The organism is Rhodanobacter sp. DHB23 (genome assembly GCF_014842975.1).
In the GTDB taxonomy this organism is placed as follows: Bacteria; Pseudomonadota; Gammaproteobacteria; order Xanthomonadales; family Rhodanobacteraceae; genus Rhodanobacter_A.
The window spans coordinates 1-55,507 of record NZ_JACYXK010000029.1 but is presented as its reverse complement, the minus strand read 5'-3'; the positions used below and the strand labels follow the sequence as shown (position 1 = coordinate 55,507).

Here is a 55,507-nt window from a genome sequence, read left to right as displayed (position 1 = left end):
CCAGATCCTCACCGACGTGGCCGAGATCATCGGCGCGAACATCCTCAACGTGGCCCGCCAGGACTACGACCCGCAGGGTGCCTCGGTCACCATCCTGATCTCCGAGGAGCCGGTGGTGGAGAAGCTGGGCCGCGACTCGATCGCCGGCGCCGTGGTGGCGCACATGGACAAGAGCCACATCACCGTCCACACCTACCCCGAGACGCACCCGCACAACGGCATCGCCACCTTCCGCGCCGACATCGACGTGGCCACCTGCGGCGTAATCTCGCCGCTGAAGGCGTTGAACTACCTGATCGACAGCTTCGAGTCGGACATCGTGGTGTGCGACTACCGCGTGCGCGGCTTCACCCGCGACGTGAAGGGCAAGAAGCACTTCATCGACCACAAGATCAACTCGGTGCAGGACTACCTGGCGCGGCACATCCGCCAGAAGTACGAGATGTTCGACGTCAACGTGTACCAGGAAAACATCTTCCACACGAAGATGCACGTGAAGGACTTCGACCTCGACACCTACCTGTTCGACGCCCACGCCGACGACCTCTCGTTCAAGGAACGCCAGCGCATCGAGTCGCTGCTGCGCCGGGAGATCGAGGAGCTGTTCCACGGCCGCAACCTGATGTAGAGCCGGGATTCGGGATGACGGGATTCGGGATTCGATAAAGCAGTGTCGCCGCGAGCTTGAGGCTCTTCCGAATCCCGAATCCCGAATCCCGTCGCTGGTGAGCTGAGCTCACCAGCGATACGCCACCGTCTTCATCACCATCGAGCTGGCCTGCATCAGCTGCGGGACCGGGAACGGCAGGTCGATGCCGCCGCGCGCCTGCGCAGCTTGCGCGTGGCGCACCTCGTCCGCCTGCATCTGCGCCAGCACGGCGCGCGAGCGCTCGTCCTGCGCGGGCAGTCGCTCCAGGTGCTCGGCCAGGTGCGCTTCCACCTGGCGCTCGGTTTCCACCACGAAGCCCAGGCTCACCGCGTCGCCGGCCAGCGCGGCCAGCGCGCCGATCGCGTAGCTGCCGGCGTACCACAGCGGGTTGAGCAGGCTGGGGCGGCTGTCCAGTTCCTTCAGGCGTTCGGCGCACCACGCGAGGTGGTCGGTTTCCTCGGCGGCGGCGTGCAACAGGTGCTCGCGATTCCCGTCGTGGCGCGCGAACGCGGCCTGGCCGTCGTACAGCGCCTGCGCGCAGACCTCGCCGGTGTGGTTGATGCGCATCAGGCCGGCGGCATGGCGGCGCTCGGCGTCGTCCAGTTCCGCGTCGGCGGTGCCGCGTGCGGGCGAGGCGCGGTTCGCCTCCGGTGCGCCGGCCACGGTTTCCAGCGCGCGTTCGATGCCGGCGAGCAGGCGGTCCAGCGGGCTGAGCGTGCGTGCGTTCATGGGGAGTTCTCCAGTTGCTGCGCCAGCAGGCTCAGCGGGTGCTGCGTGGTCCACTGCGCCGCCTCGTCGCCAGCGGCGAGGTGCAGGCGGCAGCCGATATTGGACGACAGCAGGCGTGCCGGCGCCAGCGTGGCGAGTGGTCGCAGCGTGGCCTCGCGCAACTGCGCTGCGCGCCCGGGAAATTGAAGCAGATGGCTGCCGGCCGCGCCGCAGCAGCTTGGTGGCCGCGGCAACGACACCACGTCGAGCTGCGGCACGCGGCGCAGCAACTGCAGCATCGCGGCCTCGCTGCGTGCCACGTTGGCCTGGGTGCAGGGCAGGTGCAGCGCCACCCGCAGCGGCAGCGGGCGGAAGCGCAGGCGTTCGGCGCGTTCGGCCAGCAGGCTCAGCGGGTCGAGCACCGGCACGCCGGACAGGGCATGGCGCAGCGTGCCGAGGCAGCCGGGCGTCACGCTCAGCAGGCGCGTGGCGCCGCTGGCCCGCCAGGCCTGTCGCACGCGTTCGGCAGCCTGTTCAGCCGCCGCGGCTTCGCCATCGTGCAGATCCATCGCGCCACAGCAGAAGGCCGGCAACACGTGGACCCGGTAGCCGGCGGCGCGCAGCAGGGTCAGCGCGGCCTGCTGCGCCTCGGCATCCTCGACGCTTGCCACGCAACCGGGGAACAGCGCGAGCTCGGCGCCGGCCGCATCGCCTTGCGGCAAGGCCGCAGGCGGCGTGCCCGGCAACATTTGCAGGGCCACGCGCCATGGCGATCCGGTCGGCAGGCGTCGCGCCAGGGCGCCAAGCCAGTGTGCTGCACCCAGCATCGTGCCGACCCGGCGCAGGCCGCGCAGCAGGCCGGGGCGCTGCAGCAGGCCCAGCAACCGGCGCGGTCGCTGCGGCGCCGGACCCAGCAGGGCGCGCGTCTCGATCAGCAGTTCGTCGTAGCGCACCTCGGCCGGGCAGGCCCGCTGGCAGCCCAGGCAACCCAGGCAGTGGTCCAGGTGGGCGCGCAGTTCCGCCGTGGGCTCGGCCGCGCCGCGGGCCAGCGCGGCGGCGATGGCGATGCGGCCGCGCGGTGATTCCGCCTCGCTGCGATCCAGCGCGTAGGTGGGGCAGGCCGGCAGGCACAGGCCGCACTGCACGCACTGATCAGCCAGTTCCGCGATGCGTTTGGGGGGCTGTTCAAGTGCCATGCCGGGCATGCTATCATCGCCGGCCCACAGCCCACCCACTCGGTGGACTTGCGCAGGCGGTGACAGCTTCGCTATCATTCCGCCTCTTTGCTTCACCGATCTAATGTGCAACCGCCCTCGCTGGCGGCATACGGGTATCTCGAGATGAAAACTTTCAGCGCCAAGGCAGAAAGCGTCAAGCGCGACTGGTTCGTGGTGGACGCCACCAACAAGACGCTCGGTCGCCTGTCGACCGAAATCGCGCGTCGCCTGCGCGGCAAGCACAAGCCTGAGTTCACCCCGCACGTGGACACCGGCGACTACATCGTCGTGGTCAACGCGCAGAAGGTGGCCGTCACCGGCGCCAAGCTCGACGACAAGATGTACCACCGCTTCACCGGCTACGTCGGCAACCTGAAGACCACCAGTCTGAAGGACATGCTGGCCACCCACCCGGAGCGCGTGATCGAGATCGCCGTCAAGGGCATGCTGCCGAAGAACGCACTGGGCCGCGAGATGTACCGCAAGCTCAAGGTGTACGGCGGCGCCGAGCACCCGCATACCGCGCAGCAGCCGCAGGCGCTGGAAGTTTAAGCTTTATTGCGCAGTCCCTGCGCGTGAAAGCGGCCATCCATGGCCGCACTTTTCAAGAGTAAAACCATGGCGATTCAGCAGAATTACGGCACCGGCCGCCGCAAGACCTCCGCCGCCCGCGTGTTCCTGCGCAAGGGCACCGGCGCGATCGAAGTCAACGGCAAGTCCCTCGACCAGTTCTTCGGTCGCGAGACCTCGCGCATGATCGTGCGCCAGCCGCTCGAACTGACCCAGAACACCGACAAGTTCGACATCAAGGTCACCGTTGAAGGCGGCGGCATCACCGGCCAGGCCGGCGCGATCCGCCTCGGCATCGCCCGCGCGCTGATCGAGTACGACGAAAGCCTGAAGTCGCCGCTGCGCAAGGCCGGCTTCGTGACCCGCGACGCCCGCGAGGTCGAGCGCAAGAAGGTCGGCCTCCACAAGGCCCGCCGCGCCACCCAGTTCTCGAAGCGCTAACCGCGCTTCGACGTGCGGCGCTCCAGGTCAGAGCGCGCCGCACGGCAAGGGTTTTGGGAGATCGTCTAATGGTAGGACTGCAGACTCTGACTCTGCCTATCTAGGTTCGAATCCTAGTCTCCCAGCCAACATCAAGGCTCCGCTCCGGCGGGGCCTTTTTGTTTCTGGGACTGCGCAACGAGTTGAGGCATTGGGAGTACACACCCAAACGGTGCCTATCGGACATCCATTGCACAATGTGACGGTCGTCACTGTTATGGTTTAATACCGTTGGCACCTGACAGTGCCAACGTGTCGACGGTACTGGCTACACCATTCCCTGATCGCCGGAGAGTGCTGCATGAGCATCGTCTTCAACATCATGGAAGACGCCCGTGGCCTGTGGCGCGTCTGTCGCGAAGATGTGTCTGTCCTCGAAGATCTTTCCTTCGCAGCGGCGATCAAGCACGCGCGCCAATTGGCTCGCGACGTGCATGCCAGCGCCCGGGTGACTACCAAGGTCGTCCTTTCATCTCCCGAGTACGAAGTGATCCTGGTACAGCATGCGCGACCGGCCGATCCATCGGAACCGTGGCAGTTGGACAACGAGTCGGTAGCCGCCTGACGAGCATTGGCTCTCGATGCGCTCTGGCCTGCCTGGCCGGTCGATGCCATTCACACCAGGCTGGTCGCCACCCCAAACCCCACCGCCATTACCGCCGCCACCGCCAGGCATGCGCTCCCTGGCCGCACCCGATGTGCATCCGTCCGCGGCGTCAGCCGCCACATCAGCACCACCCCCGCCAGCATGTCCGCGACCAGCGCCCAGCGCAGCAACCCCGAGTCGAGCAGCGCGCGGAACGGCGGATGCAGGTGACCTTCATGCGCAGCGACGCCAACCACCAGCAGCAAGCCGAGCAGCGTCCACAGCAGGCAGGCGAGGTAGACGCGATTGAACACCACGTTGCAGCGCTCGGTCCAGCGCAGCACCGACCACGCGATCAGTGCGCAGAACAGCGCGCCGATGCTGCCGTAGAGCACCCACCACACCAGGGAGCTGACGAGGGTGAGCAGGGCATTCATGCGACGTGCTTGAAGCCGAGGCGGCGCAGCAGCTTGGCCATCAGCCAGGCCGGGCCGATCAGCAGGTAGGCAAGATCGGTGAGGAAGCTGGGCTTGCGGCCTTCGAACTTGTGGCCAATGAACTGGCCGATCCACGCCACCACGAACACGCCGACGGCGAGCCAGCAGAGATGCGCCACGCCGAGCTGCGCGTACAGGAGGTTGGTGAGCAGGCCGAGCAAGGCGAACGCGACCAGCAACGCCAGCGCCAGCACGCGTGCGCGCCTCCAGTACCAGTAGAACGCCAGCACCATCACAGCCACGGCCCAGGCGCCGGGGCGCAGCCAGGTCTGCGGCACCGGGATCGCCCACAGCAGCGCGATCACCGACCACACGATGGGCGGCACGCAGCACCAGTGGAAGACCTGGTTGACGTGGTTGCGGTGGTCGTTGCTGTAGCTGTCCAGCCAGTCCTGCATGCTGCGCGGGTTTGCGGCTTGCGTGGTCATGGTGCGCTCCCCTCGTGGATCAGGGATGCAATAGCAGCACGGCGAAGGCGGGTGTCGCAAGCCGGGCTGGTCGTAGGAGCGGCTTCGGCCGCGACTTGCGCTACGTGATCGCGGCTGAAGCCGCTCCTACGGATCGATCAGGACAGCTTGATGCCCGCCAGCCGCTCCAGCGCCTCGGCGTACTTGGCGGCGGTGCGTGCGATCACTTCGTCGGGGATCACTGGGCCGGGCGGGGTCTTGTCCCAGCCCTGCGCCTCCAGCCAATCGCGCACGAACTGCTTGTCGTAGCTGGGCGGGCTGATGCCGACCTGGTAGCTGTCGGCGGGCCAGTAGCGGGTGGAGTCCGGTGTGAGCATCTCGTCCATGACATACAGCTTGCCGTCGGCGTCGGTGCCGAACTCGAACTTGGTGTCCGCGAGGATGATGCCGCGCTCGGCGGCGTAGGCAGCAGCCCAGCGGTAGATCGCCAGCGTGGCGTCGCGCACCTTGTCCGCCAGTTCGCGGCCCACCTTGTCGACCATCACGTCGAAGCTGACGTTCTCGTCGTGGTCGCCCACGGCGGCCTTGGTCGACGGCGTGAAGATCGGCTCGGGCAGCTGCTGCGCCTGCTGGAGGCCCGCGGGCAGCGCGATGCCGCACACCGTGCCGGTCTTCTGGTAGTCCTTCCAGCCCGAGCCGATGATGTAGCCGCGCGCGATCGCTTCCACCGGCACCGGCTTCAGGCGGCGCGTGACCACGGCGCGCTTTTCGTAGAGCTTGAGATCGATGCCGGGCGGCAGCACGTCGGCCAGCGGCACGTCCAGCAGGTGGTTGGGGATCAGGTGCGCGGTCTTGCCGAACCAGAAGTTGGAGATCTGCGTGAGCATCTCGCCCTTGCCGGGAATCGGGTTGGGCAGCACCACGTCGAACGCGGAGAGACGGTCGGTGGCCACCATCAGCAGGCGCTGGTCGTCCAGCGCGTAGACGTCGCGCACCTTGCCGCGATGGATCAGTTCCAGGCCGGGCAGGTTCGATTGCGGCAGGGTGGTGGGCACGACGGCGGTTCCGTGGGACGAAGGGGGAACGCGCATTGTAGCGGCTGGCGTCGGCGCCGCCGCGGTGTGTAGCGGGTGGCGCTGCTAGAATTCGCGGCTTTCGGCCTCAGATCCCGTCGATGCGCATCCTGTTGACCACGGTACTCTGCCTCGTCGTCGCCCTTCCGGGCCTGGCGCAAACGGTGTCGCCCAGGCCGGCGCGGCTGGGCCTGTGTGCGGCCTGCCACGGCGAAACCGGCATGGCCGTGGTGCCCGGTGCGCCCAACCTTGCCGGGCAGCGGCTGGATTACCTGCGCGCGGCGCTGAAGCACTATCGCGACGGCAGCCGCGAAGTGCCGGTGATGCGTGCCGCCGTCGGCCCGCTCGGCGATGCCGAGCTGGACGCGCTGGCGCGCTGGTACAGCGCGCAAGTCCCGGTGGCGGCCAAGCCATGAGCTTCGGCTACACGCTCTGGTTCGGCTTTTTCGGCCTGCTGATCGGGCACCTGCCCGGCGCGATCACCGGTGCGGTCATCGGCTTCGTGTTCGACAACCTGCGCCACAGCCAGCGCAAGCAGGCCACGCCGGAAGCGGGCGGTTTCGTCGGGCCGCTGTTCGCCCTGCTCGGCGCGGTGGCGAAGTCCGACGGCCGCGTTTCCGAGGCGGAAATCGCCATCGCCGAGCGCATGATGACGCGCATGGGGCTGGACGCCGCGCAGCGCCAGCAGGCCATCGCCAGCTTCAACGCGGGCAAGCAGCCCGAGTTCGACGTGGCGCCCACCATCGAGGACCTGCGCCGCTGGGCCGGCCTGCGGCGCGACCACGCCTTCCCGGTGCTGGACGTGGTGATCGACACCGTGATCGCGGAAGGCAATCCGCCGCCGGAGAAGATGGCGATACTGCACCAGCTCGCCTTCGCCCTGCGCGTCAGCGACATGGAACTGATGGCGCTGATGGCGATGAAGGGCTATGCATGGAACGCGGGCGGCGCGCGTGGCCACGGCGGCCAAGGCTACGGCGGTGGCGGCTACGTGCCGCCGCAGCGCAATACGCAGGGGCCCGATCCCTATGCCGTACTCGGCATCGATCGCAACGCCGACGACCGCGCGGTGAAGCGCGCCTACCGCAAGCTGATTTCCGAACACCACCCCGACCGCCTCGGCGACCTGCCCGAGGCGATGCGCAAGCAGGCCGAGGCGCGCGCCAGCGAGATCAACGCAGCCTACGAGCGCATCAAGGCGGAAAAAGGCTTCAAGTAGGAGCACCCTGTGCGCGAAAAGCCGACGAAGCGGCGACGCCGTAAACTCCCATCGCGCACAAGGTGCGCTCCTACCCGCAGAGCCGACGCCATGAGCAAGCAGAGTCCCGTCATCGCCCCCTCCATCCTCGCCGCCGACTTCGCGCGGCTGGGCGAGGACACCGCCGCGGCGCTGGCCGCGGGCGCGGACTGGGTGCATTTCGACGTGATGGACAACCATTACGTGCCCAACCTCACGATCGGCCCGATGGTGCTGCAGTCGCTGCGCAAGTACGGCATCGCGGCGCCGATCGACGTGCACCTGATGGTGAAGCCGGTGGATCGCATCGTGCCCGACTTCGCCAAGGCCGGCGCCACGCTGATCAGCTTCCACCCCGAGGCCAGCGAGCACGTCGACCGCACCATCGGCCTGATCAAGGATTCCGGCTGCAAGGCCGGCCTGGTGTTCAACCCGGCCACTTCGCTGGATTGCCTGGACTACGTGCTGGACAAGCTCGACCTGGTGCTGATCATGTCGGTGAACCCCGGCTTCGGCGGCCAGAAGTTCATCCCGATGGCGCTGGAGAAGCTGCGCCGCGTGCGCCGGATGATCGACGAGCGCGGCCTGCCGGTGCGGCTGGAAGTGGACGGAGGCGTCACCGCGGAGAACATCGGCGCCATCGCCGCCGCGGGTGCGGACACCTTCGTTGCCGGCTCGGCGATCTTCCACGCCAAGGACTATCGCGCCGAGATCGCCGCGATGCATGCCGCCATTGGCTGAATCCACGTGGCAGGCGGCCGGGAGTCGCCGGTAGCGGTTCCGGGCGTCGCGCCAGCGATGGCGGGGAAGGTCGCGGGCGCAAACAAAAAGCCCCGGCGCGGGGGAGGCCGCACCGGGGCAAACGTCATTGCATGACGTGCGAGGAGACACCATCGACCGACGCCGTGGTGCGGATACGGTCACCGGGGAGGGGGCGATACCCGTATCCGCACCATCCACGGCAATGGAAGGCGTCGGTCGATAAGTCAGACAGGCCCCCACCCGATTGGTTCCCGAAAAAATCACCGCGAGCGATTTTGCCCTCATCCGGCGAAGGTTGGGTGGGCGCGGAACGCGCAGGGTCAACAGACTGGCCCCGGAAAAGCACGCGCTGCGAGCCATTGCGGTGCCCTCGTTCCTCGCCGGGAGTGGCCGGATACTGATCTTCGCTGGAGTGACGAGGCCGGGGCGATGGCTGCAAAAAAATCCCCTCGCTGGGAGGGGATTGAAGGAGCCATCACGGTTGGAGGAAAGCCTGGGCGGAAAGGGCCGTCGTGCCGGGCGTTCGTGCCCCGCGGCCGGCGCGCTTCCCTGCGCGCCGGTCGCACTCCGGCCCTTCCACGGGATCTCAGTGCAGCCCCATGAGCAGGCCGAGCAGCAATGCGCCCAGCGCCAGCGTCACGCGCAGCGGCTCGAAGCTGCGCAGTTCAGCGTTGGGGTCGCGGTCGGCGGCATCGTTGCGGGTCATGGGGGCGTTCCGGTGGGGGTGGAGCCATTCCACGCCCGGCCGCGGCCGCGGGAGCGGCGGGCTTGGGCCCGCTTGCCGCCGGTTTGTGGCAAAACGCGGGCAGCGGTGGCTTGCGGCTTGCGCCATCGGCGCGCACATAGCACGCTGCGCCATCGCATCGCAGCATCGAAACAGGGAGCCGCCCATGGGCCGCAGCATTGCCATCGTCGAGGACGAACCGCTGATCCGCGCCAACTACGTCGAGGCGCTCAACCGCTTCGGCTACGACACCCGCGGCTACGGCTCGCGGCAGGAGGCGTCGAACGCGTTCGCGATCAAGCTGCCGGAGCTGGTGATCATCGACATCGGCCTCGGCGACGAGCCGGAGGGCGGCTTCGACCTGTGCCGCGAGCTGCGCGCGAAGTCGGCCACGCTGCCGATCATCTTCCTCACCGCGCGCGATTCGGACTTCGACGTGATCTCCGGCTTGCGCCTGGGCGCGGACGATTACCTCAGCAAGGACACCAGCCTGCACCAGCTCGCCGCGCGCATCGCCGCGTTGTTCCGCCGCATCGAGTCGCTGAAGGCGCCGACGGCCAGCGAGACGGTGATCGAGCACGGTCCGCTGAAGATGGAATCCGAGCGCATGCGCATCACCTGGGACGGCGCGGAAGTGCCGCTCACCGTCACCGAGTTCTGGATGGTGCACACCCTGATCCGCTTCCCCGGCCACGTGAAGAACCGCGACCAGTTGATGCGTGAGGCGGAGCTGGTCGTGGACGACGCCACCATCACTTCGCACATCAAGCGCATCCGCAAGAAGTTCATCGCGGTGGCGCCGGAGTTCGACGCCATCGAGACGGTGCATGGCGTGGGCTACCGATGGAGGCCGTGAGCGTGCGCCGTTGGCTGGCCTTGATCCTGCTTCTTTCCTGCACGTTTGGTGCGACGGCGCAAACCGGCGACGACATGCTGGCCCACGGCGCGCGCGATGGCGATGCACCGGCATGGGCGATCGCGGTGGCGAGTCCGCCGGCCTGGACGCGCGATTGCTGCATGTACGCCAAGGCCATCGGCGTCGATGCCGTGCTCTACCAAGGCGAATGGACGGGCAAGCCCGAGCGCGTGATGGTGCTCAACACGTGGACGCGCAAGCTGGCCACGCTGGCCGACGAAGTGGCGACCGACCGCAAGCAATACCTGCAGCGCGATGCCAGGGGCAAGGCCACCGATATACGCATCGACAATCCACGCATGCCTTGCGCAGGCGTGTTGTACCAGGGCGGTGACCGCATCGACGACGTGGTGGTGTTCTGCGATCCGGGCCAGGCCAGTGGCATCCGCTTCAGCTGGTCGATGAGCTTCGCCGACGGCGACGCCATGCAACGCGCGTTGCTCGACGCCTTCATGCAGGTGGCGACCGGCGCGCGCTACGAGCGTTACGTCGAACCGAAGAAGCGATGAACCTCCGCCGCAAGCTGCTGCTCGTCGCGCTGTGCACGCTGGCGTTGCCGGTGGCCGGCTGGTTGTACGTGCGGCAGATGGAGGCGCTGCTGCGTGAAGGGCAGGCGCAGGCGCTGATCGCCTCGGCGCGCGCGGTGGCGCGCAGCCTGGTGGCGACGAATGCCCCGCTGCCGCAGGGCGACGCGGCCTGGTACGTGGAACAGGCGGTCGACCCGATCACCGTGGACGGCTATGGCGACGACTGGGCGCCCTTGACGCCGTGGAGCCAGCCGTTCGGCACGCGCGGCAAGCTGTTGCTGGCCGAGGATGCGAACGGGCTGTACCTGTACGCCGAGGTGCGCGACACCCGGCGTACCCGTGCCGACGCGGTGGATGGCGCCAATGCGCTGGCGGTCGACCACCTCAACCTGGTGCTCGGCAATGCAGCCGGCACGCAGCATTACCTGCTGGAGAGCGACGCGCCCGGTGCGATCACGGCCAGGGCGCTGGATGCGCCGGTGGCCGGCCTGCCCGCGGAGTTCCCCGCGCAATGGCAGGAGGACGGCAGCGGCTTTCGCGTCGAGTTGCGCCTGCCGCGCAGCTTGCCCTTGCTGACGCTCGGCATCGGCGCCTACGTGGCGGCGGACGGCGGCGATCGCATGGCGGCGGAAGCGCGGCCGCTGCTGGTCTATTCGCCCGCGCTCGCCAGCGAGCTCGCCAGCCTCGCGCCCGACCACACGCAGGCGCGCGTGCTGTCGCCGCAGGGTTGGCTGCTTGCGCGCAGCGGCAGGCTGGACGCCGCGCTCGGCGCACAGGGCCAGCCGGGCTGGTTCGCGTCGCTGGTCTACCGAGCGCTGCTGGCGGCCCGCCTCGAGGATGCCAACCTGTGGGCGCAGGACGTGCCGCGGCTGGACACGCCGGAAGTGCTGCAGGCCCGTGCCGGCCAGCCGGTAAGCGTGTGGCGCAGCGGTGAGGAGCGCGGCAGCGTGGTGCTTTCCGCGGCGGTGCCGATCGAACAGGACGGCAGGCCCGCCGGCGTGCTGCTGCTGGAGCAGGCCAGTCGCGCGGTGCCGCTGCTGGCGAATCGCGCGCTGTTCGGCCTGCTGCTCACCAGTTTCGGCGTGCTGCTGGTGGCGGGCGCGATCCTGCTGTTCTTCGCCACCCGCCTGAGCCTGCGGCTGGGGCGCCTGCGCAACGCGGCCGAGCGCGCGCAACTGTCTGATGGACGCCTGGACGGCCTGTTCGAGCGCGGCCGTTTCCCGATGACCGATGCGCCGGACGAAATCGGCGACCTCGCGCGCAGCTTCGAGAAGCTGTTCGAGGCAGTGGGCGGCTACACCGACTACCTGCGCACGCTGGCCTCCAAGCTCTCGCACGAACTCAACACGCCGCTGGCCATCGTGAAGTCCTCGCTGGACAACCTGGAGCACGCCGAGCTGCCGCCGGATGCGCAGCCCTACCTCGCCCGTGCCCGCGACGGCGTGGCGCGGCTGGGGGCGCTGGTGCGCGCGATGAGCGAGGCCAGCCGCATGGAGCGCGCCATCGCCGCCGCCGAGCCGGAGGACGTGGACCTGCGCGAGGTGGTGCGCGGCTGCGCCGAGGCTTATCGCCCGCTGGCCGGTGCCCGTCGACTGGACTGCATGCTGCCCGAGGCGCCGTTGCGCCTGCATTGCGCGCCCGAGCCCATCGCGCAGGCGCTGGACAAGCTGTTCGACAACGCGCTCTCGTTCACCCCGCCCGACGGCTGGCTGCGGCTGAGCCTGCACGCCGCCGACGATGGTGCCGAGATCGAACTGGCCAACCAGGGGCCCGTGCTGCCCGCGGCGATGCAGGGGCGCCTGTTCGACTCGCTGGTCAGCCTGCGCGACAAGGCCACCCCGGGCGATGCGCCGCACCTCGGCCTGGGCCTGTACGTGGTGCGGCTGGTGGCCGAGCGCCACGGCGGGGTTGCCAGCGCGCGCAACCTTGACGACGGCAGCGGCGTGGCCTTCAGCCTGCGCCTGCACGGGATGCCGCGGCAACGACTGTAGCGGCCACGGGATGGACGTCCATACGTAAACCCGCGCCGCCCTGCTATCGTGTGCAATCCGTCCCCGTCTGGATCGTCCGTCCGTGATCTCCCGTAGCGACTTCGACGCGCTGGCTGCGCAGGGCCACACCCGCATTCCGCTGGTGCGCGAGGTGTTTTCCGACCTCGACACGCCGCTGTCGGTGTACCTGAAGCTGGCCGATGGCCCGTACACCTTCCTGTTCGAATCGGTCGAGGGCGGCGCTACCTGGGGTCGTTATTCCATCATCGGGCTGCCGGCGAAGCGCGTGTACCGGTTGCGCGGGCACGAACTGGAGGTGGAGGATTCGGGCGAGGTCACCGAGCGTCGTCACGTGGCCGATCCGCTTGCCGAGATCGAAACGCTGCGCCAGCAGTACGACGTGCCGCGCCTGCCGCAGTTGCCTGCGTTCAGTGGCGGCCTGGTCGGCTATTTCGGTTTCGAGACCATCGGCTATATCGAACCGCGCCTAGCGCAGTGGGATCGCGCCGATGAACTGGGCACGCCCGATGTGCTGCTGATGCTGGCCGAGGAAGTCGCGGTGTTCGACAACCTCAAGGGCCGGCTGTACCTGATCGTGCACGCGGATCCGTCGCAGCCGCAGGCCTATGCCGCCGCGCAGCGCCGCCTGGATGCACTGGTGCATCGGTTGCGCCAGGGCGGCGCGGCGTATCCGCAGCTTACGCAGTCGGTGGCACTGGACGAGGGCGATTTCACTTCCTCCTTCACCAAGGAGGAATTCGAGGCGATGGTCGAGCGCGCGAAGGAATACATCCGCGCCGGCGACATCTTCCAGGTGGTGCCCTCGCAGCGCCTGAGCGTGGGCTTCAACGCGCGGCCGGTGGACGTGTACCGCGCACTGCGTGCACTCAATCCCTCGCCCTACATGTACTTCGTTGATCTCGGCGGCACGCAGATCGTGGGTTCCTCGCCGGAGATCCTCGCGCGGCTGAAGGACGGCAAGGTGCTGGTGCGCCCGCTCGCCGGCACGCGCAAGCGCGGCGCCACTGAGGAAGAAGACCAGGCGTTGGAAGCCGAGCTGCTGGCCGATCCCAAGGAACGCGCCGAGCACGTGATGTTGATCGACCTCGGCCGCAACGACATCGGCCGGATCAGTGAGACCGGCACGGTGGAAGTGAGCGAATCGTTCGCGATCGAGCGTTACTCGCACGTGATGCACATCGTCTCGCAGGTACAGGGCACGGCGAAGCCCAACCTGAGCTACATGGACGTACTCAAGGCCACCTTCCCGGCGGGCACGCTCAGTGGCGCGCCGAAGATCCGCGCGCTGGAAATCATCCAGGAGCTGGAGCCGTACAAGCGCAATATCTATGCCGGCGCGATCGGCTGGATCGGCTGGTGGGGCGACGCCGACACTGCCATCGCGATCCGTACCGCGGTGATCCAGGACGGCCGCCTGCACGTGCAGGCCGGCGCCGGCATTGTCTACGACTCCGATCCCGCTGCCGAGTGGGAGGAGACGATGAACAAGGGCCGCGCGCTGTTCCGCGCCGTGGCGCAGGCGGCGAAGGGGCTGTAGGCGCATGCGTTCGCGGAACCTTGTTGCATGCGTTGCGTTGGCGCTGGTGGTCGCGCCAGTCGCCTCCGCGCGTGACGGCTGGCCGGACACGCCACTTGCGCGCACGCAGGCGCTGGCCGAATTGCAGACGCTCAACGCCGAGTTGCTGAGCCATCCCAGCGCCACGTTGACCCTGGAGCACTGGTGCGGCGCGCATCATCTGGCGACGCAGGCGAAAATCGTGGCGCATCGCGTGCAGGGCGCGGACAAGCCGCTGCCGCCGGATGGGCGCACGCTGCTCGGCATCGGTGCGGATGAGCCGGTGCGCTATCGCCGCGTGCAGCTGGCCTGCGGCAACGTTGTGCTTTCCGATGCCGACAACTGGTATGTGCCGTCGCGACTGACGGCGACGATGAACCGGCAGCTCGACACCACCGACGTGCCGTTCGGCAAGGTGGTGCAGCCGCTGCACTTCCATCGCCAGACGCTCTCCGCCGAGCTGTTGTGGTCGCCGTTGCCGCAAGGCTGGGATAGCGGTGCCACCTTGCCGCCGGCAAGCAGGCAGCCATTGGCGATTCCATCCCACGTGCTGCAGCACCGCGCCTTGCTGTACACGCAGGACAACCAGCCTTTCAGTCTGGTGGTGGAGAGCTACACCGCGAGCGTGCTGGTTCAGCCTTGACCGGCCGGCGCCTGCGCCGGCGATGACGGTGCGGTGCAGGTGTTCGTGGTCGGCTCGATCTGCTGTGCGAGGTTGTAGAGGATGCGCAGGTCCTGCGCGTCCAGCGTGTCGCCTTCCATGCCGCGGAAGTGGTGGTGGAAGGACTGCACGGCGGCGGTGCGGTCGTCCAGCGCGTAGCCGACCACGGCCATCGCCATCCACGGGTCGAAGCCGGGCGGCGGGTCGCACAGCGGGCCGCTAGGCCAGCGACCGAAGCCGGCTTCGGCGAGTTGCTGCCACGGGAACAGCGGGCCGGGGTCGTCCTTGCGCCCGGGCGCGAGGTCCTCGTGGCCGATGATCTGCGTGGGCGGGATGTGCAACCGCGTGGTGAGGTCGCCCAGCAGGTGCAGCAGGCTGGCGATCTGCGGCTGTGCGAACGGCGAGTGGCCGTCGTTGTCCAGCTCGATGCCGATGGAGGCGGAGTTGAGGTCGGTGATGGTGCCCCAGCGTCCCGGTCCCGCCTGCCATGCGCGCAACTGGTCGGGCACCAACTGGTAGATGTGGCCGTCGCTGCCGATCAGGTAGTGCGCGCTTACCGGGCCGCCGCTGTTGCGCGTGCGCAGGGTATCCAACGCCTCCTGCGCGGAGTGCTCGTCGGTGAAGTGCAACACGATCAGCACGGGCCGGCGGGTGTCGTAGTTCGGCGACGGCATCCAGGTCGCCAGCGGATTGCGCGGCGGTGCGCTGGCGCAGGCGGCGAGCAGCATGGGCGCGACCAGCAACGCGGCAAGGCGGATGAAGGCGAAGCGGCGGCGCGGCGTGTCGTGTGAGGCATGCATGGATGCAGTGTCCCGATGGATGCGTCAGTGTTGCAGGAACGGTTCGGCAATCGCCAGCACGGTGCGGTAGGGCTCGGGGTCGTTGCGGTTGCTGAGCAGGATCACCGTGAGGTGCTGCTTCGGCCAGCGCACGATCACGTTGCGGAAGCCGATGCTCTCGCCGGAATGCCACAGCGTGTCGCCGGTGATGCGCCAGCCGAAGCCGTAGCTGGCTTCGTACGGCTCGCCAACGACTTTCACGTGCGGGCTGAAGGCGAGCTTGCGCGAGGTGTCGCTGAGCAGGCGGTCGTCGTAGAGCGCGGCATCCCACTTCGCGAGATCGTCGATGTTCGAATAGATGCCGCCGTCGCCGCGCGTGGCGCTGGTGAGGTCCTGGTCGGTGCGCTGCCAGTGGCCGTCGGTCTCGCTGTAGCCATAGGCGCGGTTCGGTACGTTCTTGGCGTCGTGCACGTAGAGCAGGGTGTGGTCCATGTGCAGCGGTTGGAAGATCCGCTGTGCGAGGAAATCCTGCAGGTGCTGGCCGGACGACTTTTCCACCACCAAGCCGAGCAGCACGTAGCCGGTGTTGCTGTAGCGATAGGAAGTACCGGGCGGGAAGTAGCCGTGCGTGGTGGCGGCGACCATGTGCAGCACGTCGTCGTCGTTGAGCTGAGCGGTACGGCCGGGCGGCACCAGGTCTTCGTAATCGAGCAGGCCGCCGGTGTGGCTGAGCAGTTCGCGCAGCGTCACCTGGTCGGTGAAGGCGGGCAGCACGGGTAGCCAGTGGCGGATCGAATCGTCGAGCCTGAGCTTGCCGTCCTGCGCCAGCAGCAGGATCGCGGCGGCGGTGAACTGCTTGGTGACCGAGGCGAGGCGGTAATCGGTGGCGGACGTGGCGGCGACGTGCCGTTCAAGGTCTGCCATGCCGTAGCCGCGGTCGATCAGCGGCTTGCCGTCCTTGATGACCAGCAGCGCGGCACCGGGCACGTCGCCGGTGTAGGGCTGCATCAGCTGGTTGGCGTGGTTGATGGCGTCGGCGGTGGAGGCGCTTGCGGTGCTGGCGGCGAACATCGATGCGACGAGGGTGGCGGCGAGGCGCATGGCGGTTCTCCGGGCGCTGAAGCTTGAGCTCCTCTCCCGCCGGGAGAGGGGGTGGGGTGAGGGTTCGGGCGGAGTTGGGCGTTGCGCTTCGCCCGAACCCTCTCCCGCCTGTCGGTACCCTCTCCCGGAGGGAGAGGGATTCAATCGTGTGAAGTGTGGCAAGGGTGTAGCGTTCATTGCACCGGCACGTCGTACAGCGTGTGCGGAGTGGGCTCGGGCGTGAGCGTGTAGTGCCACCATTCCAGCGTGTAGTTCTGGAAGCCTTCGCGCTCCATGGCCGTGCGCAGCAGCAGGCGGTTGGCGTGTTGTTCCGCGCTGATGCCGGGTGCGTCGGTGTGGGCGCGCACGCCGAACCAGTCGAAGCCGGTGCCCATGTCCAGCGGCGTGCACTGCGTGTCGCTGGTGTCGCAGCGTTCCATGGTGAGATCGGTGGTGGCGCCGCGGCTGTGGCCGGAGACGGGGGCGATGTAGTCGCCCAGCAGTTGGGACTTGTCCAGCTCCGGATAGTGGGCGGCCTTGGTGCGCTGGTCGGACAGGTCGTGTGCCCAGCGCACGAAGTCGGCCACCGCGCGAGCGGGTCGGTAGCAGTCCCACAATCTCAGCCGATAGTGCTGTGCGCGGAGCTCGTGTTCGACCCGCGCCAGCGCCTCGGCGGCGGGGCGCAGCAGCAGGCACTTGGGCGCGAGGTAACCATCCACCGGCCGGCCGACGAAATTGTCGCTGCCGGCGTACTTGATGTCCTCGGCGATGTCGGGCACCAGGCTGCGGATGTCCACCAGGTTCGCTTCCGCCGCGGTTTTCGCGGGCGAGAGCTGTGGCGGTGGTTCGTCGGCTTGCGCCGCGAACGGCAGGGCGAGCAGAGCGGCAAGCAGCAGCGGCTTCATGGGCAATCCCCGGTGCGCACGAAATGCAGGTCTTCGTAGTCGGAACTGAAGTCGCCGAGCGCGTCGACCTTGGCCATGGTCAAGGTAGCGGGCTGTCCGTCTCGCGCGGGATGGAAGTCCAGCCACGCGTCGGGGTCCATGCCATGGTTGCTCCAATGCACCAGGTCGCGATTGCCGAGGCGCATCACGTCGCCATTGAGCCGTGGCGACTTGGCGACGGCGAAATGCACGCGCTCGCCGCTCGGGCACAACACGAGATCGCCCAGCCACGGATCGCGATAGCGCCCCGTCCACGCAGCCAGGGCCGCGGGTGCAACAGGCGTGGCCTTCGAGGTGTCGGGCGCGGCGGCGCGCCGGGTGGCTTGCTCGTCGGCGCGTTGCTGCGCGTCGGCGTACCAGGTGACGTCGTGCGCGTCGTCCGGCTTGGTGAAGTGCTTGAGCAGCGCCTCGCCCAGCACGGTGCGCGCGGATTCCGCCTCGCCGTTGATGAGGAAGACGAAGCCGTCCTTCCGGTCGGGCAGCAGCATCAGTTCGGAATACATGCCGTCCAGCGTGCCGGTGTGCCACACCGTCCAGGTGCCGTCCACGTCGGTCATGCGCCAGCCGTAGCCGTAGGCCATGATGTGGCTGTTGTCCCAGTCGCGGCGCTGTTGGGAGACGGGGATCAGCATGTGCGGCGATTGCAGCACGTGGCGCTGTTCCGCCGACAGCCACTGCAATTGAGCCGGCGTGGGCACCAGCCAGTTGCGCGCCCAGGCCAGCATGTCGTCGAGGTCGCAGCGGATGCCGCCGGCGGGCGCGGAGGTGATGGCGGGGATGACCGGGTTGTCCGACTGCCGCGGGATGTTGCGGCTGTCCTCGCGCGCGTGCGGTGCGGCCACGTCGCCCACGGTATCGCGGTTCCACTCGCCGACCTGGCAGCGCGAAAGACCCAGCGGCTGGAACACCTCGCGATGCATCAATGTCTCGTAGGGCGCGCCGCCCGCGGCGGCGGCGACCTCGCCGGCCACCACGTAGAGCAGGTTGTCGTACTCGTACTTCGAACGGAAGCTGTAGCCGGGCTTGATGTAGCGCAGGCCGTGGATGATGTCGGCGCGGGTGTAGCCGTTCGGCTCCGGCCACAGCATCAGGTCGCCGCCGCCCTCGGGCAGGCCGCTGGAGTGCGTGAGCAGGTCGGCCACGCGCATGTTCTTCGTGACCCACGGGTCGTACATCTGGAAGCCGGGCAGGTACTTCGTCACCGGGTCGTCCCAGTGCAGCTTGCCCTGGTCGACCAGCCGGCCGAGCAGGGCGGTGGTCATCGCCTTGCTGTTGGAGGCGATCTCGAACAGCGTGCGCGGGGTGATCTTCTGCCCCGAGCCGGCGACGGTCTCGCCGCGGGTGGCGACGTAGACCACCTTGCCGTTCTCGATCACGCCGAGCGCGATGCCCGGCAGGTGGTAGCGCGCGACCACGGTGTCGAGGATGTGGTCGTAGGTGCGAGCTTCGGGTGTTGTGGCGACAGGTGTGGTCTGCGCAGCGAGGGTGACTGTGCAGGGCAGCGCGAATGCGAGAGCTAGGAGTGCCTTGCGCGGCCATGCGGGATGGCGGCGAGGTTGGCCCATCACCCCAACCCTCTCCCCTGGGGGGAGAGGAGGCTTCGTGCGCGCAATGTGCTTCATGTCGTCTCCCACTGGCTGGCGGACTGTTCGCCAGCGAGCATTTCATCCAGTGTCTGCCGCCGGCGGATCAGCGCATGGCGGCCGCGGTCGAGCAGCACTTCGGCGGCCAGCGGCCGCGAGTTGTAGGTGGAGGCCATCGAGGCGCCATAGGCGCCGGTGCCGCGGATCATCACCAGGTCACCCGCCGCGCAGGCGGGCAGCTCGCGCGCCTGCGCGAAGGTGTCGCCGGTCTCGCAGACCGGGCCGACGATGTCGTACACCGCTTGCGGTCGCGCCTCGTCGGACACCGGCACGATGTCGTGCCAGGCGTCGTACAGGCTGGGGCGGGCGAGATCGTTCATCGCCGCATCCAGCACCAGGAAATCGCGCGCCTCGCCGTGCTTGATGCGCAACACGCGCGTCAGCAGCACGCCGGCCTCGGCCACCAGGTAGCGGCCGGGTTCCAGCAGCAAGCGGCCCTCGAAGCCGGCGAGTGCTTCGCGGATCACCGCGACGTAATCCGCTGGCGCAATCGGCACGTCGCCATCGCGGTAGCGCACGCCGAGGCCGCCGCCCACGTCGATGCTGGCGACGGGATGGCCGGCGTCACGCAGTTCGCGCCAGAACGCGGCCACGCGCTGCAGGGCCTGGCGATACGGTTCCAGCGACAGGATCTGCGAGCCGATGTGGACGTGCAGGCCGTCGAGCTGCACATGCTTCAGCGTGGCGCGCGCGTCGAACCAGCGGCGTGCCTCGGCAATGCCCACGCCGAACTTGTTTTCCGACTTGCCGGTGGAGATCTTGGCGTGGGTGAGCGCGTCGACGTCGGGGTTGATGCGCACCGCTGCGCGTGCCATCGCGCCGTGTTCGCCGGCGATGCGCTCGATGGCATGCAGCTCGTCCAGCGATTCCACGTTGAAGCGCTGGATGCCGGCGGCCAGCGCCTCGGCGATCTCGTCGTCGTTCTTGCCCACCCCGGAGAACACGATGCGTTCGGGCGGGATGCCGGCATGCAGCGCGCGCTGCAGTTCGCCGGCGGACACGATGTCCGCACCCAGTCCCGCCTGTGCCATCAGTTCGAGGATGGCGCGGTTGCTGTTCGCCTTGACCGCATAGCAGATCATCGCATCCATGCCGTGCAGCGCCGCCTGCAGGCCACTGATGCGCTGGCGGATCGCGTTGGCCGAGTAGGCGTAAAGTGGCGTGCCGAGTCGTTCGGCGAGCGTGACAAGGTCCACGCCGTCGAAATGCGTGGAGGGCAGGGTGTCCAGGGTGAGTGGGTTCATTGCGGAGTCTATGAAGGGGTCAATGCCGATCGACCGGCGACCAGTCGAAGCCGTAGTTCCACTGGTCGTAGTAGAGGTTGCCGCCGCTCCACTCGACTTCGCCGCGCTGCGAATCCACGTTGTCGGAGCGGAACGACTGCTTGGCCGGCGTGAAGCTCTGGCCGAAGTCGCTGTTGAAGGCGACGCGCCAGGCATCCAGCCCACCGAGGTAGAACCACTCCAGCGCGTCGTCGCCGGGCTTGGCTTGCGCGCCCGGATGCAGGCGGCCGAAGGTGACGTCCATCGGCACCCAGCCGTAGGGCGCGAGGTAGAGCTGGCCCCAGTCGTGGATGTCGTTGTAACCGCCGTCGGCGAAGATCGCGCCGGACTGCCAGCGCGCCGGTATGCCGTTCAGGCGCAGCAGGGCGATCAGCAGCATGGTCTGCTGGCCGCAGTCGCCGTGGCCCGCGTGCAAGGTGTAGTCGCTGAGGTCGGGGATGGTGGAGTACTCGCGCGCGCCGGCCCACGGGATCTCGTCCACCGCGGCGAACAGCTTCTGCGCGATGCGGTAGGGATTCTTCTCGTCGCCCACCACCTGCCGCGAGAACAGGCGCAGCTGCTCGGTGAACACCAGGTGCGGAGCGCGCTCCGCGACATAGGGTGCAAGTTCCGGCGTGATCGTCGCGGGCACCAGCTTGGCCGGATCGATCGCGTGGTATTGCGCGGACAGCGTGACTTCGTAGGTGACCGAGAAGATGGTGGGCTTGCCGGCCTGCGCGGCCTTTTCGAAGTACACCGTGCGCATCGGCGCGGCATCGGGCGCGATGGCGTGCTTTGTTGGCACGCTGCTCACGTAGCGGATGTCGTCCTGCTGGCCCGGCAGTGCCTTGGGGTAGGGAATCCACGCGCGCACGGTCTTGCCGGCCGGCACTGCGTCGGCATCCACGGTGAGCGTCTGGGTGATGCGCACGCGGTGCGGCAGCACGCTGCTACGGCTTTCCTGCAGCGATGCGGTGCGCACTTCGCGGTGGTAGTCGTTCAGCACGCCCATCGGGTCGTCGTCGAACGGCGCGGGATGGGCGCGGCGCGCGGCGGCCCCGGCGCTGAGGCGGAAGATGTTGGAGGCGTCGCGCTTGAAGTACATCACGCGGCCGTCGATCACCATGCGTTCGAGCAGGCCGTGCTCGTCCCAGTCGCGGAATTCGTCGTCGCGCAGGTCGGGCACCTGCTTGCGGATGCGCGCCTTCAGCGCGTCGGCATCGAGCGAAAAGTCGTAGCGGATGCGGCGCATGCGTTCGCGCTGGAACAGCAGCGCGTCGCGCGTGATGGCGTCCAGCCCGGGCTGGTTCAGTGCCTGCGTGATGTCGGCGTCGGCGGCCTGGAACTGGCCGGCGTCGACCAGGGCGGCGATGCTGGTTGGCGTGTCCGCGGCCCAGGCCATCGCGCATGGTGCGGCCAGCAAGGCCAGTGCGAGCAGCAGGCGCGTTGCCCGGCGTGGAGTGCTTGCCACATTCGCCATTTGAAAGAGCTCCCCGCGATGCTTCCCCAACGGGTTGTGTAGCACGCTTGCAAATGGTGGTCAATAATTTATGCTGTTGATGAAAGTTATTGGAATCAAATATTCCTTGGTGTCATGGCATCGCCGTGCCGCCGCTCCCGGCGATGCGCAGGCGAAGGGGTGAAACGATGAAGCGTCCGGTTCTTGCAGCCTTGGTTCTTGCCCTCGCGGTGACCAGCGTGCCGTTGCCGGCGCGCGGCGTGCCCGCGAGCAGCTTGCCGATCCCGCCCAGCGGCGTGCTCGGCGTGGGCGATGCGCAACTCACGCCGGCGTTCTGGATCGGCCTGCAATCGCAACCCGACCGGAACATCTTTACCCGCGCGGAGATCGACGCGCAGAACGCGAAGCTGTTCAAGCTCGATCCCACCATGCACGACCTCGCGGCATTGCCCGCCACGCTGCCGCGTGCGCAGGTGGCCGCATGGATCGAACACCTGTCGAAGCGGCCCACGCACGCGCTGTACGACGAGCGCGGCCAGCCGGTGCCGACGACTGCGCTGGACAAGATCGAAAACGATATGGCGCTGGACACCATCCCCGCGCAGACCACGGTGCGTTACGGCTTGGTGGTGGAGCGCGCCGCGCTGCGCACCTTTCCCACCACGCTGCGCGTGTTCAGCAGCGACGACGACCACGACATCGACCGTTTCCAGGAGAGTGCCGAATTCCCCGGTACGCCGGTGGTGATCGTGCATGCGAGCCGCGACGGCCAGTGGCTGTTCGTGGTGAGTCCGCGTTACGCGGCATGGATGCAGAAGCAGTACGTGGCGGAAGGCGCGAAGGACGTGGTGCTGGCTTACGCCGCGAAGACGCCGTACCGCATCGTCACCGGCGCCAGCGTGCGCACCGTGTTCACGCCCGAACAGCCAGAGGTGTCGCAACTGCAACTGGACATGGGCACGCGCGTGCCGCTGCTTGCCACGTTGCCGCCCGACCAGCCGGTGAACGGCCAGACGCCGTATGCCGCGTACACGTTGCAGTTGCCCATCCGCAAGGCTGACGGCAGCATGGCGCTGGTGCCCGCGCTGCTGCAGAAGAACACCGACACTGCCGCCGACTACCTGCCGCTGACGCCGCGCAACCTGATCACCCAGGCATTCAAGTTCCTCGGCGAGCGCTACGGTTGGGGCCATTCGTACGACGGCCGCGACTGCTCGGGTTTTGTCTCCGACGTGTACCGCAGCCTCGGTGTGCAGATGCCGCGCAACACCGGCGACCAGGCCAAGAGTCCCGCACTGGAACATCGTTTGTTCACCGACGCCGACAGCCACGCGGTGCGCCTGCAGGCGGCGATGCAGCTGCAACTCGGCGACTTGGTCTACATCCCCGGCCACGTGATGATGGTGCTGGGCCAGTGGCAGGGACAGCCGTGGGTGATCCACGACGTGCTGGGCATGAGCTACCTCAAGCCGGACGGCTCCGTCGCGCACGTCGACCTCAACGCGGTGTCGGTGACGCCGCTGCTGCCCATGCTTTATGGCAAGGACGGTTCCACCTTTATCGACCACATGACCAGCATCGTGCGCATCCGCCGATGAATTGTTTGCGCGTCCAATCGCGGGCTCTGTTTCTCCCCTTGCCTGCTGGCGGGAGAGAGGTTGGGGGAGAGGGCGCTTTTGCTGTGCCATCGCAAGGTTCAAAGCGGTTTCGGTCGCCTGTCGGCGCCCGAGTTACTTTCTCTTTGCGTGGCCAAAGAGAAAGTAACCAAAGAGAAAGGCCACCCCGGTTGGCGCTTGCCGGGCGTCCTGCCCGGCAAGTCCGTGAGGCGTGGCCGGGCTTTTCGGCCGGACTCCTGTCCGGTCGAAAAGGCGAGTCCATCCTTGGACTCGCCCGCTGCGCGGCCTTGTCGTCCCCGCCTCACCGCCGCCCAGGGGCCCCGGAAAAGCAGGCGCGCATCGTGCGCGCCAGAAGCAAAAGCCAAAGCCAAAGCGCCGCAAACTTGCGGTGCTTTGGCTCTTTTGAAAAGTGCGCGCTGGGAGCGCGCTGCTTTACCCGGGGCCCCTATGGCGCGGCGGGCGGGGGGAGGAAAAGTCCGCAGGATGGCCGGCAGGAAGCCGGCCAGTTTTCCGCCGGTACATGGATGTGCCGTCGGAAAACCCCGGAACCCGCCCGCGCACCCGCAGGGCAGGATGCCCGAAGGGCGCGCCATCGGGGTGGCCTCTCTTTTGGTTACTTTTCTCTGGCCACGCAGAGAAAAGTGACTCGGGCGCCGACAGGCGCTCGAAACCGCTCTGTCTACGCGACACGCGCACACGAATACAAAACGCACCCACCAAGGATGAAAGCCATCCCATGAAAATCACCGACATCCAGTTCGGCATGCTGCGCGTCCCGCTGAAGACACCGTTCAAGACCGCGCTGCGCACCGTCAACCAGGTCGAGGACATCGTGGTGATGGTGCACACCGACACCGGCCACGTCGGCTACGGCGAAGCGCCGGCCACCGCGGTGATCACCGGCGACACCCACGGTTCGATCACCGACGCGATCCGCCACTACATCACGCCGCGCCTGCTCAGCCAGGACGTGGCCGAGCTCAACCGGCTGACCCACCTGGTGCAGTCGGCGATGGAGAAGAACACCAGCGCCAAGGCGGCAGTGGAGATCGCGCTGTACGACCTGTGGGGCCAGCTCTACGGGGCACCGTTGTACAAGCTGCTGGGCGGCGGCGACCCGGTGATCACCACCGACATCACCATCAGCGTGGACTACATCGACAAGATGGTGGCCGATTCCGTCGCCGCGGTGGAGCGCGGCTTCGAGTCGCTGAAGATCAAGGTGGGCAAGGACATCGGCGTCGACATCGAGCGCGTCAAGGCGATCTACGCGGCAGTCGAAGGCCGCGCGCTGCTGCGACTGGATGCCAACCAGGGCTGGACCGCCAAGCAGGCGGTCTACGCGCTGCAGACGCTGGAGGATGCCGGCATCAAGCTGGAGCTGGTCGAGCAGCCGGTGAAGGCGCGCGACCTTGAGGGCATGCGCTACGTCACCGAGCGCGTGCATACGCCGATCATGGCCGATGAAAGCGTGTTCGGGCCGATGGAAGTGATCGACCTGATCCGCCTGCGCGCCGCCGACATCATCAACATCAAGCTGATGAAGACCGGCGGCATCTCCAACGCGATCAAGATCGCGGACATCGCCGCGCTGCACGGCGTGGAGTGCATGATCGGCTGCATGCTGGAAACCTCGATCAGCGTGGCGGCGGCGGTGCACGTGGCGGTGGCGAAGTCCAACGCGATCACCAAGGTGGACCTGGACGGACCCTCGCTGTGCCAGTTCAATCCGGTGGACGGCGGCGTGATCTTCAACGAGTCCGAGATCTCGGTGACCGATGCGCCGGGCCTGGGCATCCGCGAGATCCGCGGGCTGGAAACCGGCGCCGGGGGCTGACATGTCGCCGCTGGTCAAGATCCGCTCCGAGCGCGACCGGATGTCGGCGGTGGAACGCCGCATCGCCGATTTCGTGCTGGACAATGCGCAGCTGCTGCGCGACTACTCCTCGCAGCAGCTCGCCAACGCGCTGGGCATCAGCCAGTCGAGCGTGGTGAAGTTCACCCAGAAGCTGGGCTTCAAGGGCTATCCCGACCTCAAGTATTCGGTGGGCGAGGCGATCGCCCGTGCCGACAATGGCGACGAGGTGGAAACCGCCGCTCAGGTCCGTGGCGAGGTTGGCGAGTCGTTGGCTACCAGCCTGTGGCGGCGCAAGTCCGAGGCGGAGGAGGCCACGCGACTCATCAATCCGCCACAGACGCTGGCCGCGGTGGTCAAGGCCATGGCCAAGGCAGCTCGCGGCGGCAAGCTGTTCCTCATCGGCCTCGGCGAGGACGACATCCATGCACGCGCCTTCGCCTACAAGCTCGCGCTGCTCGGTCTGCCCGTGGTGCACAACTTCGACCTCGCGCGGATGACCGCCAATGTCTCCGCCGCCGGCCCCGGCGACGTGCTGCTGGTGTTCTCCGAACACGGCAACCAGCCGGCGCTGTGCAAGATCGGCCGGCATTTCCGCGAGCGCCGCGGCCTGCTGGTCAGCGTGACCCGGCACAACGCGAACCCGCTGCGCGCGCTGGCTGACGTGGCCCTGCTGGTATCGGCGCACGACGAACGGCCGTACATCCAATCGCTGCTTTACCAGTCCGCGTTGCAGCACCTGCTGGATGTTTTGTTCGTGCAGCTGTGCGAGGGCGACGACGCGCGCCACGCGCAGCTCGTTGCCAACCTGGAACGCATCCAGCAGGTGCTGGAGTCGTGAATGGACGTCCGGACGTCTACCCGTGCCTCGGTTCTTGTTCCCTCTCCCGCAAGCGGGAGAGGGGTTGGGGAGAGGGGCTTTTCGTTGGAGTCATCGCTGTCATGCGTAATCCCTTCATCCCCTTGCTGATCGCCGGACTGGCCCTCGCGGGCAACGCCGTCGCCGCGAATGATCCGACCGCCGCCTGGTCCAACGCCGGGCAGATGGTGCTGGTCACCGTGCCTGACTGGAACACCATCGAGGGCACGCTGCGCACCTACCAGCGTGACCACGGTGGCGCGTGGCACGAAGTGGGCAAGGCGCAGCCAGTGGTGATCGGCCAGAGCGGTTCGGCTTGGGGTCTCGGCCTCAGCCCGCGGGAAAGTGACGGCCCGCAGAAGCACGAAGGCGATGGCCGCAGCCCGGCGGGTGTGTTCCGCATCGGCACTACCTTCGGCTACGCGGCGTACACCGACACGGCGATGCCGTACCTCGCGCTCAGCGCCACCGACTACTGCATGGACGTCAGCGGCACGCCGCTCTACAACCGCATTGCCGATACGGCGAAAGTCGGCGAAGCGGCGCTCAAGGGTTCCAGCGAGCCGATGCGGCGCGACCTGCATTTCCATGGAGACCAGGCCTACCGCATCGGCTTCGTGATCGAGCACAACCCGGACGGCGTGGCGCACGGCGGCAGCTGCATCTTCGCGCACCTGTGGTCGTCGCCCACCACGGGCACCACCGGCTGCACCGCGATGACGCCCGGCACCATGCAGCGCCTGCTGGCGTGGCTGAAGCCGCAGGAGCACCCGGTGTTCGTGTTGCTGCCGCAGGACGAATACGCGCGCCTGCGCCACACGTGGCAGCTGCCCGGCGTGGGGGCGGGCCAATGAGCGCCACCACCCGTGTGTTGCTGGGCCTCGCGGCCGGCGCGCTGGCCGGTCTGGTGCTTGCCACCTGGGCTCCGGGCTGGGCCGTGCGGGCGGCGGATGTTGCCCAGCCGATCGGCCACCTGTGGTTGAACGCCTTGCAGATGACGGTGGTGCCGCTGGTGCTGGCACTGGTGGTGGTGGGCGTGAACACGGCCAGCGATGCGGCGGCTTCCGGGCGCATTGCGCGGCGCACTCTCGTCGCCATCATCGTGGTGCTCGCGCTCGGCGCGGCGGTCGCCGCGCTGCTCGCACCGCCGCTGCTGGCGCTGTTCCCGCACAACCCGGCCTTGGGCGAAGTGCTCAGCGGCCACGCCGCCAATGCACCGGTGGCCGCCGCGCCGGGTTGGGCCGACTGGTTCGAGGGCATCGTGCCCAGCAACGCGCTGATGGCCGCGGCGCAGAGCGCGATGCTGCCGCTGGTGGTGTTCGCGCTGTTCCTCGGCTTCGCGCTCACGCAGTTGCAGCCGGCGCGGCGCGCCCTGTTGGTGGAGTTCTTCCAGGCCATGGCCGACGCGATGATCGCGATCGTGCGCTGGGTGCTGTGGCTGGCGCCGTTGGGCGTGTTCGCACTGATCCTCGCCGTCTGCGCGCGCGTCGGCTTGGGCATGGTGCGCGCGCTGGGCGTGTTCGTGCTGCTGGAGATCGTCCTGCATCTCACAGTCACCGTGTTGATGCTGCCGGTGGCGGTGTTGTGGGGTGGCGAACGGTTGCGGCGTTTCGTCGTCGCGCTGGCGCCGGCACAGGCGGTGGCAGCCAGCACGCAGTCCTCGCTGGCCTCGTTGCCGGCGATGCTGGAGAGCGCGGAACGTCGGCTCGGCTACCCGACCCAGGTCACCGCGCTGGCGTTGCCGATGGCGGTGTCGCTGTGCCGGCTCACCAGTCCGGTGCAGTACATCGCCTCGGCCTGCTTCATCGCCTGGGCCAGCGGCATCCACCTGGGGCCGGCGCAGCTCGTGGCAGGCGCGGCGCTGGCGGTGGTGATCAGCCTGGGGTCGGTGGGTCTGCCCGGCCAGGTCACTTTCATGGCGACCAACCTGCCGGTGGCGCAGGCGATGGGCGTGCCGGTGGCGCCGCTGGGCCTGATGCTGGCGGTGGACGCGCTGCCCGACGTGTTCGCCACGCTGGGCAACGTCACCGCCGACCTCACCGTGACCAGCGTGGTGGCGCGGCAGTCGCGCAACGACACCTCCAACGCTTCCCCGGTGAACGGGGAAGGCGAAATGAAACAGGATTGAACATGCAGGCGAACGACTTCGACGCCATCGTCATCGGCGCGGGCATGGCCGGCACCTCGGTCGCATGGTTCATGGCGCCGCACGCGCGCGTGCTGGTGCTGGAGCGCGAGGCCTGGCCAGGCATGCATTCCACCGGCCGCTCCGCGGCATTGTTCAGCGAGACCTATGGCTCGGCGCAGGTGCGCGCGCTGTCGCGCGCCACGCGGCCGTTCCTCGAACATCCGCCGGCAGGCTTCGCCGAACATCCCATTCTGACCCAGCGCCCCACGCTGGTGATCGGCAGTGCCGAGCAAGCCGATGACGTGCGCAGGATGTACGAGGAAAACCGCGTGCACATCCCCGACCTGCGCCTGCTCGACGCCGCCGAAGTGCAGGCGATGGTGCCGGTGCTGAAACCGGAAGCCGCGCAGATCGGCATGCTCGAACCCGGCGCGGCCGACATCGACGTCAACGAACTGCACCAGGGCTTCCTGCGCGGCCTGCGCCAGCGCGGCGGCACGCTGCGCGTCGATGTGGCCATCCGGTCGATCAGATGCGAACAGGGTCAGTGGCAAGTTGATTGCGGCGAAACGGTGTATCGCGCGCCGCTGCTGCTCGACGCCGCGGGTGCATGGGCGGACGAAGTGGCGCGCCTCGCCGGCGTGGTGCCGCTGGGCCTGCAGCCGAAGCGGCGCACCGCCTTCCTGTTCGAGCCGCCGAAAGGCCTGGACACTTCGCACTGGCCCTTCGTGATCGACGCGGAAGAGAGCTTCTACTTCAAGCCCGACGCCGGCCTGCTGCTGGGTTCGCCCGCCAACGCCGACCCGGTGCCGCCGCACGACGTGCAGCCGGAGGATCTCGACATCGCGCTGGGCATCGACCGCATCGAGCAGGCCACCACGATGACGATCAACCGGCCGACCCGCAGCTGGGCCGGCCTGCGCAGCTTCGTCGGCGACACCGGCGACCTGGTGGGCGGCTTCGCGCCGGACGCGGAGGGCTTCTTCTGGGTGGCCGCGCAGGGCGGCTACGGCATCCAGACCAGCGCCGCGATGGGCGAGGCCTGCGCGTACCTCGCGCTGGGCCGCGCATTGCCGGCGCATCTGGCCGGGGCCGGCATCGCCGCCGGGATGCTGGCGCCGCGGAACGGGACGCGCTGAAGCCGCTGCAAGGCGGCGCCGACGCCCGCGATTTGGCCGGTTATACTGCGAAATCCCCGACGGTCGCCGCGCCGTCCTGCCCGCAGGCCCGCCATGCTGCTGATGATCGACAACTACGACAGCTTCACCTTCAACCTCGTGCAGTACCTGGGCGAGCTGGGGCAGGAGGTCAAGGTGGTGCGCAACGATGCGCTGGACGTGGCGGGCATCCGCGCGCTCAAGCCTTCGCACATCATGATCTCGCCCGGACCGGGCACGCCGGACGATGCGGGCGTGTCGCTGGACGTGCTGCGCGGGTTGTCGGGCGAGATCCCGGTGTTCGGCGTGTGCCTGGGCCACCAGGCGATCGGCCAGGCCTTCGGCGGCAAGGTGATCCGCGCCAAGCAGATCATGCACGGCAAGACTTCGCCGGTGCGCCATCGCGGCCAGGGCGTGTTCGCCGGGCTGCCGGATCCGTTCGAGGCCACGCGCTACCACTCGCTGGTGGTGGAGCAGGGCTCGTTGCCGGATTGCCTCGAAGTCACCGCATGGACGGAAAACGCGGACGGCAGCCTCGACGAGATCATGGGCCTGCGCCACAGGACCCTGCCGGTCGAGGGCGTGCAGTTCCACCCCGAATCCATCCTCACCCAGCACGGCCACGACATGCTGGCGAATTTCCTCGGCCTGCCGCAGCGGAAGCTGGCGGCATGAGCGGGCGCGCCATCACGATCACGCCGCAGGAAGCCCTGCAGCGCACGATCGAGCACCGCGAGATCTTCCACGACGAGATGATCGCGCTGATGCGCCAGATCATGGCGGGCGAGGTGAGCCCGCTGATGACCGCGGCCATCGTCACTGGCCTGCGCGTGAAGAAGGAGACCGTGGGCGAGATCACCGGCGCGGCGCGCGTGATGCGCGAGCTGGCCGAGCGCGTGCCGGTGGGCGGCGACGACGCGCACCTGCTCGACATCGTGGGCACCGGCGGCGACGGCGCGTCCAGCTTCAACATCTCCACCGCCTCGATGTTCGTGGCGGCGGCGGCGGGTGCGCGCATCGCCAAGCACGGCGGGCGCAGCGTGTCGTCGAAGTCCGGCAGCGCCGACGTGCTGGAGGCATTGGGCGCGCGCATCGACCTCAAGCCCGCGCAGGTGGCCGAGTGCCTCGCCGAGACCGGCATCGGTTTCATGTTCGCGCCGAACCATCATCCGGCGATGAAGGTGGTGGCGCCGGTGCGCAAGGAAATGGGCGTGCGCACGCTGTTCAACATCCTCGGGCCGCTGACCAATCCGGCCGGCGCGCCGAACATCCTGATGGGCGTGTTCCATCCCGACCTCGTCGGCATCCAGGTGCGCGTGCTGCAGCAGCTCGGCGCGCGGCGCGCGCTGGTGGTGTGGGGCCGCGACGGCATGGACGAGATTTCGCTGGGCGCGGCCACCCTGGTCGGCGAGCTGCGCGATGGCGTGGTGCGCGAGTACGAGGTGGAGCCGGAGGACTTCGGTTTGGCGATGGCTTCCAGCCGCAACCTGCGCGTGGCCGACGTGGCCGGGTCGAAGGCGATGCTGGAGCAGGCGCTGGCCGGCGAGCGCGGCGTGCCGCACGACATCGTCTGTCTGAACGCAGGCGCGGCGCTGTACGCGGCGAACGTGGCCGCCTCGATCGCCGAGGGCATCGCGCTGGCGCGCGCGACGATTGCCAGCGGCGCCGCACGTGCGAAAATGCAGGCCTTCGTGGCAGCGACGCAACGGTTGGCCGACAAGCTGTGATAGCTTGACGGCGCGGCGATGTTTGCGCCGCCACGATGCTCCGGCCCCCGCATCCCCCCGAGTGCCATGACCGACATCCTCAACCGCATCCTCGCCCGCAAGGCGGAAGAAGTCGCCGAACGCCAGTCGCGCCTGCCGCTGGCCGAACTCGCCGCGCGCATCCACGACCTGCCCGACACGCGCGGTTTCGCCGCGGCGATCGAGGCGAAGATCGCCGCCGGCCAGCCCGCGGTGATCGCCGAAGTGAAGAAGGCCAGCCCCAGCAAGGGCGTGATCCGGCCCGATTTCGACCCGGCCGCCATCGCGAAGAGCTACGAGAAGGGCGGCGCGGCCTGCCTCTCCGTGCTCACCGACAGCGACTTTTTCCAGGGCAGCGAGGCCTTCCTGCAGCAGGCGCGCGCGGCGTGCTCGCTGCCGGTGCTGCGCAAGGACTTCATCATCGACCCGTACCAGGTGCACGAGGCGCGCGCGATCGGCGCCGACTGCGTGCTGCTGATCGTCTCGGCGCTGGACGACGACGTGCTGCTGCAGCTCTCGCTGCAGGCCGCCGAGCTAGACCTCGACGTACTGTGCGAAGTGCACGACGAGGAGGAGCTGGAACGCGCACTGGCATTGCCGGTGCCGCTGATCGGCGTGAACAACCGCAACCTGCGCAATTTCGAGACCTCGCTGGAGACCTCGCTGCGGCTGCAGGAGCTGATGGAGTACGACCGCGTCCTCGTGGCCGAGTCCGGCATCCGCACGCCGGCGGACGTGGCGCAGTTGCGTGAAGGCGGCATCCACGCCTTCCTCGTCGGCGAGGCCTTCATGCGCGCCGAGGACCCGGGCGCGGAACTGAAGCGACTGTTCGGTACGAAGTAATGTCCATGCAGACAGGGGATGCGCCGCCGTCCGCGACGGCCGATGCCGGCTTGCCCGCGCCGCGCGTGGTGCTGTTCGACTTCGACGGTGTGCTGCTGCACGGCGACGCGTTCGGGCTGTTCATCCGCAGCCGCTACCGGCGTTCGTGGTGGCGCCGGCTGCTGGTGCTGCCCTGTCTGCCGTGGCTGCTGCTGGTGCTGCCGTTCTCGCGCCGGCTCGCCCTGCGCACCCTGGTGCATGTCGCGCTGTTCGGTACCGGCGAGCAACGCTACCGTGCGCAGGCCCAGGCCTGCGCGACCGAACTCGTGCAGCATTCGCGCCGCTTCAACCGCGACGCGCTGCGCCAGTTGCGCCGCCACCAGCAGGCCGGCGACCGCGTGATCGTGGTGACCGGCTGCGAACAGGCGCTGGTGGGCGGCATCCTCGGACAGCTGGGCCTGGGCGATGTCGAACTGCTCGCCTCGCGGCTGCGCCCCGGCTGGTCGGGCATGCGCACCGGCTTCCACAACATCGGCGCGAACAAGCTCAAGGCGCTGGCCGCGCACGGCGTGCGCGCATGGCAGGTCGCCTACACCGACTCGCTGATGGACGTGCCCATGCTCAAGCCCGCGGCCGAGCCCGTGCTGGTCAACGGCACGCCCAAGCTGTGCAAGAAGATGGATGCCGCGCTCGGGCGCGTGGTCGGTCGCGTCGAGTGGCAATGACGCGCCTGTAGGAGTGCACCCTGTGCGCGAATGCTTTTGCTCCGATCAAGCATCGGAGCCATCGCGCACAGGGTGCGCTCCTACAGTGTTTCCGCTTAATCGTTGGCGATCGAAAGCGCCACCGCCTCCGCCACGCGTATGCCGTCCACCGCGGCGGAAAGAATCCCGCCCGCATAGCCCGCGCCTTCGCCGGCCGGATACAGGCCGCGCGTGTTGAGGCTCTGCAAGTCGTCGTCGTTGCGGCGGATGCGCACGGGCGACGAGGTGCGCGTTTCCACACCGGTGAGCATCGCGTCGGGCAGCGCATAGCCGCGGATCTGGCGGTCGAACGCGGGGATCGCGGCACGGATCGCCGCCACCGCGTAGTCGGGCAGCGCGGTGGAAAGATCGGTGAGGTGCACGCCCGGCTGGTACGAGGGCAGCACGTCGCCGAAGGCGCGCGAGGGCTTGCCCACGAGGAAATCGCCCACGCGCTGGCCCGGTGCGCTGTAGTCGCCGCCGCCCAGCGCGTACGCATGCGATTCCCAGTGCCGCTGCAGCGCGATGCCGGCCAGCGGACCCTCGCCGTAGGGCGCGTAGTCGGTGGGCGTGATGTCGCAGACGATCGCCGCGTTCGCGTTGCGCTCGTTGCGCGAGTACTGGCTCATGCCGTTGGTGACCACGCGGCCCGGTTCGCTGGTGGCGGCCACCACGGTGCCGCCGGGGCACATGCAGAAGCTGTAGACGGAACGTCCATCCTTGCCGTGGTGCACCAGCTTGTAGTCCGCCGCGCCGAGGATGGGGTGGCCGGCCTGCGGGCCGAAGCGCGCCTGGTCGATCAGTGACTGCGGGTGCTCGATGCGGAAGCCGATCGAGAACGGCTTGGCTTCCACGTAGACGCCGCGCGCATGCAGCATCTCGAAGGTGTCGCGCGCGCTGTGGCCCAGCGCCAGCACCACGTGGTCGCTGCGCAGTTCGCTGCCGTCGGCCAGCCGCACGCCACGCACGTGGCGCTCGCCGTGCGCACCGGTTTCCACCAGCAGGTCGTCCACGCGTTGGCCGAAGCGGATCTCGCCGCCCAGCGCCTCGATGGTGCCGCGCATGTTTTCCACCATCGTCACCAATCGGAAGGTGCCGATATGCGGCTTGCTGACGTAGAGGATTTCCTCAGGCGCGCCGGCCTCGACGAACTCGGTCAGCACCTTGCGGCCGTGGTGCTGGGTGTCGCGGATCTGGCTGTGCAGCTTGCCGTCGGAGAACGTGCCTGCGCCGCCCTCGCCGAACTGCACGTTGGAATCCGGGTGCAGCTCGCGCTTGCGCCACAGGTCCCAGGTGTCTTTCGTGCGCTCGCGTACTGCCTTGCCACGTTCCAGCACGATGGGGCGGAAGCCCGACTGCGCCAGGATCAGCGCCGCGAAGATGCCGCAGGGGCCGAAGCCGATCACGATGGGCCGGTGCTCCAGCTTCGCCGGCGCCTGCGCCACGAAGGTGTAGCTGGTGTCCGGCGTGGGCTGCACGTGGCGGTCGGCGGCATGGCGCGCCAGCAGCGCGGCTTCGTCGGCCACGTCCACGTCCAGCGTGTAGATCAGCGCGATGGCGCCGCGCTTGCGCGCGTCGTAGCCGCGGCGGAACACGCTGAAACCGCGCAGTGCCTCGGGTCGGATGCCCAGCTTTGCGCGGATCGCGGCGGGCAAGGCCTCCGCAGGATGATCCAGTGGGAGCTTGATGTCGGTCAGTCGCAGCATGCGCGGTGCAGTTGTAGGAGAGGCTCCCATTTTCACATGCTGCTTCGGCCGGCGGCGGAGTTGCTTTGTCGCGCCAGGCTTGGAAAGGCGGGGTGCCCGCATCTCCTGCGGGCACCCGGTCGGGCTCGGTTACTTGGGCGGCTGGCGGCAAGCCACTGGCAGTTGCCTTGACGGAATGTCGCCGCCGCAGGACCAAAGGACGGCGTGATTCTGCACATAGGGTGACAACTCGAGAGTGAGCGGTGCCGCATGCGGTTTGGCTACAAGGGTGGCGATCAACACGCCTTGCGGAGCCAGCGAAATGGACGACACGGCTTTATCGCCAGCGAATGGCGCCATGCCCATCTGGTCCAGCGATTCGGGCCATTGGTGCTGGACGGTGGCGTAGCGCACCACCGCTTCCCGGTACGGTGCGGTGTCTACATACGCCGTGGTCGCCTCGGTACGTACGATGTAGTCCTGATAGGCAGGTATGGCGATGGCCGCAAGAATGGCCACGTAGCACACCATGACGATGCCGCCGAATGGCCCCAGCCCTGGAATGCGTGCCAAGAACAGGCTGAGCAGGTAGGCGAAGACATTGCGCCCGCCGAGCCTTGGCTTGCCTTGTCCGGCAATTGCGCGCAGCCAGGCCTGACGTTTGTTGAGCCACGGGTAATCGCTGCTCAGTTCGTGCAGCGACATCCAGAACCCCGGCCGTTCGGCGGCGCTGCGGCTGTACTCCTCCAGGTCGACCTGGCGCCAGCGTCGCTTGCCGGCAGCCAGCGCCGCGAGGCCGTACTGGGCGTCTTCGGGTTGCGCGCACACGGCGAGGCCGTGACGGTCGCAGGTGTATTCACGGGCCCGTGCATATGCCGCCCCGAGCAGTGGCAGCCACAGTGCGGGCGCGAGGATTTTCCCCCACGTCAGATGGTGCATGCGGATGTGGCCCAGTTCGTGGCCGATGTAGAAATTGAGCGCCTCCGGGCGGTCGTCCATGCTGTCAACGATGTCGGACAGCAACACCACGAAGTTGCGCCCGAGGAATCGTGTGGCGAAGGCATTGAGAACGCCGCTGCCATTGATCAGATAGGCCTCCGGAACCGGCATGCCCAGTTTGCTGGAGCAGGCGGAGATGCGGTCGTGGAGATCGGGCATCTGTCTGGCGCTGATGCGGATGCCGTTTCCTCGCAGATGCGCAATCAGCGCAGAGTGGGCCGCCAGCAGGAACAGTGCGATGAGGGGGACGTAGATCAGGACGATGCCGAAGGTGGCCACCAACAGTGCCAGCCAGATCAGTGCCGAGAGCACCAGCGCGATCGCGCGCAGCTTCCGCTCGTTTCCATAAACGAGTTTGTCCATATTTGAAGTCCCCATTGGATGCGCATTGCACGCCGGCGCAGCGTATCCGACAAACTCCGGTTTGAGTAGGGCGGCGCATGCTGGCCGGGGAGTCTGCATTGGGGCCAGCAAACCCGTTGCTGGTGGAGCAGTCTGCGGAAGTGGAAACCCGTCGTGGTTCCCACCCCTTTCCCTCATCGCCCAAGGCAGAGCCATCCATGGCTCTTCCCTTCACTGCGTCCCGAAGACGGGAGGGCAGTCGCCCTTCAAAGCGCGCCGGTGAAATCGGTCTTGCCGATCTCCACGCCCATGCCGCGGAACAGGTTGTAGGCGGTGGTGCAGTGGAAATACAGGTTGGGCTGGATGAACTGCAGCAGGTAGGACTGGCCGTCCAGGTTCAGTTCGCCGTTGCGCATCTTGAGCTGGATCGCGCGGGCTTCGCTGCCGTCGATCTATCCGGCCTTGAACGATTGCACGTAGGCGATGGCGCGATCGACGCGGTCGAGCACTTCGGCCATCGTGGCTTCGTTGTCCTCGAAGCTCTTCGGTTCCTCGCCGGCGAGGCGGGCGGTGCCGCGGCAGGCCATGTCGCAGGCGATCTGCACCTGCTTCACCAGCGGCAGCATGTCGGGGATCAGGCGCGTCTGCAGCAGCACGGCGTCGGTGACGCCCTTGGCCCTGGCGTGTGCCTCGCCCTTCTGCAGCACGTGGCGCAGGTTGGTGAGCGCGCGGACGAAGACGGGTACGGAGGCCTGGTACATGGAGAGGCTCATGGGATGTGCTCCAGTGGTTCGGGGGAAGAGGGGGCGGCCGTGAACGCCGGCGCGGCGTGGCGTGTGGCGCGGATCGCCACCAGCGTGGCGGCGACCAGCAGCAGGGCGGCCAGCACGAAGGCGGCGCCGGGCAGGTGTTGCACCGGCGCGTGGTCGCTGATGAACAGCGCGAACAGGTTGGCGAACATCGCCGGGCCGAAGATGCCGGCCAGGCTGGCCAGGCTGGTCAGCGCGCCCTGCAGGCGGCCCTGTTCGTGCGGATCGACCTGGTGGGTCATCATCGATTGCGCCGGCGGTCCGGCGAGTCCGCCGAGGCAGAACACCGGGATCGCCAGCAGGAACAGCCATGGCGTCGGCGCGAGGCCGAACGCGAGGTAGCCCAGCACGCACAGCGGCAGGCCGATCAGGATCATCCGCCGCTCGCCGAGCTTCGGCATCAGCCGGCGCACCAGCACCGCCTGCACGAGGCCGCTGCACACGCCGACCAGGCCCAGCGTGTAGCCCGCGGTCTGCGGACCCCAGTCGAAGCGGTACTGGATGAACAGCACGTAGGTGGAGTTGAGCGAGAACTGCGCGAGGTTGAGCAGGAAGAACACCGCGGCCAGCGTGAACACCTGCGGGTAGCGGCGCAGCAGCACCACCGCGCCGAACGGGTTGGCGTGGCGCCAGTCGAAGCGCGGCGAGCGGCGTTCCTTGGGCAGCGATTCGGGCAGCACGAAGAAGCCGTAGCAGAAGTTGAGCAGCGACAGGCATGCGGCCACCCAGAACGGCAGGCGCAGATGCCAGTGGCCGAGGAAGCCGCCCAGCGCCGGGCCGATGATGAAGCCGATGCCGAACGCCGCCCCCAGCATGCCGAACGCGGCGGCGCGCTTCTCCTTCGGCACGATGTCGGCGATGTAGGCATTCGCGGTGGAAAAGCTCGCCGCGCAGGCACCCGAGAACAGTCGTCCCACGAACAGCAGCCAAAGCGTCGGCGCCAGCGCCATCACGATGAAATCCACGCCGAGGCCGAAGCTGGAAATCAGGATCACCGTGCGCCGGCCGAAGCGGTCCGACAACGTGCCCTGCACCGGGGAAAACACGAATTGCATGGTCATGAACAAGGCGGCGAACCAGCCCACCCAGGATGCCGCCTTGGCGATGTCGCCGCCGATCAGGCCTTCGATCAGGTGCGGCAGCACCGGGATGACGATGCCGAACGCCAGCATGTCCAGCATCACGGTGACGAAGATGAAGGCAAGCGCGGCCTGGTGGCGCGGCGTGTGGGCAGTGGGCTGGTTCATGGCATGTGCGGTGACGGCAGACGCGGAACGATAGCGCATCGCCGCGCGTTGCGGCCTGGCCTGCGGCGGAATGTCAGCCCGGCGGCGCCGTGAGTTCTTGCGCGTCCAGGCAGCCGTTGCGATGGCGATCCAGCTTGTGGAACTGGCGGCGCAGGTTGTCCTGCCATGCCTTCAGCGTCACCGGCTTGCCGTGGCCGCCGGGAAGCTCGTCCGGTTCCAGCACGCCGTCGTGGTTGCGGTCCAGTTGCTCGAAGCCGCGGCTCATGTAGGCCACGTATTCCGATTCGCTCACGCAGCCGTTGCCGTCGGTGTCGAACTGGCGCAGGTAGGCATCGCGCGAATCCTGTGCCGCCGCGACGAGTGGCAGCAACAGGCACAGCGCGGCAGGGAAGTGGCGAAGGTGGCGCGTGGCGGAAGGCATGCGCGGCAGTGTGCGGCATGCCACGTGGCCGCGTCGAGGTCGAGCGTGCGTGGCCTGCCACCGGGACGCAGGATGTGGCGCCACGTGCGTGCTAACGCCCTTCGGGCACGGACGATGGCGCCGGGGACGCCATCGGGTCGGCCTGCACCGGCGAGGCGTCGCCGACGGCGGCGACGACGCGGTTGCGCCCGGCGCGCTTGGCGTCATAGAGCGCGCGGTCCGCGCGCTGGATCAGGTCGTCCACGCTGGCATCCCCGGACCGGTACGCGGCAATGCCGATGGAAGCGGTGACGCCTGCGATCCCGGCATCGGGCACCGACGGCATGGCGGCAATGGCCGCGCGCAGCCGTTCCGCCAATGCGATGGCCTCGGCCACGCCCGTGTCCGGCAGCAGCACCAGGAACTCCTCGCCGCCCATGCGGCCCAGCACGGCCGGCGGTTGCAGCCGCCAGCGGATGCCGGCGGCCAGGGCGGCCAGCACGCGGTCGCCGGCGACGTGGCCGAAGTTGTCGTTGATGCGCTTGAAGTGATCGACGTCGATGATCAGCGCGGCCAGCGTGTTGGGGCGATCCGCGGCGCGGAACAGCCGCAGGGATTCCTCGTCCAGCGCCAGGCGGTTCAAGGTGCCGGTGAGCGGGTCGGTGCGCGCCAGGCGGCGCAGTTCGGCCTGCACCGTCTCGTTGTACATCAGCAGGAAGCCGATGCTGGCCAGTACCGGTTCCACCGCGCTGTAGATCATCTGCGCCGCGTTGGCCGGCGAATAGCTGAGCAGCCCGGCGTCGGCGGGCTGGGTGGCCAGCTCGACCAGCCGGGCGATCCAGGCCGCCAGGGTGCCCAGCAGGACCAGCAGCATCACCCGCTGCGCCGTCGAACCGCCGCGCTGCAGCGCATGCCGCAACGGCCACGCCAGCAACAGCAGGTAGGCGCCCAGCGCCAGCGAGGCGATGTACACGCGCATGCGGAAGTCGGGCGCGACCACGCCGAACCAGGCGATGCCGAGCCAGCCGGCCAGGCCGATCGCCACCAGCAGGGCCAGGCGCTGCGGTGCGCCGAGCAGCAGGCGCAGCGCGCGTGCGGTCTCGGCATAGGCGACCATCAGCACGCCGTTGGCGAGCACGATCGACAGCCAGTCGCTGGCGTGCCCGCGCAGTCCCATCAGCGCCCAGCCGACGACCTGCAGCAGCAGGACGGTGCCCCAGATGCGCAGGCTGGTGCGGGCGACGCCGGCGTAGGCACGCGTGGCGGCGAGCAGCAGGGGCGCCAGCAGCAGCGCCTGCAGGGCGCCGAACAGGGCGATGGTGGCCAGATCGATGCGCACGTTATCCGGAGTGGCGGGGCCGGAGCCGGGATGGTGGCTGCGGGGGAAGCAGCGGTTATCGGCAGCGGTGCGGCATGCTTCAGCGCATCCCGCCGTGGATGCCGATGAACTGCAGGAACTCGGCGCGCGTGCGCGCGTCGTCGCGGAACGCGCCCAGCATCTGGCTGGTGACCATCGACACGCCGCGCTTGTGCACGCCGCGGGTGGTCATGCACTCGTGGCTGGCGTCGATCACCACCGCCACGCCCGCCGGCTGCAGGTTCTCCTGGATGCAGTGCGCGATCTGCGCGGTGAGCTTCTCCTGCACCTGGAAGCGGCGCGCATAGCCTTCCACCACGCGCGCCAGCTTGCTGATGCCGACCACGCGGCAGGTCGGCAGGTAGCCCACGTGGGCGCGGCCGACGATGGGCGCCATGTGATGCTCGCAGTGGCTCTCGAACTCGATGTCGCGCAGCACCACCATCTCGTCGTAGCCCTCGACTTCCTTGAAGGTGCGCCGGAGGTAGTCGGCCGGATCCTCGCCGTAGCCGGAGAACCAGTCGCGGTAGGCCTTCACCACGCGCTTGGGCGTGTCGAGCAGGCCTTCGCGTGCGGGATCCTCGCCGGCCCAGCGCAGCAGGGTGCGCACGGCTTCCTCGGCCTGCTGCTGGGTGACGTCGTCGTTGCTCATGGTGTTTCCGGGGATCGGGTGAAAGCGCATTTTAGCGGCAAGCGGGTCACGCCGCCGGCGGTTCGCCGAACAGGCGGCGTTCCAGCCGGTTGAACAGCACGGTCGTAAGCAGCGCCGCGATGGCGCCCAGCATCACTTCGCCCAGCCGGAACAGCGCGAATTGCCAGAACGCGCCCTGGTGCGGCACCAGCATGATGATCGTGGTGGTGGTGCCGCTGATGCGCCCCGCCGCGCCCAGGTTGAAGGCCGCGCACAGCACCATGCCTATCATCACCGCCAGCACGTAGGTGGAAAACTGGTCGTGGCCCAGCGTGGCGACGGCCATGCCGATCAGGCTGCCGATCATCGCGCCGAGGAACTGGTCGCGCGTGGAGTTGCGCACCTCCGCGTAGCTGCTCTGGCTCACCGAGATCGCGGTGATCGCGGCCCAGTAGCCTTGCTGCAGGCCCAGCGCGATCGCGCCGAAATAGCCGAGGCTGGCGGCCACCACCGCGCACAGCGCGTGCACGGTGCCGAGCATCAGGCGCTGGCGCGGCGGCAGCGCCTTCCACAGCCACAGGACCTCGTCGGTCAGCAGGTCGAACTGCCGGCGGTGTTCGGCGAGCGGACGCTTCGGCCTGTTCATGCGTCTTCATCCGTCCCGTTGTCGGCATCGTCGTCGACCGCGGCGTCGCCGAGCAGCCGGGTCGCGTCGTCGGCGGAGAGCGATTCCACGCCGCGCAACCGCCGCTCGATGGTGCGGGTCTTCTTGCCGGCGTCGCCGATGCTCTTGCTCACCGTGTTGAGCTGGCGCTCGGCCTTTTCGAGGATGTTCGCGAACTTGCCGAACTCGCTCTTCACCGCGCCGAGCAGTTGCCACACCTCGCTGGAGCGCTGCTGGATCGCCAGCGTGCGGAAACCCATCTGCAGGCTGTTGAGCAGCGCGCTCAGCGTGGTGGGGCCGGCCACGGTGACGCGGTGTTCGTGCTGCAGCGACTCGAACAGGCCGGGCCGGCGCAGCACCTCGGCGTACAGGCCCTCGGTGGGCAGGAACAGGATCGCGAAGTCGGTGGTGTGCGGCGGTGCCACGTACTTGGCGCGGATGGTGCGGGCCTCCTCGCGCACGCGGCGTTCCAGCGCGGTCGCGGCGAGATTGGCGGCATCGGCGTCGGCGCGCTCCTGCGCGTCCAGCAGGCGCTCGTAGTCCTCGCGCGGGAACTTGGCGTCCACCGGCAGCCACACCGGATGCTCGCGGTCGGCCCCGGGCAGGCGGATCGCGTACTCCACGCGGTCGTTGCTGCCCGGCACGGTGGCCACGTTCGCCTCGTACTGGTCGGTGATCAGCAGCTGTTCCAGCAATGCGCCCAGCTGCACCTCGCCGAGGATGCCGCGCGTCTTCACGTTGCCCAGCACGCGCTTCAGGTCGCCCACGCCGGTGGCCAGGCTCTGCATCTCGCCCAGGCCGCGCTGCACGGCCTCCAGCCGCTCGGAGACCAGCTTGAACGACTGGCCCAGCCGGGTTTCCAGCGTGCTCTGCAGCTTCTCGTCCACGGTGGCGCGCATCTTTTCCAGCTGCGCGGCGTTGTCCTCGCGCAGCGTCTTGAGCTGGCCTTCCAGCGTGCCGCGCACCTCGCCCATGCGCTGCTCGTGCTGCGCGCCCAGCGCGGTGAGGCGCTGCTGCTGCTGTTCGCCGAAGCGGTCCAGCGCCTGCGCGAGCTCCTCGCGGCTCTTGCGCGCGTCCTCGGCGAGGCGCTGCGCCAGCGACTGCAGGCCGGCGCTGGTGCCGTCGGTGAGTGCGGCGAGGCGCTGGCCGAAGCCGTCGATGCGTTCGGCCTGCTGGCGCGACATGCCGTCCAGCTGTTCGTTGACGTGGCCGCGGAAGCGCTCGAAGCCCTGCTGCAGTTCCTCGCGGCCGCTGCGCTGCTCGTCGCGCAGGCTGCGCTGCAGGCGTTCGTTGTCGTCCTTCAGCGCGTCGAGCTTGCCGGCCACGCCGGCGTCGCCGCGGCCGCGCAGCAGCAGCGCGACCTGCAGCGCCAGCAGCAACAGCGCGAGCACGACGAGGAGGATGAGCAGGGTTTCGCTGGAAGGCATGGGCAGGTTTCGCTGGAATCGGATGCGGCAGGGATGTTCTGATCTTGCCCGTCATCCCGGCGCAGGCAGGAATCCAGTGTCTTCAGGGTGTTGAACGCAAAGGCGCTGGATTCCTGCCCGCGCAGGAATGACGAGCAAGAAGCCGATTGATCGGGCTTCTCCTAAGTGTACGTCCTGGCGTCGCAACACCTGCGATTCACGCGGCTTTCGCCATGGCGGCGCATGATGGCCGAATGCATTCCGGATGGGAGCTGGTCATGGAACACATGCACGATTACCTGATCGTCGGCGCCGGCATGGCGGCGGATGCGGCGGCGAAGGCGATCCGCGAGGTCGACACCACGGCGGATGTCGGCATGGTCGGCGAGGAAACGTCGCCGCCGTACCAGCGCCCGCCGCTGTCCAAGGCGCTGTGGAAGGGCGACAGGACGCTGGCCGACATCGACCTGGGTACTGCGGCCAGCGGCGCGAAGCTGTATCCCGGGCGGCGTATCGTGGCGCTGGACCGCGCGGCGCACGTGGTGCGCGACGGGCAGGGCGACAGCTACCGCTACCGACGCCTGCTGCTCGCCACCGGCGCCACGCCGCGGCTGCTGCCGTTCGACGGCGGCGACCGCGTCATCCATTTCCGCACGCTGGACGATTACCAGGCGCTGCGCCGCTACGCCCGGCCCGGTGCGATCATCGCGGTGATCGGCGGCGGCTTCATCGGCGCCGAGCTGGCCGCTTCGCTGTGCGGCGTCGGCTGCAAGGTGAGCATGCTGTTTCCGGATGCGCACATCGGCGCGGGCCGCTACCCCGATGGGCTCGCGCGTTACCTGGACGACTACTACCGCCAGCACGGCGTGGACGTGCGCAGCGGCGTGCGGGTGAACGGCGGCCGCCCCACCGACGGCGGCGTGGAACTGGACCTGTCCGACGGCAGCCTGCTGCGGGTCGAGGCCGCGGTGGCCGGCCTCGGCGTGACGCCGAACGTTGCGCTGGCCGAGCAGGCGGGCCTCAAGGTGGACAACGGCATCGTGGTCGACGCGCAGCTGCGCAGCAGCGATCCCGGCATCTGGGCCGCCGGCGACGTCGCCAATTTCTACAACCCCGCGCTGGACAGGCGCCTGCGCGTGGAGCACGAGGACGCGGCGCTCGGCATGGGCCGCTGCGCCGGCCGCGCGATGGCCGGCATCGCGGACAGCTACGACACTTTGCCGTTCTTCTATTCCGACCTGTTCGACCTGGGCTACGAGGCGGTGGGCCTGCTCGACACGCGGCTGGAGGTGGTCGAGGACTGGCGCGAGCCCGGCCGCGAAGGCGTGGTGTATTACCTCGAACGCGGCCGCGTGCGCGGCGTGCTGCTGTGGAACACCTGGGGCCAGGTGGATGCGGCGCGCGCGCTGATCGCCGAGCCCGGGCCGTTCGATGCGGCGTCGTTGCAGGGACGCTTGCCGCGCCAGGCCTGAATTCCCGTCGTAGGAGCACCCTGTGCGCGATGGCCTTGGTGCCTCGATCAGGGCGAAAAGCATTCGCGCACAGGGTGCGCTCCACGGCGTTTCCGCAACATCACTCCACCCGGCAGAACACCGCCTTGAGGTAGCGGTTCTCCGGCACGTCGGCGCGCACCGGATGGTCGGCGCCGGCGCCGCGCACGTCGAGTATCTGGATCTCGCGGCCGGCGTTGAGCGCCACGCGGCGCAGCATCTCCAGGAAGTCCGCCTCGCCGACCAGGCCGGTGCATGAACAGGTGAGCAGCAGGCCGCCGGGCGGGATCACGTCCAGCGCGAGGCGGTTCATCGCGAAGTATTTCTTCAGCGCGTCGAACACCTTGTTGCGGTCGCGGGTGAGCTTGGCGGGGTCGAGGATCACCGCGTCGTAGTGCTCGCCGCGCGCCACCGCGGCGCGCAGCCAGTCGAAGATGTCGGCCTGCTGGAAATCCACCGCGAGCTTGTTCGCGGCGGCATTGGCGCGGGCGATCTCGAGGATGCCGGCGTCCATGTCCACGCCCACCGCCGCGCGCGCGCCCGCGGCCATCGCATGCACCGCGAAGCCGCCGGCGTTGCAGCACAGGTCGAGCACGCGGCGGCCGCGCGCGAGTTCCGCGAAGCGCCGGCGGTTGTCGCGCTGGTCGGCGAAGAAGCCAGTCTTGTGGCCCGCGCCGGGCGCGGCGTGGAAGGCAAGGCCGTGCTCGTGCACCGCCACCGGCGCGGGCGGCTCGCTGGCGCGGCAGTCGAAGGACTCCTGCTTCTGCACGTGCGTTTCGGCGAAGCCGTAGATGCGCGCGCCGGGAAAATGCGAAAGCAGTGCGTCGCGGATAGCGTCGCGGAACTTCCACATGCCGGCGGCGAAGTATTCGACGACGAGGATGTCGGCGTAGCGATCCACGATCAGGCCGCTGAGGCCGTCACCCTCGCTGTGCACCACGCGCCAGGCGTCCGTGGCCGTGTCCAGTTCCAGCCATTCGCGGCGCAGCTTCACGGCGCGGGCGATGCGCGCGCCGACCCAGTCGGCGTCGATGGCTTCGGCGGGGTCGGCGGTGAGCAGGCGCAGCGCGATGCGCGCGTGGCCGTTCCAGAAGCCGCGGCCGACGAAGCGGTCCTTCGCGTCCAGCACGTCCACCACGCTACCCGGCGGGATGCGCCCCTCGGGCTTGTGCACCTGCGCCGACCACACCCAGGGGTGGCCGGGCGCGCGGTCGGATTTCAGGCGGATGGTGGGCAAGGCGGATGCGGTGTCGGTCATCCGCACATGATAGCGGCACCGCCGCGCTTGCCGGTTTCGCGGGAAGGTAGTCTGATGCGTCGATGACGCCGGAAGGGAGCGTGGTGATGGGAATGGAGCGTGCGCGCGGGTGGCTGGTCCTGCTGGGTGGCGTGCTGGCGTTGGCGGGGTTCGCGGCTTCGGCCCAGGGCGATGGCAAGGCCGGCACGGCGCTGGATCCGCTGCTGAAGATGGAGGGCATCGACGGCAGCTACGCGGTCGCCTATCGCGACGTCGACGGCAAGGTGATGGCGAAGGCTGATTTCGTCGCCGCGGTGATGCAGAAGTCCATGACGTTCGACGTCAGGCGCGATCCGGCCAGGCGCACGGCGGAGTTGCGATTGAATGCCGCCGATTCGGTGCAGGCCAAGGAGCTCAGGGCGCAGACGGCCGCCATGGCGAAGACGAGCGCGCAGGGCCATGCGCTCGAGCCGGGCCAGCCGTTGCCGGCGTTCCGCCTGGCCGATCTCGACGGCCACGTGGTCGACAATGCTTCGCTGCATGGCCACGTCACCCTGGTGAACTTCTTCTTCGCCACCTGTGTGCCGTGCATCCAGGAGACGCCCGCGTTGAACGCCTATGCCAGGGCGCATCCGCGGATGCCCGTGCTGGCGGTGACGTTCGACGATGTGAAGACCGCCCGCGACTACGTCGCCGCCCACCGCTTCGGCTGGCCGGTGCTGGCGGACGGCATGGATTTCATCCAGGCGATGGGCGTGGACTCCTATCCGCAAGTGGCGCTGGTGGGCGCGGATGGTCGTTTGCTGGATATCCGCTTCAGCGGCTCGATCCACGAGGGCGACGGCACGATCACGCCGCGGGATCTGGATCGCTGGGTCGCGGGCGTGCTGGCGAAGCAGCCGGCGAAGTAGCCGCTTGCTCCCCTCTCCCGCTTGCGGGAGAGGGGCCGGGGGAGAGGGCGGCCTTGCGGGAAAAGCGCCCTCTCCCCAACCCCTCTCCCACGAGTGGGAGAGGGGCTTCATGCGTCAGACCGGCTCCAGCCAGCCCCACTTGTCGTGGGTCTTGCCGTTGAACAGGCCGAAGAACAGCTCCTGGATGCGGCGGGTGACGGGGCCGGCATGGCCGGCGCCGACCTGCTTGCCGTCGACCGCGCGGATCGGGGTGACTTCGGCGGCGGTGCCGCACATGAACACCTCGTCGGCGAGGTAGAGGTATTCGCGCGGGAGGTCGCGTTCGACCACTTCGATGCCGTCCTCGCGCGCCAGCGTGATCAGCGAGTGGCGGGTGATGCCGGTGAGGATGGAGGCGCTGGCTGGCGTGGTGTGCAGCGCGCCGTCGAACACCAGGAAGAGGTTCTCGCCCGCGCCTTCGCTGAGCAGGCCGGTGGAGGCCAGCGCGATGCCTTCGCCGAAGCCCAGGCGGCGCGCCTCGCGCGCGATCAGCTGGCCGGACAGGTAGTTGCCGCCGGCCTTGGCGCCGGCCGGGATGGTGTTGGGCGCGAAGCGCTGCCAGCTCGACACGCAGGCGGTGATGCCCTGCTCCAGCGCCTCCGGCCCGAGGTAGGGGCCCATCGGCCACGCGGCCACGGCCACGTCGATCGGCGTTTCGGCGGAGAGGCCGAAACCGCCCAGGCCGCGCCATGCCACCGGGCGCAGGTAGGCGGCGGCGAGGCCGTTCTTCTTCACCACCTCGCGGCAGGCGGCGGCGATCTGGTCGCGGGTGTACGGCACGGCCATGTCGTAGATCTTCGCCGAGTGGAACAGGCGGGTGAGGTGGTCGGTGAGGCGGAAGATCGCCGCGCCGTCCGGCGTGGCGTAGCTGCGGATGCCCTCGAACACCGAGGAGCCGTAATGCAGCGCGTGCGACATCACGTGGGTGGTGGCCTCGGCCCACGGCTTGATCGCGCCGTTCTGCCAGATCCAATCGGGGTACTGCTGCGCCATGGGAACTCTCCGTGGGGGACTGCCCATGATAAACCCCAGCCCCGCGTGCCGATGTTTGCGGCGCAGCATGCCGCGGGGGAATTCCGGTGTGCCGGTGCGCTCCCGGCGGCGGCTTCAGTCCACCTGGCGCAGCCACAGGCAACCGGCCTGGCGGGTGATCGCGAAGCCGGCGGTGCCGCCGTCGTCGGTGCGCAGTCGCAATGCCCTGGCGGGTGGCACCGTGGAGGATGCGGGGGGCGGGAGGCCGTCGGCCGACTCGTTGTCGAAGTGGATTTCCAGCAGGGGCTGCCGTACCAGCTGGGCCAGCGCGCGCAGGTCGCCCGTGGTCGAGCCGTTGCCGTAGCCGCCCCACAGCATCAGCCCGGCGAGCCGGTTGGGATCATGCGCGGCAAAGGCGTCGACCACGCGTTGGCGCAGCTCCGCCGCGGTCGCGGCGCAGCGCTGCAGCGGCGCTGGCGCACCGGGCGGCGCGAGGCTTGCGGCTGGCGCCGGCGCGGCCTGTTGCGACGGGCACGGCTGGTCGGTGAACAGCGGGTTGCCGTGCGCATCCACGCAGCGATGGATCGTGCCCTGCGCCTGCGCGGCCGTGGCGAGGATGCAGAGCGTCAGCAGGAGCAGGGCGAATGCGCGCATCGCGCAAGCATAGCGATGCGCGGCCCGGGCAAGCGTGAATCAGTCCAGCTGTTCCAGCACCGCGCGCGTGGCCCTGGCGCGGTTCAAGGTATAGAAGTGCAGCGCCGGCGCGCCGCCGTCCAGCAGGCGCCGGCACAGCTGCGCCACCACTTCCGCGCCCAGTGCGCGCACCGACGCGGCATCGTCGCCGTGCGCCTGCATGCGCTTGGCGATCCAGCGCGGGATCTCCGCGCCGCAGCCGTCGGAGAAGCGCTTCAGCTGGGTGAAGTTCGCGATCGGCATGATGCCAGGCACGATGGGCACGCGCACGCCGAGCCGGTGCGCGTCGTCCACGAAGCGGAAATACGCGTCCGGGTTGAAGAAGTACTGGGTGATCGCGCCGTTCGCGCCGGCCTCCACCTTGGCCTTGAAGTGGCGCAGGTCGGCCAGCGCGTCGTCGGCCTGCGGGTGGGTCTCCGGGTAGGCCGCCACTTCGATATGGAAGTGGTCGCCCGAGTGCTCGCGGATGAAACTCACCAGTTCCGCGGCGTAGCGGAAATCGCCCGCGCTGGCCATGCCGGAGGGCAGGTCGCCGCGCAGCGCCACGATGCGGCGATAGCCCGCCGCCCTGTAGCCGTCGAGCAGGGCGTGGATCTCCGCGCGCGTGCCGCCCATGCAGGACAGGTGCGGCGCCACCGCGTAGCCGTGCGCCGCGTGCAGGTGCGCCACGGTGTCGCCGGTGTAGCTCAGCGTGGAGCCGCCGGCGCCGAACGTGACCGACGCGTACTCGGGTTGCCACGCCTTCAGCGCCTGCGCGGCCTGGTCCAGCTGCGCGCGCTGCTCGTCGGTCTTGGGCGGGAAGAATTCGAAGCTGATGGCGGGCATGGGGGTTCCCGGTGAATGTATTGGATGATTTTATACGTCCATCGCGATGAAAAGATAGACGTCCAAACGGCAGGATGGAAATCATGGTTCCCGCTGCATTCCCTTCGTGCCCGTGGACGAAGGGCGGATGGGGTGCCTTCAGCCCCCGGGAACCGGGAAGCCTTCCCGGCCGACGCCCGCCAGCGGGCAAGGAGAGGGCGCCACGTGCGTTACGCTTTGCTTTTTCCATCGGCCCGGCCATGTCCATCATCCTCACACCCTTCGCCAGTGCCCGCCTGTTTCCGCGCGAGCCGCGCGGGAACACCATCCAGGACTGCACGCCCGAAGAGTTCCAGCGCCGTCTCAACGACGAAGCGCCGTTCAAGCAACTCGACGGCTACGCGCCGTTCTGCAAGCTGCACGTGCACCGCAACTGGACCTCCACGCGCTGCCTCACCGCACCGGTCACCGACGCCAACCGCCACCTGCTGCGCTCCGCCTACGAGGCGCGCACCAGGGCCGAACTGCCGGTGCTGGTGCGCTGGTTCGAGGGCGTGCAGCCGCCGGTGGCGGACTGGCTGGTGGTGATCCTCTACAGCCGCGAGCAGCTCGCGAAGGAAGGCGAGCCCATCGACGCCGACTGGGGCATCGTCGGCTGCCTCTACACGATGGAACCGGAGGAGATCCCGATGGCGCCGATCACCATGTTGCGCAATGCGCTGGGCGTGGAAGAGGGTGGTTCCGGCGTGCCGCTGGACCGCGAGGCGTATCGGCGTGCGGTGGCGTTCTGGGAAAACAACGCGAACTGGCGGCCATAGCGCCGTCGTTGCCAACGGCCTGTCGGCCGGATTTCCGGGTTGCCCACGTGGGTTTTCACTGGCCCGGGATGGGTACGGAAACAAGCCGCCGCACCATCGGCCATGAACCCTGCGGCGTGTCGCGGGCCTGCGGCCCGAGACACGCCCAACCGTGCTGCTTCAGTCCTGATCGGGCCTGGCTTCGCGGTAGCCCGCGGGGACCGCCATATTGAAGGTGCCGGCATCCAGCGGCGGATCGACGGTCACGTGGACGCGCTGGCTCAGCACATGGCCGTCGCCGACCTCGACTGCCCGCGGCACGCCATCGGAATCGGCCCAGAGGGCAATGCGCATGCCCTGCACGTCGAGCTGCCAGCCATGGGTGACGCGGCCGTCGATCACGCGCTGACCGGGCAGTTCGGCCGCGTTGCCCTGGAATTGCCGGATTGCATCCAGCCACTTCAGCGCGGCATCCGGGGTCGGCCTGGCGTCCGCCGGCAGGAGGGTCACCAGCGCCATGCGCGGACCATGCAGCAGCGTCAGCACGCGATGCCCGGCGGCATTCACCACCACGCTGGTGGTGTCGCCGATGTCGGTGCGGGCATCGCCGCCGCGGTCCATCCGCACCTGGATCGTCGGCATCGCCATGCCTTGCGATTGCTGTTCTATGGTCAGCGCGAGGGTGTGGAAGTCGCGCAGGTGCTTGAGTGCCACCTCGAAGGCGACGCTGCGCGACGTCGGCATCAGCGCCAGGGTGAGCACCAGGCAGGCGGTGGCTGCGGTCGCCAATGCACCGATCCAGCGTGCAGGGTGCAGCTTGCGCGGGCGGACACCGGCGAGGCGCCGCTCGAGCTTCGCCTGCGCGGCGTCGAGCGCAGCGGCGGGCGGATCGCAGGCCAGCGCCTGCAGATGACGGGTCAGGGCGGGGGACAGGGTCGGTTCCATCACAGCACCTCCGGCGCGTGGCGCGCCTGGTCGTTGAGCAGGGATTCCAGCGTCTGCGCAGCCCGGTGCAGGCAAACGCCGACATGGTTGGGGGTAAGGCCGGTGGCGTGGGCAATCGCCGCGGTGTCGAGGCCGTGGACGTACCGCAATACGAAACACTCGGCATGCTGTGGCTTGAGCCGGGCCAGGGCAGCCCGCAGCTGCCGCGCGCGCTCGGTCTGCGCGGCCGCTTCCTCGACCGTATCGATGGTGGCGGGCTCGGTAGCCTTCCACAGTGGGCGCAGCCGACGCCAGCGTTGCCGGCTGCGCAGGCGGTCGATCGCCTGCCGGGTAGCCATCGCGGCGAGGTAGGCCGGCCACGAGGCGACGTCGGTCGGCGGCTTTTCGATCAGGCGCAGGAACACGTCCTGCTGCACGTCCTCGGCCTGGCTGGCATCGCCGAGCACACGGTACGCGGCGAGATACACGGCACGGCCGTAGCCACGGGCGAGGGCGTTCACGTCGGGCGGTGCGATGTCCGTCATGGGTTCGCCTCCGCGGGAAAGTGAGAGGGGCATGGTGCGTCTCCGGGTGGGTTCACCCATTCAGACGCGCCGACCGGCCCGATTCTTACAGCAGCAGGCGCCGGAAACGACGAAGGGCGCATAGCTGCGCCCTTCGCCTGTCCGTTCCGGAACGGAGCCGCCGATCAGTAGCGATAGTGGTCCGGCTTGTACGGGCCTTCCACCGGCACGCCGAGGTAGGCGGCCTGCTCGGCGCTGAGCGTGGTGAGCTTCACGCCGATCTTCTCCAGGTGCAGGCGCGCGACTTCCTCGTCGAGCTTCTTCGGCAGGATGTAAACCTTGGCCTCGTAGTTGTCCTTGTTCGCCCACAGGTCGATCTGCGCCAGGGTCTGGTTGGAGAACGAGTTGGACATCACGAAGCTGGGGTGGCCGGTGGCGCAGCCCAGGTTCACCAGGCGGCCTTCGGCGAGCAGGAAGATGCTGTTTCCGTTCTTGAAGGTGTACTTGTCCACCTGCGGCTTGATGTTGAGGCGGGTGGCGCCGGAGGCGTTCAGCGCGTCGACCTGGATCTCGTTGTCGAAGTGGCCGATGTTGCAGACGATCGCCTGGTCCTTCATGCCCTGCATGTGGGCGAGGGTCAGCACGTCCTTGTTGCCGGTGGTGGTGACGTAGATGTCGCCGCGGCCCAGCGTGCTCTCGACGGTGTTGACCTCGAAGCCTTCCATCGCCGCCTGCAGCGCGTTGATCGGGTCGATCTCGGTGACCACCACGCGGGCACCATAGGCGCGCAGCGAGTGCGCGCAGCCCTTGCCGACGTCGCCGTAGCCGCAGACCACGGCGACCTTGCCGGCCAGCATCACGTCCATGGCGCGCTTCAAGCCGTCGGCCAGCGACTCGCGGCAGCCGTACAGGTTGTCGAACTTGCTCTTGGTCACCGAGTCGTTGACGTTGATCGCGGGGATCAGCAGCGACTTCGCCTCGGCCAGCTGGTACAGGCGGTGCACGCCGGTGGTGGTTTCCTCGGACACGCCCTTCCAGTCGGCGACGACGCGGGTCCAGTAGCCCGGGCGCTCCTTGGCGACGCGCTTCAGCAGGTTCTTGATGACCTGCTCCTCGTGGCTGCCGGAGGCGCTGTTGACCCAGCTCTCGTCGCCCTTTTCCAGCTCGTAGCCCTTGTGGATCAGCAGAGTCACGTCGCCGCCGTCGTCGACGACCAGCTGCGGGCCGAGGAAGCCGCCCTTGCCGTCGGGGAAGGACAGCGCGTCCAGCGTGCAGTCCCAGTATTCCTCCAGCGTCTCGCCCTTCCACGCGAACACCGGCGTGCCGGTCTTGGCGATGGCGGCGGCGGCGTGGTCCTGCGTGCTGAAGATGTTGCACGAGGCCCAGCGCACGTCGGCGCCGATGTCCTTCAGCGTCTCGATCAGCACCGCGGTCTGGATGGTCATGTGCAGCGAGCCGGTCACGCGCACGCCCTGCAGCGGCGTGGAGGCGGCGTACTTGCGGCGGATCGACATCAGGCCCGGCATCTCGTGCTCGGCGATGTCCAGTTCCTTGCGGCCGAAATCGGCGAGGCCGATGTCGCGGATCTTGTAGTCGTGGGTGGCGGCGTTCATCGTGGATCTCCGGTTGATCGAGCGCCGTTGCAAGGACAGGCCGTCGAGCCTGGCCGTGCATGTCCACGGTCGCAGCGCCCCTCGACGGAAGCCGAAATTATAGCCGCGTGCCGTAGCGGCGTCCTTCGCGGGCGGGCATGCCGCGGGGACGGCGCGCCGATGACGGAAAGTCATATGCGGCATTGCAACAATCCGGCCGGGATATGCGCTAGTCTCGAAGACCCGTTTCCTGCGAGCCGATGTCGTCACGATGAACGCTTCCCGCAGTCCCGAGCCCGCCTTGCCCGATGCCCCGCTGCGCGACGACGTGCGCCGGCTCGGCGCCCTGGTTGGCCGCATGCTGGCCGAGCAGGGCACGCCGGCCTTCCTCGACGAGGTGGAGCGCGTGCGCATCGCCGCCATCGCGCGCCGGCAGGAGGGCGCGCCGCTGGCCGGGCTGACCGCGCCGCTGGCCGGGCTCGACGCGGCGCATGCCGAAGCGCTGGCGCGCGCCTTCGCCACCTACTTCAACGCGGTGAACATCGCCGAGCGCGTGCACCGCATCCGCCGCCGCCGCGACTACCAGCGCGAGGGCGGCGCGCCGCAGCCGGAATCGCTGCGCGACGTGCTGGAGCACCTGCAGGCGCAGGGCGTGGCCGCGCAGGAATTGCTCGACTGGCTGCTCAGGCTGGAAGTGGAGCCGGTGTTCACCGCGCACCCCACCGAGGCGGTGCGCGCCTCGCTGCTGGAGAAGGAGCAGTCCATCGTGCGCGCGCTGGTCGACGGCTTCGACGCCGGCCGCACGCCGCAGGAGCGCGGCGAGGACGAGGAACGCATCCACATGGCGCTCACCGCCGGCTGGCAGACCGCCGAGGCTTCGCCGCTGCGGCCCAGCGTGCAGGACGAGCGCGAGCACGTGGGCTTCTACATCGCCGACCCGATCTACCGCATCGTGCCCGCGCTGTACGAGGCGCTGGCCGACGCGCTGCAGGCGGTGTACGGCGTGGCGGTGCCGCTGCCGCGCCTGCTTTCCTTCGCCACCTGGGTGGGCGGCGACATGGACGGCAATCCCAACGTGGGCGCCGACACCATCACCGCCACCCTCGCCAGCCAGCGCACGCAGGTGCTGGACCGCTACATCGGCGACGTCGCCGCACTGGCGCGTTTTCTCAGCCAGACCGACAGCCGCGTGCAGGTCGATCCGCGCCTGCGCCAGCGGTTGGACGAGGCATGTGCGCGCTACCCGCAGGCGGCCGCGCACATCAAGCCGCGCCACGCCGACATGCCTTACCGCAGCCTGCTCACGGTGATCGGCGCGCGGCTGGAGGCCACGCACGAGGACGGGCATCCGGAGGCCTATGCCAGCGCCGACGAACTGCGCGACGACCTCGAGCTGATCGCCGCCAGCCTGGTCGACCATTGCGGCCTGCACGCCGGCGCCTACGCGATACAGCGGCTGGTCTGGCGCGTGCGCAGCTTCGGCTTCCACCTCGCGCGGCTCGATGCGCGGCAGGACTCGCGCGTGCACGACGACGCGCTGGGCGCCTTGTTCAACGATGCCGAATGGCCGCAGCGCGGCGTGGACGAACGCGTGGCCGCCTTGCATGCGCACCTGCGCGGCGAACGCGATTTCGTCGCCAGCGAGGACAGCGTGGCCACGTCGCTGCGCGCCGTGTTCGCCGCCCTGCGCGATGCCCGCCGCCGCTATGGCGCGGAAGCCACCGGCCTCTACATCATCAGCATGGCGCGCTCCGCCGCCGACGTGCTGGCGGTGCTGGCGCTGGCAAGGCATGGGGGACTGGCCGAGGCTGCCGGATCTTCGCCCTCTCCCCTCCGGGGAGAGGGCTGGGGTGAGGGGGCGGCCTTGCCGGAAGCTGTCGTTGATGCGAATGGCACTAGCCACACTTCCGCGAGCACCCGCCCCTCACCTCAATCCTCTCCCCAAAGGGGAGAGGAGGCGATCGCAAGAAGCGTGTTGTCTGATAAGAGCGGGGAGGCGAACGCGAAGAGCCATGTCCCCCTCGACATCGCTCCCCTCTTCGAAACCATCGCCGACCTGCAGAACGCCCCGGCCACACTGCGTGCGCTGCTGGCCGACCCGCTGTACCGCGCCCATCTCGCCGCGCGCGGCGACCGCCAGTGGGTGATGCTGGGCTATTCCGACAGCGGCAAGGACGGCGGCACGCTGGCCTCGCGCTGGGGTCTGCAGCGGGCGCAGGTGGAGCTGCTGGAGGTGGCGCGCGAGCACGGCATCGTGCTGGCGTTCTTCCACGGCCGCGGCGGCTCGGCCAGCCGCGGCGGCGCGCGCATCACGCCCGCGCTGCTGTCCTCGCCGCGCGGCTCGGTGGCCGGCCGGCTGCGCGTCACCGAGCAGGGCGAGGTGATCCACCGCAAGTACGGCATCCGCGCGCTGGCGCTGCGCAACTTCGAGCAGACCGTGGGCGCGGTGCTGCGCGCCAGCCTGCGCCCGCGCGACGAGGATGCGCGCGAGGCGCAATGGCGCGAGCGCATGCACGCGCTGTCCGCGCGCAGCCGGCAGGCCTACCGCGCGCTGGTCGAGCGCGAAGGCTTCGTGGACTACTTCCGCAACGCCACGCCGATCGACGTGATCGAGCGTATGGCACTGGGCTCGCGCCCCTCGCGCCGGCGCAGCATGCGCGGCGTGGAGGACCTGCGCGCGATCCCGTGGGTGTTCGCGTGGACGCAGTGCCGCTCCATCCTCACCGGCTGGTACGGCCTGGGCAGCGCGCTGGAGTGGGGTGCGGCCGAATACGGCGAGCAGGCGCTGGCGGAGATGGCGCGCGACTGGCCGTTCTTCGCCAACGCGCTGGACGACGTGGAGATGCTGCTGGCCAAGTGCGACCTCGACATCGCCGAGGCGTTCTCGCAACTGGCCGGCGAACTGCACGAACCGTTCTTCGCGCTGATCCGAGCGGAGTTCGAGCGCAGCCGCCACTGGGTGCTCAGGCTCAAGGGCGCGGGCGAACTGCTGCAGGGCGATCCGCGTCTCGCCGCATCGATCCGCCTGCGCAACCCTTACATCGATCCGATGAGTTTGCTGCAGGTGGACTTGCTCAAGCGCTGGCGCGCGGATAACCGCCAGGACGACGCCTTGCTGCGCGCGCTGGTGAGCTGCGTGAACGGCGTGGCACAGGGTCTGCAGAACACCGGCTGAGCGGTTGCGGTAGGAGCAACTGTCTTCACTCCGCCATCGGCGTTCTCCATTCAGCGCGGTCACGCGCCATGGCGTTGAGGCGGGTGAGGAGGACGCGCATACAGGCGGTGATGGCGACCTTGGCGCACTTGCCGCG

Annotated in this window: 52 protein-coding genes, 1 tRNA gene, 1 pseudogene and 1 riboswitch (1 of these 55 cut by a window edge); of the genes and pseudogenes, 27 read left to right on the top strand and 27 right to left on the bottom strand. The window is 68.7% G+C overall.

The features are described 5' to 3' along the window. Positions 1-628, top strand: the 3' portion of a protein-coding gene (gene speD / locus IHE47_RS15060; RefSeq protein ID WP_192107335.1) for an adenosylmethionine decarboxylase. The gene continues 158 nt to the left of window position 1, outside the view; only the last 628 of its 786 coding nucleotides appear in the window; its start codon lies off the left edge, out of view; the stop codon is at positions 626-628. A 108-nt stretch (positions 629-736) separates the two neighbouring features. Here speD and coq7 read toward each other — a convergent pair whose 3' ends face one another. Together coq7 and IHE47_RS15050 are read right to left on the bottom strand one after the other, a co-directional pair. Further along, positions 737-1,378, bottom strand: a complete 642-nt coding sequence (coq7, locus tag IHE47_RS15055) for a 2-polyprenyl-3-methyl-6-methoxy-1,4-benzoquinone monooxygenase (protein WP_192107333.1) — start codon at positions 1,376-1,378, stop codon at positions 737-739. Then, positions 1,375-2,553 (bottom strand): (Fe-S)-binding protein, encoded by a 1,179-nt coding sequence (locus tag IHE47_RS15050; protein ID WP_225561989.1) that lies wholly within the window; start codon positions 2,551-2,553, stop codon positions 1,375-1,377. The genes coq7 and IHE47_RS15050 overlap by 4 nt, the downstream gene beginning before the upstream one ends. Before the next feature lie 144 nt (positions 2,554-2,697). On the opposite strand from IHE47_RS15050, the gene rplM reads away from it, so the two are divergent. From rplM to IHE47_RS15030, 4 genes are all read left to right on the top strand, one after another. Then, on the top strand, positions 2,698-3,126 hold the full coding sequence (rplM, locus tag IHE47_RS15045; RefSeq protein WP_192107329.1) for a 50S ribosomal protein L13: 429 nt from the start codon (positions 2,698-2,700) through the stop codon (positions 3,124-3,126). Between the two features lie 66 nt (positions 3,127-3,192). Further along, positions 3,193-3,585 carry a 30S ribosomal protein S9 gene (rpsI, locus tag IHE47_RS15040; RefSeq protein WP_192107327.1) on the top strand — a complete coding sequence of 131 codons (393 nt, stop codon included), beginning with the start codon at positions 3,193-3,195 and terminating at the stop codon, positions 3,583-3,585. Between the two features lie 54 nt (positions 3,586-3,639). Then, a tRNA-Gln gene (locus tag IHE47_RS15035) sits at positions 3,640-3,713 on the top strand. A gap of 212 nt (positions 3,714-3,925) precedes the next feature. Further along, positions 3,926-4,189 (top strand): hypothetical protein, encoded by a 264-nt coding sequence (locus IHE47_RS15030; protein WP_192107326.1) that lies wholly within the window; start codon positions 3,926-3,928, stop codon positions 4,187-4,189. A gap of 50 nt (positions 4,190-4,239) precedes the next feature. Here IHE47_RS15030 and IHE47_RS15025 read toward each other — a convergent pair whose 3' ends face one another. The 3 genes from IHE47_RS15025 to IHE47_RS15015 all read right to left on the bottom strand — a co-directional run bounded on the left by IHE47_RS15025 (position 4,240) and on the right by IHE47_RS15015 (position 6,169). Further along, on the bottom strand, positions 4,240-4,647 hold the full coding sequence (locus IHE47_RS15025; protein WP_192107324.1) for a hypothetical protein: 408 nt from the start codon (positions 4,645-4,647) through the stop codon (positions 4,240-4,242). After that, complete coding sequence (locus tag IHE47_RS15020; RefSeq protein ID WP_225561987.1) at positions 4,644-5,135, bottom strand: Mpo1-like protein; 492 nt, start codon at positions 5,133-5,135, stop codon at positions 4,644-4,646. The genes IHE47_RS15025 and IHE47_RS15020 overlap by 4 nt, the downstream gene beginning before the upstream one ends. Positions 5,136-5,272: 137 nt before the next feature. Then, on the bottom strand, positions 5,273-6,169 hold the full coding sequence (locus IHE47_RS15015; RefSeq protein WP_192107321.1) for a phosphoribosylaminoimidazolesuccinocarboxamide synthase: 897 nt from the start codon (positions 6,167-6,169) through the stop codon (positions 5,273-5,275). Positions 6,170-6,288: 119 nt separating this feature from the next. Between IHE47_RS15015 and IHE47_RS15010 the strand changes: the two genes are divergently transcribed. The 8 genes from IHE47_RS15010 (at position 6,289) to IHE47_RS14975 (ending at position 14,563) form a co-directional block, all read left to right on the top strand. After that, the gene (locus IHE47_RS15010) at positions 6,289-6,603 is read left to right on the top strand and encodes a c-type cytochrome (RefSeq protein ID WP_192107319.1); all 315 of its coding nucleotides are present in this window, start codon (positions 6,289-6,291) and stop codon (positions 6,601-6,603) included. Continuing rightward, complete coding sequence (gene djlA / locus IHE47_RS15005; protein WP_192107317.1) at positions 6,600-7,406, top strand: co-chaperone DjlA; 807 nt, start codon at positions 6,600-6,602, stop codon at positions 7,404-7,406. The genes IHE47_RS15010 and djlA overlap by 4 nt, the downstream gene beginning before the upstream one ends. Positions 7,407-7,496: 90 nt before the next feature. Beyond that, on the top strand, positions 7,497-8,165 hold the full coding sequence (gene rpe / locus IHE47_RS15000; protein ID WP_192107310.1) for a ribulose-phosphate 3-epimerase: 669 nt from the start codon (positions 7,497-7,499) through the stop codon (positions 8,163-8,165). Between the two features lie 911 nt (positions 8,166-9,076). After that, positions 9,077-9,766 (top strand): proteobacterial dedicated sortase system response regulator, encoded by a 690-nt coding sequence (gene pdsR / locus IHE47_RS14995; protein WP_192107308.1) that lies wholly within the window; start codon positions 9,077-9,079, stop codon positions 9,764-9,766. Then, complete coding sequence (locus tag IHE47_RS14990; RefSeq protein WP_192107306.1) at positions 9,754-10,335, top strand: hypothetical protein; 582 nt, start codon at positions 9,754-9,756, stop codon at positions 10,333-10,335. Before pdsR ends, IHE47_RS14990 begins: the two co-directional genes overlap by 13 nt. Next, the gene (locus tag IHE47_RS14985; RefSeq protein ID WP_192107304.1) at positions 10,332-12,344 is read left to right on the top strand and encodes an ATP-binding protein; all 2,013 of its coding nucleotides are present in this window, start codon (positions 10,332-10,334) and stop codon (positions 12,342-12,344) included. The genes IHE47_RS14990 and IHE47_RS14985 overlap by 4 nt, the downstream gene beginning before the upstream one ends. Before the next feature lie 82 nt (positions 12,345-12,426). Next, a complete protein-coding gene (gene trpE, locus IHE47_RS14980) occupies positions 12,427-13,902 on the top strand; it encodes an anthranilate synthase component I (protein WP_192107302.1) in 1,476 nt (491 codons plus the stop codon). A 4-nt stretch (positions 13,903-13,906) separates the two neighbouring features. Continuing rightward, a complete protein-coding gene (locus IHE47_RS14975; protein ID WP_192107300.1) occupies positions 13,907-14,563 on the top strand; it encodes a hypothetical protein in 657 nt (218 codons plus the stop codon). On the opposite strand, the gene IHE47_RS14970 is transcribed toward IHE47_RS14975, so the two are convergent. The 6 genes from IHE47_RS14970 to IHE47_RS14945 all read right to left on the bottom strand — a co-directional run bounded on the left by IHE47_RS14970 (position 14,554) and on the right by IHE47_RS14945 (position 21,691). Beyond that, entirely contained in the window at positions 14,554-15,381 is an 828-nt protein-coding gene (locus IHE47_RS14970) for an N-acetylmuramoyl-L-alanine amidase (protein WP_192107298.1), read from the bottom strand. The two genes, IHE47_RS14975 and IHE47_RS14970, sit on opposite strands and share 10 nt — an antisense overlap. Before the next feature lie 24 nt (positions 15,382-15,405). Continuing rightward, positions 15,406-16,461 (bottom strand): serine hydrolase domain-containing protein, encoded by a 1,056-nt coding sequence (locus IHE47_RS14965; protein ID WP_192107297.1) that lies wholly within the window; start codon positions 16,459-16,461, stop codon positions 15,406-15,408. Positions 16,462-16,634: 173 nt separating this feature from the next. Next, positions 16,635-17,345 (bottom strand): M15 family metallopeptidase, encoded by a 711-nt coding sequence (locus tag IHE47_RS14960; protein ID WP_192107295.1) that lies wholly within the window; start codon positions 17,343-17,345, stop codon positions 16,635-16,637. After that, entirely contained in the window at positions 17,342-18,949 is a 1,608-nt protein-coding gene (locus tag IHE47_RS14955) for a serine hydrolase (RefSeq protein ID WP_192107294.1), read from the bottom strand. The genes IHE47_RS14960 and IHE47_RS14955 overlap by 4 nt, the downstream gene beginning before the upstream one ends. A gap of 53 nt (positions 18,950-19,002) precedes the next feature. Further along, the gene (lysA, locus tag IHE47_RS14950; RefSeq protein WP_192107291.1) at positions 19,003-20,271 is read right to left on the bottom strand and encodes a diaminopimelate decarboxylase; all 1,269 of its coding nucleotides are present in this window, start codon (positions 20,269-20,271) and stop codon (positions 19,003-19,005) included. A 19-nt stretch (positions 20,272-20,290) separates the two neighbouring features. Beyond that, the gene (locus tag IHE47_RS14945; protein ID WP_225562054.1) at positions 20,291-21,691 is read right to left on the bottom strand and encodes a transglutaminase domain-containing protein; all 1,401 of its coding nucleotides are present in this window, start codon (positions 21,689-21,691) and stop codon (positions 20,291-20,293) included. A 245-nt stretch (positions 21,692-21,936) separates the two neighbouring features. Between IHE47_RS14945 and IHE47_RS14940 the strand changes: the two genes are divergently transcribed. From IHE47_RS14940 to IHE47_RS14895, 10 genes are all read left to right on the top strand, one after another. Further along, a complete protein-coding gene (locus IHE47_RS14940; protein ID WP_192107288.1) occupies positions 21,937-23,346 on the top strand; it encodes an SH3 domain-containing protein in 1,410 nt (469 codons plus the stop codon). Positions 23,347-24,100: 754 nt separating this feature from the next. Then, the gene (locus tag IHE47_RS14935; RefSeq protein ID WP_192107286.1) at positions 24,101-25,201 is read left to right on the top strand and encodes a dipeptide epimerase; all 1,101 of its coding nucleotides are present in this window, start codon (positions 24,101-24,103) and stop codon (positions 25,199-25,201) included. A 1-nt stretch (position 25,202) separates the two neighbouring features. Next, the gene (locus IHE47_RS14930; RefSeq protein ID WP_192107284.1) at positions 25,203-26,060 is read left to right on the top strand and encodes a MurR/RpiR family transcriptional regulator; all 858 of its coding nucleotides are present in this window, start codon (positions 25,203-25,205) and stop codon (positions 26,058-26,060) included. 101 nt (positions 26,061-26,161) lie between these two features. After that, on the top strand, positions 26,162-26,932 hold the full coding sequence (locus IHE47_RS14925; RefSeq protein ID WP_192107282.1) for a hypothetical protein: 771 nt from the start codon (positions 26,162-26,164) through the stop codon (positions 26,930-26,932). Next, positions 26,929-28,206 (top strand): cation:dicarboxylase symporter family transporter, encoded by a 1,278-nt coding sequence (locus IHE47_RS14920; protein WP_192107280.1) that lies wholly within the window; start codon positions 26,929-26,931, stop codon positions 28,204-28,206. Before IHE47_RS14925 ends, IHE47_RS14920 begins: the two co-directional genes overlap by 4 nt. A gap of 2 nt (positions 28,207-28,208) precedes the next feature. After that, the gene (locus IHE47_RS14915) at positions 28,209-29,345 is read left to right on the top strand and encodes an FAD-dependent oxidoreductase (protein ID WP_192107278.1); all 1,137 of its coding nucleotides are present in this window, start codon (positions 28,209-28,211) and stop codon (positions 29,343-29,345) included. A 93-nt stretch (positions 29,346-29,438) separates the two neighbouring features. Beyond that, entirely contained in the window at positions 29,439-30,038 is a 600-nt protein-coding gene (locus tag IHE47_RS14910) for an aminodeoxychorismate/anthranilate synthase component II (protein WP_192107276.1), read from the top strand. After that, positions 30,035-31,090, top strand: coding sequence for an anthranilate phosphoribosyltransferase (gene trpD / locus IHE47_RS14905; protein WP_192107275.1), 1,056 nt, complete (start codon positions 30,035-30,037; stop codon positions 31,088-31,090). Before IHE47_RS14910 ends, trpD begins: the two co-directional genes overlap by 4 nt. A gap of 66 nt (positions 31,091-31,156) precedes the next feature. Then, positions 31,157-31,951, top strand: a complete 795-nt coding sequence (gene trpC / locus IHE47_RS14900; RefSeq protein WP_192107273.1) for an indole-3-glycerol phosphate synthase TrpC — start codon at positions 31,157-31,159, stop codon at positions 31,949-31,951. After that, positions 31,951-32,655: an HAD family hydrolase gene (locus tag IHE47_RS14895; protein ID WP_343227490.1), complete on the top strand. Its 705-nt coding sequence runs from the start codon at positions 31,951-31,953 to the stop codon at positions 32,653-32,655. Before trpC ends, IHE47_RS14895 begins: the two co-directional genes overlap by 1 nt. 95 nt (positions 32,656-32,750) lie before the next feature. On the opposite strand, the gene IHE47_RS14890 is transcribed toward IHE47_RS14895, so the two are convergent. The 9 genes and pseudogenes from IHE47_RS14890 to rmuC all read right to left on the bottom strand — a co-directional run bounded on the left by IHE47_RS14890 (position 32,751) and on the right by rmuC (position 42,234). Then, a complete protein-coding gene (locus IHE47_RS14890; RefSeq protein ID WP_192107270.1) occupies positions 32,751-34,379 on the bottom strand; it encodes an NAD(P)/FAD-dependent oxidoreductase in 1,629 nt (542 codons plus the stop codon). A 129-nt stretch (positions 34,380-34,508) separates the two neighbouring features. Further along, a complete protein-coding gene (locus tag IHE47_RS14885; RefSeq protein ID WP_192107268.1) occupies positions 34,509-35,720 on the bottom strand; it encodes a M48 family metallopeptidase in 1,212 nt (403 codons plus the stop codon). A gap of 245 nt (positions 35,721-35,965) precedes the next feature. After that, positions 35,966-36,472, bottom strand: a pseudogene (locus IHE47_RS14880) (DUF1993 domain-containing protein). Next, positions 36,469-37,755 carry a TCR/Tet family MFS transporter gene (locus tag IHE47_RS14875; protein ID WP_192107266.1) on the bottom strand — a complete coding sequence of 429 codons (1,287 nt, stop codon included), beginning with the start codon at positions 37,753-37,755 and terminating at the stop codon, positions 36,469-36,471. Before IHE47_RS14875 ends, IHE47_RS14880 begins: the two are co-directional and overlap by 4 nt. 73 nt (positions 37,756-37,828) lie before the next feature. Then, positions 37,829-38,176, bottom strand: coding sequence for a hypothetical protein (locus IHE47_RS14870; protein ID WP_192107264.1), 348 nt, complete (start codon positions 38,174-38,176; stop codon positions 37,829-37,831). Positions 38,177-38,267: 91 nt separating this feature from the next. Further along, entirely contained in the window at positions 38,268-39,494 is a 1,227-nt protein-coding gene (locus IHE47_RS17995) for a GGDEF domain-containing protein (protein WP_192107262.1), read from the bottom strand. A 79-nt stretch (positions 39,495-39,573) separates the two neighbouring features. Beyond that, positions 39,574-40,164: a GTP cyclohydrolase I FolE gene (gene folE, locus IHE47_RS14860; RefSeq protein ID WP_192107260.1), complete on the bottom strand. Its 591-nt coding sequence runs from the start codon at positions 40,162-40,164 to the stop codon at positions 39,574-39,576. A 46-nt stretch (positions 40,165-40,210) separates the two neighbouring features. Beyond that, on the bottom strand, positions 40,211-40,789 hold the full coding sequence (locus tag IHE47_RS14855) for an FUSC family protein (RefSeq protein ID WP_192107258.1): 579 nt from the start codon (positions 40,787-40,789) through the stop codon (positions 40,211-40,213). After that, positions 40,786-42,234, bottom strand: coding sequence for a DNA recombination protein RmuC (rmuC, locus tag IHE47_RS14850; protein WP_192107256.1), 1,449 nt, complete (start codon positions 42,232-42,234; stop codon positions 40,786-40,788). The genes IHE47_RS14855 and rmuC overlap by 4 nt, the downstream gene beginning before the upstream one ends. A 257-nt stretch (positions 42,235-42,491) precedes the next feature. On the opposite strand from rmuC, the gene IHE47_RS14845 reads away from it, so the two are divergent. Beyond that, positions 42,492-43,685, top strand: a complete 1,194-nt coding sequence (locus tag IHE47_RS14845; protein WP_192107254.1) for an FAD-dependent oxidoreductase — start codon at positions 42,492-42,494, stop codon at positions 43,683-43,685. 100 nt (positions 43,686-43,785) lie between these two features. Here the strand turns inward: IHE47_RS14845 and IHE47_RS14840 are convergent, their stop codons facing one another. Beyond that, on the bottom strand, positions 43,786-44,961 hold the full coding sequence (locus tag IHE47_RS14840) for a class I SAM-dependent rRNA methyltransferase (protein WP_192107252.1): 1,176 nt from the start codon (positions 44,959-44,961) through the stop codon (positions 43,786-43,788). Between the two features lie 86 nt (positions 44,962-45,047). Here IHE47_RS14840 and IHE47_RS14835 point away from each other — a divergent pair, with 86 nt between their 5' ends. Further along, positions 45,048-45,851, top strand: a complete 804-nt coding sequence (locus tag IHE47_RS14835) for a TlpA disulfide reductase family protein (protein WP_192107250.1) — start codon at positions 45,048-45,050, stop codon at positions 45,849-45,851. 114 nt (positions 45,852-45,965) lie between these two features. On the opposite strand, the gene IHE47_RS14830 is transcribed toward IHE47_RS14835, so the two are convergent. The 3 genes from IHE47_RS14830 to metF form a co-directional block, all read right to left on the bottom strand. Continuing rightward, positions 45,966-46,883: a branched-chain amino acid transaminase gene (locus IHE47_RS14830; RefSeq protein WP_192107248.1), complete on the bottom strand. Its 918-nt coding sequence runs from the start codon at positions 46,881-46,883 to the stop codon at positions 45,966-45,968. Between the two features lie 114 nt (positions 46,884-46,997). Beyond that, complete coding sequence (locus IHE47_RS14825) at positions 46,998-47,516, bottom strand: DUF4124 domain-containing protein (protein WP_192107246.1); 519 nt, start codon at positions 47,514-47,516, stop codon at positions 46,998-47,000. Positions 47,517-47,555: 39 nt separating this feature from the next. Further along, a complete protein-coding gene (gene metF / locus IHE47_RS14820; protein ID WP_192107244.1) occupies positions 47,556-48,380 on the bottom strand; it encodes a methylenetetrahydrofolate reductase [NAD(P)H] in 825 nt (274 codons plus the stop codon). Positions 48,381-48,619: 239 nt separating this feature from the next. On the opposite strand from metF, the gene IHE47_RS14815 reads away from it, so the two are divergent. Continuing rightward, positions 48,620-49,177 (top strand): DUF3228 family protein, encoded by a 558-nt coding sequence (locus IHE47_RS14815; RefSeq protein WP_192107242.1) that lies wholly within the window; start codon positions 48,620-48,622, stop codon positions 49,175-49,177. Between the two features lie 159 nt (positions 49,178-49,336). Here the strand turns inward: IHE47_RS14815 and IHE47_RS14810 are convergent, their stop codons facing one another. The 3 genes from IHE47_RS14810 to ahcY form a co-directional block, all read right to left on the bottom strand. Continuing rightward, positions 49,337-50,101 carry a hypothetical protein gene (locus tag IHE47_RS14810; RefSeq protein ID WP_192107239.1) on the bottom strand — a complete coding sequence of 255 codons (765 nt, stop codon included), beginning with the start codon at positions 50,099-50,101 and terminating at the stop codon, positions 49,337-49,339. Then, on the bottom strand, positions 50,101-50,625 hold the full coding sequence (locus IHE47_RS14805; protein WP_192107237.1) for a sigma-70 family RNA polymerase sigma factor: 525 nt from the start codon (positions 50,623-50,625) through the stop codon (positions 50,101-50,103). Before IHE47_RS14805 ends, IHE47_RS14810 begins: the two co-directional genes overlap by 1 nt. Positions 50,626-50,789: 164 nt before the next feature. Beyond that, a complete protein-coding gene (gene ahcY / locus IHE47_RS14800; protein ID WP_192107235.1) occupies positions 50,790-52,217 on the bottom strand; it encodes an adenosylhomocysteinase in 1,428 nt (475 codons plus the stop codon). Between the two features lie 12 nt (positions 52,218-52,229). Then, positions 52,230-52,306: riboswitch (S-adenosyl-L-homocysteine riboswitch) on the bottom strand. A 161-nt stretch (positions 52,307-52,467) separates the two neighbouring features. Between ahcY and IHE47_RS17800 the strand changes: the two genes are divergently transcribed. Continuing rightward, a complete protein-coding gene (locus IHE47_RS17800) occupies positions 52,468-55,371 on the top strand; it encodes a phosphoenolpyruvate carboxylase (protein WP_225561985.1) in 2,904 nt (967 codons plus the stop codon). Positions 55,372-55,507: the final 136 nt, after the last annotated feature.

Bases quoted from the DNA above. Each gene is read 5' to 3' on its own strand.
- coq7 (WP_192107333.1), bottom strand. From the start codon at position 1,378: ATGAACGCACGCACGCTCAGCCCGCTGGACCGCCTGCTCGCCGGCATC.
- IHE47_RS15050 (WP_225561989.1), bottom strand. From the start codon at position 2,553: ATGGCACTTGAACAGCCCCCCAAACGCATCGCGGAACTGGCTGATCAG.
- rplM (WP_192107329.1), top strand. From the start codon at position 2,698: ATGAAAACTTTCAGCGCCAAGGCAGAAAGCGTCAAGCGCGACTGGTTC.
- rpsI (WP_192107327.1), top strand. From the start codon at position 3,193: ATGGCGATTCAGCAGAATTACGGCACCGGCCGCCGCAAGACCTCCGCC.
- IHE47_RS15030 (WP_192107326.1), top strand. From the start codon at position 3,926: ATGAGCATCGTCTTCAACATCATGGAAGACGCCCGTGGCCTGTGGCGC.
- IHE47_RS15025 (WP_192107324.1), bottom strand. From the start codon at position 4,647: ATGAATGCCCTGCTCACCCTCGTCAGCTCCCTGGTGTGGTGGGTGCTC.
- IHE47_RS15020 (WP_225561987.1), bottom strand. From the start codon at position 5,135: ATGACCACGCAAGCCGCAAACCCGCGCAGCATGCAGGACTGGCTGGAC.
- IHE47_RS15010 (WP_192107319.1), top strand. From the start codon at position 6,289: ATGCGCATCCTGTTGACCACGGTACTCTGCCTCGTCGTCGCCCTTCCG.
- djlA (WP_192107317.1), top strand. From the start codon at position 6,600: ATGAGCTTCGGCTACACGCTCTGGTTCGGCTTTTTCGGCCTGCTGATC.
- rpe (WP_192107310.1), top strand. From the start codon at position 7,497: ATGAGCAAGCAGAGTCCCGTCATCGCCCCCTCCATCCTCGCCGCCGAC.
- pdsR (WP_192107308.1), top strand. From the start codon at position 9,077: ATGGGCCGCAGCATTGCCATCGTCGAGGACGAACCGCTGATCCGCGCC.
- IHE47_RS14990 (WP_192107306.1), top strand. From the start codon at position 9,754: ATGGAGGCCGTGAGCGTGCGCCGTTGGCTGGCCTTGATCCTGCTTCTT.
- IHE47_RS14985 (WP_192107304.1), top strand. From the start codon at position 10,332: ATGAACCTCCGCCGCAAGCTGCTGCTCGTCGCGCTGTGCACGCTGGCG.
- IHE47_RS14975 (WP_192107300.1), top strand. From the start codon at position 13,907: ATGCGTTCGCGGAACCTTGTTGCATGCGTTGCGTTGGCGCTGGTGGTC.
- IHE47_RS14970 (WP_192107298.1), bottom strand. From the start codon at position 15,381: ATGCATGCCTCACACGACACGCCGCGCCGCCGCTTCGCCTTCATCCGC.
- IHE47_RS14965 (WP_192107297.1), bottom strand. From the start codon at position 16,461: ATGCGCCTCGCCGCCACCCTCGTCGCATCGATGTTCGCCGCCAGCACC.
- IHE47_RS14960 (WP_192107295.1), bottom strand. From the start codon at position 17,345: ATGAAGCCGCTGCTGCTTGCCGCTCTGCTCGCCCTGCCGTTCGCGGCG.
- IHE47_RS14955 (WP_192107294.1), bottom strand. From the start codon at position 18,949: ATGGGCCAACCTCGCCGCCATCCCGCATGGCCGCGCAAGGCACTCCTA.
- lysA (WP_192107291.1), bottom strand. From the start codon at position 20,271: ATGAACCCACTCACCCTGGACACCCTGCCCTCCACGCATTTCGACGGC.
- IHE47_RS14945 (WP_225562054.1), bottom strand. From the start codon at position 21,691: ATGGCCTGGGCCGCGGACACGCCAACCAGCATCGCCGCCCTGGTCGAC.
- IHE47_RS14940 (WP_192107288.1), top strand. From the start codon at position 21,937: ATGAAGCGTCCGGTTCTTGCAGCCTTGGTTCTTGCCCTCGCGGTGACC.
- IHE47_RS14935 (WP_192107286.1), top strand. From the start codon at position 24,101: ATGAAAATCACCGACATCCAGTTCGGCATGCTGCGCGTCCCGCTGAAG.
- IHE47_RS14930 (WP_192107284.1), top strand. From the start codon at position 25,203: ATGTCGCCGCTGGTCAAGATCCGCTCCGAGCGCGACCGGATGTCGGCG.
- IHE47_RS14925 (WP_192107282.1), top strand. From the start codon at position 26,162: ATGCGTAATCCCTTCATCCCCTTGCTGATCGCCGGACTGGCCCTCGCG.
- IHE47_RS14920 (WP_192107280.1), top strand. From the start codon at position 26,929: ATGAGCGCCACCACCCGTGTGTTGCTGGGCCTCGCGGCCGGCGCGCTG.
- IHE47_RS14915 (WP_192107278.1), top strand. From the start codon at position 28,209: ATGCAGGCGAACGACTTCGACGCCATCGTCATCGGCGCGGGCATGGCC.
- IHE47_RS14910 (WP_192107276.1), top strand. From the start codon at position 29,439: ATGCTGCTGATGATCGACAACTACGACAGCTTCACCTTCAACCTCGTG.
- trpD (WP_192107275.1), top strand. From the start codon at position 30,035: ATGAGCGGGCGCGCCATCACGATCACGCCGCAGGAAGCCCTGCAGCGC.
- trpC (WP_192107273.1), top strand. From the start codon at position 31,157: ATGACCGACATCCTCAACCGCATCCTCGCCCGCAAGGCGGAAGAAGTC.
- IHE47_RS14895 (WP_343227490.1), top strand. From the start codon at position 31,951: ATGTCCATGCAGACAGGGGATGCGCCGCCGTCCGCGACGGCCGATGCC.
- IHE47_RS14890 (WP_192107270.1), bottom strand. From the start codon at position 34,379: ATGCTGCGACTGACCGACATCAAGCTCCCACTGGATCATCCTGCGGAG.
- IHE47_RS14885 (WP_192107268.1), bottom strand. From the start codon at position 35,720: ATGGACAAACTCGTTTATGGAAACGAGCGGAAGCTGCGCGCGATCGCG.
- IHE47_RS14875 (WP_192107266.1), bottom strand. From the start codon at position 37,755: ATGAACCAGCCCACTGCCCACACGCCGCGCCACCAGGCCGCGCTTGCC.
- IHE47_RS14870 (WP_192107264.1), bottom strand. From the start codon at position 38,176: ATGCCTTCCGCCACGCGCCACCTTCGCCACTTCCCTGCCGCGCTGTGC.
- folE (WP_192107260.1), bottom strand. From the start codon at position 40,164: ATGAGCAACGACGACGTCACCCAGCAGCAGGCCGAGGAAGCCGTGCGC.
- IHE47_RS14855 (WP_192107258.1), bottom strand. From the start codon at position 40,789: ATGAACAGGCCGAAGCGTCCGCTCGCCGAACACCGCCGGCAGTTCGAC.
- rmuC (WP_192107256.1), bottom strand. From the start codon at position 42,234: ATGCCTTCCAGCGAAACCCTGCTCATCCTCCTCGTCGTGCTCGCGCTG.
- IHE47_RS14845 (WP_192107254.1), top strand. From the start codon at position 42,492: ATGGAACACATGCACGATTACCTGATCGTCGGCGCCGGCATGGCGGCG.
- IHE47_RS14840 (WP_192107252.1), bottom strand. From the start codon at position 44,961: ATGACCGACACCGCATCCGCCTTGCCCACCATCCGCCTGAAATCCGAC.
- IHE47_RS14835 (WP_192107250.1), top strand. From the start codon at position 45,048: ATGGGAATGGAGCGTGCGCGCGGGTGGCTGGTCCTGCTGGGTGGCGTG.
- IHE47_RS14830 (WP_192107248.1), bottom strand. From the start codon at position 46,883: ATGGCGCAGCAGTACCCCGATTGGATCTGGCAGAACGGCGCGATCAAG.
- IHE47_RS14825 (WP_192107246.1), bottom strand. From the start codon at position 47,516: ATGCGCGCATTCGCCCTGCTCCTGCTGACGCTCTGCATCCTCGCCACG.
- metF (WP_192107244.1), bottom strand. From the start codon at position 48,380: ATGCCCGCCATCAGCTTCGAATTCTTCCCGCCCAAGACCGACGAGCAG.
- IHE47_RS14815 (WP_192107242.1), top strand. From the start codon at position 48,620: ATGTCCATCATCCTCACACCCTTCGCCAGTGCCCGCCTGTTTCCGCGC.
- IHE47_RS14810 (WP_192107239.1), bottom strand. From the start codon at position 50,101: ATGGAACCGACCCTGTCCCCCGCCCTGACCCGTCATCTGCAGGCGCTG.
- IHE47_RS14805 (WP_192107237.1), bottom strand. From the start codon at position 50,625: ATGACGGACATCGCACCGCCCGACGTGAACGCCCTCGCCCGTGGCTAC.
- ahcY (WP_192107235.1), bottom strand. From the start codon at position 52,217: ATGAACGCCGCCACCCACGACTACAAGATCCGCGACATCGGCCTCGCC.
- IHE47_RS17800 (WP_225561985.1), top strand. From the start codon at position 52,468: ATGAACGCTTCCCGCAGTCCCGAGCCCGCCTTGCCCGATGCCCCGCTG.